Below are 56,940 nucleotides of genomic sequence, written 5' to 3'. Positions count from 1 at the left end.
AAATGGCCGATATGGCCGATGCGGAACACCTTGCCCTTGACCTTGTTCAGGCCGGTGCCGAGCGACATGTCGAAATTCTCGAGCACCACCTTGCGGAAGGCGTCGGCGTCATGGCCCTCGGGCACGCGCACGCCGGTCAGCGCAGGCGAATGCGCGGCAGGATCGGCGCACTGCGTCTCCAGGCCCCAGACCTTGATCGCGGCGCGCGTCGCCGCGCTGTGGCGCTTGTGGCGGGTCCACACGTTCTCCAGCCCCTCCTCCTCCAGCATCTTCACCGCCTCGCGCAGGCCGTAGAGCAGGTTGGTGGCGGGCGTATAGGGGAAGGTGCCGAGCTTGTTGAAGGAGATGACCTCCTGCCAGTCCCAATAGGAGCGCATGCCGGGATTGGCCTTGGCCACCGCGAGCGCCTTGTCCGAGACGGCGTTGAAGCCGAGACCGGGCGGCAGCATCAGGCCCTTCTGCGAGCCCGCGACCGAGACATCGATGCCCCAGGCATCGTGCTCGTATTCCATCGAGCCGAGGCCGGAGATGGTGTCGACCATCAGCAGCGCCGGATGCTTGACGCGGTCGAGCAGCTTGCGCACGTCGAGCGGCGGCGTGACGCAGCCGGTCGAGGTCTCGTTGTGCACGACGCAGACCGCCTTGATCTTATGCTGCTTGTCGGCGACGAGGCGCTGCTCGATCTCATTGAGGTCCGCGCCGTGGCGCCAGTCGCCCGGGATGAAGTCGACGTCGAGCTTGAACTTGTCGGCGATGCCGCGCCACAGCACGGCGAACTGGCCGGTCTCGCACATCAACACCTTGTCGCCGGGGGCGAGCACGTTGACCATCGCCGCCTCCCAGGCGCCGGTGCCGGACGAGGGGAAAATGATCACGGGCTGCTTGGTGCGGAACACCCGCTGCATCGAAGCCAGGACGGCGAAACCGAGCTCGGCGAACTCCGGACCGCGATGGTCCAGCGTCGGCATGTCCATCGCCCGCAGCACCCGGTCGGGCACGTTGGTCGGTCCTGGAATCTGTAAGAAATGCCTTCCAGTATGCACGGTCATAGGCGTCCTTCCCGGTCTTGCCTTGATTTTGATGGCCGCCGAATAGCACCATTTGACCGGCTTGTCCCCTCCCCTTAAGGCGCCTCCCATGCATAACCGGCGGACCTCCGTACCGAGGCCGCCCCTACTCCGCGGCCACCACCTTTCCCAACGGCACGTGCCCCTCGGTTTCCGTGAACGGCCGCTCCGGATGCATCAGGAAGGCGGCAAAGCCGCCGAGCAGCAACAGGCCCATCGACATCAGGAACGGCAGGTACCAATTCCCGGTCGCGTCGATCACGAAGCCGGCTACGAGCGGTGAGACGATCGCGGCGAAGGCCGAGCCGGTGTTCATGAGTCCCGAGGCGGTGCCGGAATATTTCGGGGCGATGTCCATCGGGATCGACCACATCGGGCCGATCACGAGCTCGGCACAGAAGAAGCCGGCCGACAGGCACAGCGCAACGATCGTGATGTCGTGGACGAACAGGATCGGCAACAGCGAGAGCAGCGCCCCCGTAAATCCCGCAACGGTGACGCTGAGCCGCGCCAGCCGGACATTGCCGGTGCGGCCGAGGATCTTGTCCGACAGCACGCCGCCGACGCTGTCGCCGACCACGCCGGCGAAGAACACGCCCGAGGCGAACAGCGCCGAGTTCTTGATGTCGAGACCGTAGTTGTTCTTGAAGAACAGCGGCAGCCAGTTGAGGTAGAGCCACAGGCACCAGCCGTAGCAGAAATAGGTCAGCGTCACTGGCCACATCCGCGCGAGCAACGGGCCCCACGGCACACGCGGCCGTTCTCCGGTCGGGCGCGGCGGCAGTGCCGCGAGCTCGGCTGCGGTGATGGAGGCATGCTCCTTCGGTTCGTTGCGGAAGTACCAGACCCAGACGACACCCCACACTAGGCTGACGAAGCCGAGCACGACGAACGCGCCGCGCCAGGTCAGCCAGAGGATCAGCAGCGCGACCACCGGCGGCGTCACCGCGTTGCCGAGCCGGGCGAAGGAATGCGTCAGGCCTTGCGCAAAACCGCGGCGGTTCGCCGGCGTCCAGTATTGCATCGCGCGCGTTGCGGTCGGAAAGGTCGCGCCCTCGCCGAAGCCGAGCGCGAAGCGCGCGATGAACAGCGCGGTAAGACCATGCACGAAGCCGGTCATGATGGTCGCCACCGCCCAGATCATGCCGCACCAGAACAGCGTCTTGCGCGGTCCGAAACGATCGCCGACCCAGCCGCCGATCACCTGGAACAGCAGGTAGGGATAGGCGAAAGCGGAGAAGACGAGACCGAGCTGAGTGTTCGAAAGGCCCAGCTCCTTCTGGATCTCGCCCGCCGCGGTGCCGATGTTCACCCGGTCGACATAGGTGATGAAATACATCGCGCAGAGCATCGCCAGCACGACATGCGTGGCCTTGAACCGAACTCCCATCCACCCCTCCCGAATTTCTGTTTTTATGATTGTCGCTCGCGTGTGCCCTGCGCGATTTAAGTGCCGACCACTTTCAGATGCGGCGAGGAATTCCCCTGCGGGCGCTGCTCCAGGAGCTTCATCGCGGCCTCGACGCCGCCGGACCGGTGCGGCACGCCGGCAACCGACAGGCCCATTTCCACACCGGTGAGCGCGCCGAGCAGCGTCAACGCATTGCATTCGCCGAGATGGCCGATGCGGAAGACTTTTCCGGCGACCTTTGACAGGCCCGAGCCGAGCGACATGTTGTAATTGTCGAGCACCACTTTCCGAAACTGATCGGCATCATGTCCCGGCGGCATGAGCACCGCGGTGAGCACCGGCGAGAACTCGGCCGGCTCCTGGCAGAGCACCTCGAGACCCCAATGGTTGACGGCGGCGCGGGTTGCCGCAGCCAGCCGGTGATGGCGCGCGAACACGTTGTCGAGCCCCTCTTCGAGCAGCATCGCGATCGCCTCGCGCAAGCCATAGAGCAGGTTGGTCGCCGGCGTGTAGGGGAAGAAGCCCTTTGCGTTGGGCTTGAGCATCTCCTCCCAGTCGAAATAGGAGCGCGGCATCTTGTTGGTCTTCGAAGCCGTGCGGGCCTTCTCCGAGATCGCGTTGAAGCCGAGGCCGGGCGGCAGCATAAAACCCTTCTGCGAGCAGCTGACGCTGACGTCGACCTTCCATTCGTCGTGGCGGTAATCGACCGAGCCGAGCGAGGAGATGGTGTCGACCATCAGCAGCGCCGGATGCGAGGCGCGGTCGATCGCGGCGCGGATTTCGGCGATGCGGCTGGTCGCGCCGGTCGAGGTCTCGTTGTGCACGACCATCACCGCCTTGATCGCGCGCGCCTTGTCCTCGGCGAGCTTCGCCTCGATCTGGGCGGGGTCGGCGCCGCGGCGCCAGTCGCCGGGAATGAAGTCGACCTCGATGCCGAACCGTGCCGCCATCTGGCGCCACAGGGTGGCGAAGTGGCCGGTCTCGACCATCAGCACCTTGTCGCCCGGCGACAGCGTGTTGACGATCGCGGCCTCCCAGGCGCCCGTCCCCGAGGAGGGAAAGATCACCACCGGCCCCGCGGTCTGGAAGATCTTCTGGCTGCCCTCGAGCACGGCCCGGCCGAGCTCGCCGAATTCCGCGCTGCGGTGGTCGATCACCGGCATGTCCATGGCGCGCAGGACGCGCTCGGGCACCGGGCTCGGGCCCGGAATCTGAAGGAAATGGCGTCCCTGATGCATGAAAACCTCCCTGGCGGCGGATTCTGGCCGGCTCATCTGGCTATTTTGCATTCATTTTTTGTCCTTTCAATCAAAATTTGGTATTCGATCGTGGACGTCGACGCGACCAACCGGGCAAACTATTGTGCTGCAAATGAAATCCACGATTCCCGACTCCGGGGTTCCGATCGCCCCGCCGGCCGGCAATGGCGGCGACCGCCAGGAAGCCTCGCTTCACGGCGAGATCCTGCTGCGGCTGCGCGACTACGTGGTCGAGGGCAATATCCCCGACGGCGCGCGCGTGCCCGAGCGCCAGCTCTGTGAGATGCTCGGGATCTCCCGGACGCCCTTGCGCGAAGCGCTCAAGGTGCTCGCCGCCGAGGGCCTGATCGAGCTCCTGCCCAACCGCGGCGCGCGGGTGCGCCAGCTCAGCCAGCGCGACCTCGAGGAATTGTTCGACGTGATGGCGGGACTGGAAAGCCTTGCCGGACGGCTGGCCTGCGAGGCCATCACTGACGAGGAAATCACCGCGATCGAGCAGCTCCATTACGAGATGTATGGCCACTATCTGCATCGCGACATGCACGGCTATTTCCAGATCAACCAGCGCATCCACGAGAGCATCGTCGCGGCCGCGCGCAACGAGACGCTGAAGACCGCCTACGCCAACTTCGCGGGCCGGATCCGCCGCGTCCGCTACTCCGCCAATTTCGCCCGTAAGCGGCAGCGCTGGGCGGAGGCGATGCGCGAGCACGAAGCCATCCTCGACGCGCTGCGCCGCCGCGCCGGCAGCGAATTGAGCGACATCCTGTTCCAGCACCTGCGCAACAAGCGGACAGCCGCCATCGAGCACCTAGCCGAGTCCCAACAGGACGCGCCGGCGTCGCCCTGAGGGGCACCCACCTTGCTCATTTTGAATTCATAATATAATCGATCAGAAAGAGGAATGAATAATCCAAGAGGCCAACCGCCTCGTTGGATCACTCCGGGACCAGGGATGACAAACGCCTCCTCGCTCGAACGGCGCCTGCGCGCGGAAATGACCGGCGACGTCCTGTTCGACGCTTTCAGCCGCGGCCGCTACGCCACCGACGCCTCGTTCTACCAGATCATGCCGGCGGGCGTGGTGGTGCCCAAAACCATGGACGAGGCGCTGCGGGCGCTGGCTATCGCCCGCGACGACGGACGCAAGGTCACCCCGCGCGGCGGCGGCACCTCGCAATGCGGCCAGACCGTCAACGACGGCCTCGTCGTCGATCTCTCCAAGCACCTGAACCGGGTCCTGTCGCTCGACGTCGAGGGCCGCACCTGCGTGGTCGAGCCCGGCATCGTGCTCGACGATCTCAACCGCCAGCTCAGGAAGCACGGCCTGTGGTTCCCGGTCGACGTCTCCACGGCGTCACGCGCCACCATCGGCGGCATGGCCGGCAACAATTCCTGCGGCGGCCGCTCGCTCCGCTACGGCACCATGCGCGACAACACGCTGTCGATGGAGGCAGCCCTTGCGGACGGCACGCTGAGCCGCTTTGGCGAGGTGCCACGCGACCTCTCCGATGCCGACGCTGGCGACACCACGCGCGCCCTGTTCCGCGACATGCTCGATCTCGGCGCGCGCGAGGCCGGGGAGATTGCCGCGCGCTTTCCAAAGGTGCAGCGCCGCGTYGGCGGGTACAATCTCGATGCGCTGGTGCCGCGCAACGCGCCGAACAACATGGCGCATCTCTTGGTCGGCTCCGAAGGAACGCTGGCCTTCACCACCAAGGTCGAGCTGAAGCTGTGGCCGGTGATCCGCAACAAGGCGCTCGGCATCTGCCATTTCGGCAGCTTCTACGAGGCCATGGACGCGGCCCAGCATCTGGTCAAGCTCAAGCCGATCGCGGTCGAGCTGGTCGACCGCACCATGCTCGCGCTCGGCCGCGACATCGCGATGTTTCGGCCGATCATCTCTGCCGCCATCAAGGGCGATCCGGATGCCGTGCTGGTGGTCGAGTTCGCCGAGGAGGATCAGGTCGACAATCTCTTGCGCCTCAAGCAGCTCGGCGAGCTGATGGGCGACCTCGGTTTCGGCTGGACCAACGACAAGCGCAAATGGGGCGGCGTGGTCGAGATATCAGAACCGGCGCTCCAGGGCGGCATCGCCGATTTCCGCGCCGCCGGCCTCAACGTCATGATGTCGATGAAGCAGGAGGGCAAGCCTGTCTCCTTCGTCGAGGACTGCGCCGTGCCGCTGCCGCATCTGGCCGACTACACCGCCCGGCTGAACGAGGTTTTTGCCAGGCACGGCACCAGCGGCACGATGTATGCACATGCCTCCGAGGGCTGCCTGCATGTGCGGCCGGTGCTGAACCTCAAGCTGGAGAAAGACGTCAAGGCGATGCGCGCCATTGCGGAAGAAGCCTTCGCCATGGTGCGCGAATACAAGGGCTCGCATTCCGGCGAGCATGGCGACGGCCTGGTCCGCTCCGAATTCCACACCACGATGTTCGGCGAGCGCCTCGTCGCCGATTTCAAGGAGGTGAAGCAGCGCTTCGATCCCGATGGCGTGCTCAACCCCGGCAAGATCGTCGACGCGCCGAAGATGGACGACCGCTCGCTGTTCCGCTTCAAACCGGACTATCGCGTCGCTGACCTCAAGACAAAACTCGACTGGTCCGCCTATCCCGGCGCCGGCGGCGGTTTCCAGGGCGCGGTCGAGATGTGCAACAACAACGGCGCCTGCCGCAAGCTCGAGGGCGGCGTGATGTGCCCGTCCTACCGCGCGACGCGCAACGAGAAGGACGTCACCCGCGGCCGCGCCAACAGCTTGCGGCTCGCAATCTCCGGGCAGCTCGGCCCCGATGCGTTGTCGTCGGACGAGATGATGGAGACGCTGAAACTCTGCGTCTCCTGCAAGGCCTGCCGCCATGAATGCCCGACCGGCGTCGACATGGCCAAGATGAAGATCGAGGTGCTGGCCGCGCGCGCAGCCTCCCACGGCCTGACACTGCGCGACCGCCTGGTCGGCTATCTGCCGCGCTATGCCGGCCTTGCCGCGCGCTTCGCGCCGCTGGCGAATTTGCGCAACCGCAGCCCGCTGCTGCGAAAACTGTTTGAGCGCTTTGCCGGCATCAGCGCGCGCCGTGCCCTCCCCGCTTTCCGCAGCGACGTGTTCGTGTCGCCAGCGGAAGCGGTCGGCCCTGAGACCGGCCGTGAAGTCGTTCTGTTCGCCGACACTTTCAACCGGATCTATGAGCGCGAGAACCTCGACGCCGCGTTGCGCGTGCTCGCGGCCGGCGGTTATCGCGTGCATCTGCCGAAGCCTGCGGGCGGCGGCCGCCCGCTGTGCTGCGGCCGCACCTTCCTCTCGGCCGGCCTCGTCGACGAGGCCAGGACCGAGCTCGACCGGCTGGTCGCTGCCTTTGCCCCCTTCGCCGCGCGTGGCGTGCCGATCGTCGGTCTCGAGCCGAGCTGCCTGTTGACGTTGCGTGACGAACTCGGTTCGCTACGCAAGGACAACGACGCCAAGGCCGTCGGTGCCCACGCGCTGACTTTCGAGGAATTTCTGGTGCGCGAGGCCGAGGCCGGCCGGCTGCAATTGCCGCTCGGCACCGTCGCCGACAAGGCCGTGGTGCACGGTCATTGCCATCAAAAATCCTTCGGTGCCTTCAAGCCGGTCGAGCAGGTGCTGCGCCTGGTCCCCGGCCTCAAGGTCGAGACCATCGAATCGAGCTGTTGCGGCATGGCCGGCGCCTTCGGTTACGGCGCTGACACCTACGATGCCTCGATCGAGATGGCCGAGCTGTCGCTGCTCCCCGCGGTGCGGCGCGCGGACCAGGCGGCGCTCGTCGTGGCCGACGGCACCTCCTGCCGGCATCAGATCCAGGACGGCGCGCAGCGCGAGGCGCTTCACGTCGCGCGCGTGCTGGCCATGAGTCTCGATCGCGCGACAACCCCATCCACGACCTCTCCCGTTGCAAAGGAACCCATCCATGGCTGAACTGACTCTCGACACCGCCCGCAAGATCCTCGACGCCGCCTTCGCCAAGGCCACCGAGTTGAAGCTGAAGCCGCTCGTCGTCACCATCCTGGACGCGCGCGGCGTCATCAAGCTTGCCGCTGCGCAAGACGGCACCAGCCTGATGCGCGCCGAGATCGCCCACGGCAAGGCCTATGGCGCGCTCGCGCTGGGCATGGGCTCTCGCGCGCTGTACCAGCGTGCCCAGGAGCAGGCCTATTTCATCGACGCCGTGAACACGATTGCCAAGGGCGCGCTGGTGCCGGTCCCCGGCGGCGTGCTGATCATGGACGGCACCACCCTGCTCGGCGCCGTCGGCGTCTCCGGCGACACCTCGGACAATGACGAGGCGTGTGCGGTGGCGGGCATCCAGGCGACCGGACTGAAGGCCAACGCGGGGTGAACAGTGCCGTAGGGTGGATTAGCGTAGCGTAATCCACCTCTTCTGCATCCGCAGAGACAGACATCCGCGCGCCGATGCCTCCCCAACGTCGTCCTGGCGAAAGCCAGGACCCATTACCACCGGCGGATGTTATCGTGAAGATTGATGGTTGGCAGCGCGCACAACAACTGACTGCTGGGGTAATGGGTCCTGGCTTTCGCCAGGACGACACCGGCCCCCCTCACCGTCCCGTCCAAACCGGCTTGCGCTTTTCGCCGAACGCCTTCAGCCCTTCCTTGGCGTCCTCGGTCATCGCGAGCAGGGCAATCTGGCTTTCGGTGTAGGCGATGCTCTCGTCGAACGACATCGAGGCAATCGCCCGCATGGCGTATTTGCCGCGGCGGATCGCGGTCGGGGACTTGTCGACGATGCGGCCGATCAGCCAGTCGACCTTGGCGTCAAGCTCGGCCGCAGGCACGACATAGTTGAGGAGCCCCGCGGCCTGCGCCGCCTTGGCGTCGAACGGCTCGCCGGTCAGCGCCCATTCGTTGACGAGGCGCCGCGGCGCGATGGTCTGCAACAGGCTCAGCACCTGCATCGGGAACACGCCGACCTTCACTTCGGGCAGGCCGAAGACGACGTGATCGGCCGCAACCGCCATGTCGGTCATGCACAACAGGCCCATGCCGCCGGCCATGCAGACGCCCCCGACCCGCGCAACCGCCGGTTTCGTGGCGTTCTGTGACAAACGTAACAGATCGGCATAGTCGACATTTGGTTTGGAATGATCCATCGCGAAAGCCGCGCCGGAGTTCTGCAGATCGGCGCCGGCGCAAAACGCCTTGTCGCCCGCGCCCGTCAGCACGATGACGCGGACGTCCTTGTCGTCATGCGCCTCGCGATAGCCCTTGGTGATGCCGGCGATCACCTCGCCGTTCAGCGCGTTGCGTTTCTCCGGCCGGTTGATGGTGATCCAGAACGCCTGCCCGCGCTTCTCGGTGATGACGCTTGTGGTGTCGGTCATGGCACGCTCGCTTCCTTGCTCCTGTTTTGCAGCCATTTGCGGCAGGTCGGGCGGCAGGCGCAAGGGCAATCTACGGCGACGTGTCACCATAGCGTGTGGGCGCAACTTCGCTTCGCGATTGAATTATGGGTGACGGTCGCTATCCTGACTGAAGATTTTATCACCGATGAGCCATTTCATGCGCGCCGCCGCCGTATTGCTTCTGGCAGGCTTGATCGTCGCGAGCGGCAGCACCGCAGGCCGCGCGGCCGATGCCGCCAAGATCGCGCTGGTGATCGGCAACGCAAAGTACCCCGACAACGAGTTCGTGCTCACCGACGTCGCCAATGACATTCAGGACGTGACCGAGGAACTGAAGCGCAACGGCTTCGCCGTCGACCGGCAGATCAACCTCACGGGCGACACCATGCGGCAGGCGCTGGATCGCTTCTATGCCCGGATCGAGCGGGGCACGGCGGCGCTGATCTTCTTCGACGGCTTTGGCATCCAGTCCAACCGGCAGACCTACCTCCTGCCGGTCGATGCGCAGATCTGGACCGAGCCGGACGTGTCGCGCGACGGCTTCAGCCTGGATGCCATCCTCGCCGAGATGAATACACGCGGTGCCGCAATCAAGATCGCGCTGATCGATGCCTCCCGCCGCAATCCGTTCGAGCGGCGTTTTCGCCGCTATTCCGCTGGCCTTGCGCCGACGATCGCGCCGAGCAACTCGCTGATCCTGTATTCCGCCGCGCTCGGCGCGGTGGTGGCGGGCGGCAAGACCGATCGTAGCCTGTTCGTCACCGAGCTGCTGCGCGAAATGCGCGCACCGAACATCAGCGCCGAGCAGGCGTTGACCAACACCAAGAATGGCGTGGTCGGCGCGACCAACCGCGAGCAGGTGCCCTGGCTGTCATCGTCACTGACATCGGAGTTTTCCTTCGCCGGTCTGGTGACGCGGCCGCCGGACAACAAGAGCCCCGATCAGATTCCGTCCAAGCCCGAGCCGCAGAAACCGGAGCTGCAGAAGCCGGTCTGCGAGGTGTCGCAGCCCGACGCGGCGCCCGGCGCCGACGACCTCGCCAGAGATCCGGTCATCGCCGATCTCAGCCGCAAGATCGCGGCCAACGCCAACGACACCGTCTCGCGCTACAAGCGCGGCCAAGTCTATGCGATCAAGCGCGCCTACGCGCCGGCGATGCAGGATTTCGACGTGGTGATCCGCCGCGCCCCCAGGGATGCGGAAGCCCTGAACAACCGCTGCTGGACGCGTGCCGCGACCGGAGACCTGCAAGGCGCGCTCGCCGATTGCAATCTGGCGCTTCAGATCGATCCCGGATTGAGCGATGCGCTCGACAGCCGCGGGCTCGTCAACCTCAAGCTCGGCCGGACCGCCGAGGCGATCAAGGATTATACCGACGCAATCCAGCGCAACCCGCGCTCCTCCTCGTCGCTGTTCGGTCGCGGCGTCGCCGCCCGCAAGAGCGGCAGCGACGGCGCGGCCGACATCGCCCTGGCGAAATCCATGAACCCGAACATCGCGAAGGAGTTTGCGGGCTACGGCGTGACGGAGTGCGTGCCCTGAGGCGCGGTCGCATGCTGGGCCTCATGGTTCGAGACGCGCCGGAAGCGGCGCTCCTCACCATGAGGGTCTAAGATCTCTCCGCGCAACGAGACCTCATCCTGAGGAGCCCGCCAAAGGCGGGCGTCTCGAAGGATGGCAGATCAAACGGCTGCGGCCTTCCTGATCCAGACCTTGTTGTCGTGGAATGCGGCGCCGCCGATCGGCGCGATCGCATCCGCCCCCGTCAGCATGTTGATGCCGCGGCCGCCGATATGGCCCTTGTTCGGATGAACGGATTCCGCGATCAGCACGCCGCGCCGCACGCCGTCGAACAGCGTTGCGACCAGCGTGGTCTCGCCGCGGGCGTTACCGAGCGTCACGGCATCACCGTCGGCAATGTCGAGTGCAGCCGCGTCCATAGGATGGATCATCACGCTCGCCTTGCCCTCGCGCGCCTGCGAGGACGGCGTCTCGTTGAAGGTGGTGTTGAGGAAGCTGCGCGAGGGGCTGGTCGCAAGCCGGAACGGATGGGCCTGGTCGGTGTGCTCGATCACCGCCCAATGGTCCGGCAGCGACGGCATCTTGTCGAACTCGCCCATCATCAAGCCGAACGGCGGATGCGCCCAATCGGCCTTGAAGTGGAATTTCCTGTCGGCATGGGCAAAGCCGTCGAGATAATGCGCGGTGCGAAAATCCGGTTGCAGGTCGCGCCAGAGGTCGGCTTCGAGCGCAGCGATATCGCCGTGGTCGCTCAGCTCCAGCGTCGCGTCGATCAATTCGCGCGAGGACATCTCGAAGCCCGGATGCTTGGCGCCGAGCCGCGGCGCCAGCGCCTGCAGCACCTGATGGTTGGAGCGGCATTCGCCGGGCGGGTCGATCAGCTTCGCACCCACGGAGATGTGCTGGTGGCCGCCGCCGTAATAGAGATCGTCGTGCTCCATGAACATGGTCGCCGGCAGCACGATGTCTGCCATCTGCGCCGTCTCGGTCATGAACTGCTCGTGCACCGCGACGAACAGATCCTCGCGCGCAAAGCCCTGGGCTACCAGCGCCTGCTCCGGCGCCACCGTCATCGGATTGGTGTTCTGGATCAGCATCGCCTTGATCGGCCCCTTGCCGTGCAAGGCCTCGGCATCGCCGGTGAGGATGCGGCCGATCTGCGACTGGTCGAGCGCGCGGGTGGTCTTGTCGATCGCGTCGTGGCCTTCGATGATGGATTCGTCGAAGTGCCACAGCGCGTAATTGTTGAAGAAGGCGCCGCCGCCTTCATATTGCCAGGCACCGGTCACCGCGGGAATGCACAGCGCCGCATGCATCTGCGTCGCGCCGTTGCGGGAGCGGGTGAAGCCGTAGCCGAGCCGGAAGAACGCCCGCTTGGTCTCGCCGACCAGTTTGGCAAAGGCCTCGATCTCGGACACCGGCACGCCGCAGATCGCGGAGGCCCATTCGGGGTTACGCGTCTTCAGATGCGCCTCGAGCTCGGCCGGGCAGTCGGTGTATTTGTCCATGTAGGCGCGGTCGGCATAGCCGTCGCGAAACAGCACATGCATGACGCCGCAGGCGAACGCGCCGTCGGTGCCGGGGCGCAGGATGATCTTGATGTCAGCCTGCTTCATGGTCTCGTTGTCGTAGATGTCGACGGCCGCGATCTTGGCGCCGCGCTCCTTGCGGGCACGCGCGGCGTGCGTCATCACGTTGACCTGGGTGTTGACGGGGTTGGTGCCCCAGATCACGACGAGGTCGGAGAGTGCCATCTCGCGCGGATCGACGCCGGCGATCTTGCCGGTGCCGACGGCATAACCGACGCGCGCGACATTGGCGCAGATGGTCGAATAGAAGCGCGAATATTTCTTCACATGGGTGAGACGGTTGAGGCCGTCGCGCATCACCAGCCCCATCGTGCCGGCGTAGTAATAGGGCCAGATCGATTCTGCGCCGAAATCGCGCTCGGCCGCATTGAAGCGATGCCCGATCTCGTCCAGCGCCTCGTCCCAGGAAATCCGCGCGAATTGACCGGAGCCCTTCGGCCCGGTGCGGCGCATCGGATAGATCAGCCGCTCGGGGTGATGGATGCGCTCGGCGTAGCGGGCGACCTTGGCGCAGACCACGCCGGCCGTATAGGTCTGCTTTTTCGAGCCGCGGACACGGCCGATGCTGCGGCCCTCGACCACCTCGATATCGAGGGCGCAGGCCGAGGGGCAATCATGCGGGCAGGTCGAATGACGGATTTCGATCTTGGCGTGCTGGTTCATGTCCCAGTTCGTAACACCAAAATACCGGCCAGCCGAGTGCATTTATCCGGCAATGCCCATGCGAATTGCTCAAACCGCACGCGCCGCCGGTTCCTGCCGCAAGCGCGAAACGCGGCGCAGACACACCGAAAACCACCCGATATTCCCTGCCCGATTGGCCTTGTGAGGCGTCGACAGGCCGCTCGCCCTGCCGCTACAGTGTCGACCAAAAGAACGACATGAGGGAGGTGGGCATGACGGCCCGAAGATTCGCGCTGACGCTGGCGGCCGGCCTGCTCGGGGCATTCCCTTTGACCCCCTCTTTCGCGCAAGATTATCCTGCCCGCGCCGTCCGCATTGTCGTGCCCTTCGGCGCCGGCGGCCCGGCCGATGTCGCGGCCCGGCAGATCGGCAACGCGCTCCAGGAGAGCTTTGGCCAGCCCTTCGTCATCGAGAACCGCACCGGCGCCGGCGGCGTCATCGGCACGGTCGAAGCCGCGAAGTCGCAAGCCGACGGCTACACGCTCTTGATGATGTCCAACACACAGACCGCGAACGAGTCGCTGCTGACGCCGGAGCAGCGCAAATACGAGCTGATGCGCGACCTCGCGCCGATCGCGCCGGTCAATTCGTCCGATCTCGTGATCGTGGTGAACCCGCAGGTCGCCGCGAAGACGCTGCAAGAGTTCGTCTCACTTGCGAGATCGCAGCCGGGCAAGCTGAACTACGCTTCCTCCGGCCAGGGCACGCCCTATCACATGGCCGGCGAGCTGTTCAAGGCGATGGCGGGCATCAACCTCGTCCACGTGCCCTATCGCAACAGCGGCGAGGCGCGCAGCGGCGTGATCGGGGGACAGGTGCAGATGATGATCGACGCGGTGCCGGCGATGGCGCCGAATATCGGCGAGAACCAGGTCCGCGCACTCGCGACCACAGGCCAGCAGCGTTCCGCCGTGCTTGCGAACGTGCCGACAGCGATCGAGGCCGGCGTACCCGGCTATGAAGCAACCATATGGCTCGGCCTGATGGCGCCGGCGGGCACACCGAAGCCGATCATCGACAAGCTCAACGCCGCCGTGAACGCAATGGTGAAGCGGCCCGACATCGTCAAGCTCTGGACCGAGCAGGGCGCCGTCCCCATGTCCATGACGCCGGAGGAATTCGACAGGTTCCTGCGCGGCGACATCGCCAAATGGGYCGATGTCGTGAAAAAGTTCGACAAGTCCTGAGGTCGCCGACTGGCCATGCCGACCATTCAATTTCAGCTCAACGGCGCCGCGACGGCCGTGGACGCCGATCCCGATCAGACGCTGCTCGACGTGCTGCGCGGCCGGCTCGGCGTCACTGGTCCCCATTTCGGCTGCGGCGCCAATGAATGCGGCGCCTGCTATGTCATGGTCGGCGGCCATGCGATGGCGTCGTGCGACATGCCGATGTGGTCGGTCGCCGGTAAGGACGTCGTCACGATCGAAGGCCTCGGTACGGCCGAGCGTCCGCATCCGCTGCAACGCGCCTTCGTCTCCGAGCAGGCGATGCAATGCGGCTATTGCGTGCCGGGAATCCTGATCAGCGCGGCGGCGCTTCTCGGACGCAATCCGTCGCCGACAGAGGCGGAGGTCAGAACCGCGCTCGACCGCAATTTATGCCGCTGCGGATCGCATAACCGCATGGTCCGCGCCGTGCTGCGCGCGGCATCGGAGATTGCGACGTCATGAGTGCGCCGTCCGCTGCCCCCAAATTGCCGGTCAGCCTGGCGGCCAATCCAAAGCTGTCGTCCTGGGTGAGGTTGACCGGAGAAGGCCGGGTGGCGATCTCGCCCGGCAAGGTGGAGATCGGCCAGGGCATCGTCACGGCATTGGCGCAGATCGCCGCGGACGAGCTCGATGTCGATATCGCGCGGGTCGAGATGATCCGCGCCTCGACATCGGCGAGCCCGAACGAAGGTGTGACCTCGGGCAGCCTCTCGATCCAGCAGTCCGGCCGCGCGCTGCGACAGGTTTGTGCCGAGGTGCGCCAGCTCTTCCTTGCGGCGGCTTCCGACCGTCTCGGCGTCGAAGCGCCTCTGCTCGATATCGATGACGGAACGATCTCGGGCCCCGGCAATATCAGGACCAGCTATTGGGAGCTGGCCGGCGACGTTTCGCTCGACCGCGACGCGACCGCGGGCGCAACGGCGAAGCCCGCCGCCGCGCGGAGCGTCGCCGGGCATTCGGTCCCGCGCGTCGACATTCCCGACAAGGTGTTCGCGCGGCCACGCTTCATCCATGATCATGCGTTGCCGAACCTGTTGCATGGACGCGTGCTGCGGCCGGACGCATCGGGCGCCAGGCTGACCGCGCTCGATGAAGGCGCCGCGCGCGCCGCTCCCGGCCTCATCGCGATTGTGCGCGACGGCGGTTTTGCCGGCGTGGTCGGCGAGACCGAGGTCGCCGCCGAAGCCGCGTTGAAATTGTTGCGCAAGGGCGCGACGTGGTCGGCCGGCGAGCCGCTGCCCGATGAAGATGATCTGGCGGGCTTCCTGAGGAGCCAGCCGGTCGAGACGACCATCATTGACACCAGGACGGCGGCAATTGCGAGCAAGCACGCCCGTACCCTCCGCCGGCAATATACCCGCCCCTATATCGCCCATGCCTCGATGGCGCCTTCCTGTGCCATGGCGCAATGGGATGGCGATCGCGTCCATGTCTGGACGCACAGCCAGGGCGTCTATCTCTTGCGCGCCGATCTCGCGGTCGTGCTCAAACTCCCGGTCGAGAGCATCATCGTCGAGCACATGGAGGGCGCGGGCTGCTACGGACACAATGCGGCCGATGACGTCGCGCTCGATGCCGTGCTGCTGGCGAGGGCGGCCGGCCGCCGTCCCGTCCGGGTGCAGTGGTCCCGCCACGACGAGATGTCCCACGCGCCGTTTGGCGCGGCGATGGCCGTCGAGATCGAGGCCGATCTCGACGCGGCGAATGAGATCATTGGCTGGCGCCATGCGATCTGGAGCAACGGCCATGCGGCGCGGCCGGGGCGCGCGGCGCAGCCGGCTTTGCTTGCCGCAACCGAGATTGCAGATCCCTACCCTCGCATGATCTCGTCCAATCCGCCGGCCGCCAATGGCGGCGGCGGCGATCGCAACTCCGTACCGCTCTACGAGCTCCCGGCCTGGACGATCACGAGCCATCGGCTGTTGACCATGCCGGTACGAACCTCGGCGCTCCGGACTTTGGGCGGGCAAGGCAATGTGTTCGCGATCGAATCCCTGCTCGACGAGATCGCCGCCCTGCGTGGCGAAGATCCCGTTGAGTTCCGCCTGCGTCATCTGCACGACGAGCGCGCCAGGGATGTCATCCGCGCCGCGGCGCGACGCGCGGCGTGGAAGCCGCAGAAGCGAACCGGCATCGGTCACGGTGTCGGCTTTGCCCGCTACAAGAATACAGGAGCCTATTGTGCTGCGATCGCGGAGGTCGAAGGCGCCGACGACCTCCGCGTGAACCGGCTGACGCTTGCGGTCGATGTCGGCGAGGCCATCAATCCGGATGGAATCATCAATCAGATCGAGGGCGGCGCGATCCAGGCGACGAGCTGGGTGCTGAAGGAGCGTGTCCGCTTCGACCGGACGCGCATCACATCGACGTCATGGACCGACTATCCGATCCTGAGATTCAGCGAGGTGCCGGCGGTGGATGTCGAGATCATCCAGCGGCCGGAAATCGAGCCGGTCGGCGCCGGTGAGGCCGCCCACGGCCCGGTGACGGCGGCGATCGCGAATGCGGTGTTCGATTGCCTCGGCGTGCGCGTGCGCGACCTGCCGGTCACGCGCGACAGAATCATCGCAGCCATGGAGCTTGCATCGTGACGACCGTGAACATCCTCAGCGGAGGCGCGGCGCAAGGCCTGGTTCGCGGCCTCGCCGACGCCTTCAAGGCACAGACCGGATTCGGCATTGAGGGCGAGTTCGGCGCGGTCGGCATCATGGCCGACAAGCTGCGGGCCGGCGCGCCAACCGATCTCGTGATCCTGACGCAGGCGCTCCTTGCAGAGCTTGCCGAGGAAAAGCTCGTCATTCCCGCCTCGATCGCAGATCTCGGCCGGGTCGAAACCGCGCTCGCGGTCCGCAACCGCGATCCGAAAGTAATCGTCAAAACCGATGCCGATTTACGCGAGGTGCTGCGCAGCGCCGACGCGATCTTCGTTCCTGACACCAAGGCGTCGACCGCGGGACAGCACGTCGCAAGAGTGCTGGATCAGATCGGCATCGCCTATGAGGTCGCATCCCGCCTCAAGATCTTTCCGAATGGCGCAACCGCCATGCGGGAGCTTGCCGCATCCACCGCGCAAAGGCCGATCGGATGCACGCAGGCGACCGAGATCATCGCCACCGACGGCATCGTGCTGTCGGGATCGCTGCCTGCGGGGTGCGAGCTCGTGACGACGTACACGGCCGGCGTCACTACGCGCGCCGCGCATCCGACAGAAGCGCAGGCGCTGGTCGCGCTGCTGGCTGGCGCAGACCAGAAAGAGCTGCGCCAGCGCGTGGGCTTCGCCGGCTAGACGCCAAGGTCGACTCTACTGGTTCAATTGGGTGAGACCGGTCGGCGGTCCGTCAACCGCGGTCCAGCCGCCGTCAACGAACAGCGTGCTGCCGCTGACATAGCTCGCGGCATCCGAGGCGAGATAGGCAACCGCGGTCGCGACCTCGTCGGCGCTGCTCCAGCGATTGAACACGGTGTGGCCGGCGTAGAGATTGTAGATGTCGGGGCGCTGCTTGAACGGGCCGGTCAGCGCGGTCTCCGCGATGCTCGGCGCGATCGCATTGACGCGCACGCCGGAGCGGCCGACCTCAGAGGCAAAGCCCTTCACCAGCAGGCCGATCGCGGCCTTGGTCGAGCCATACACGCCAAGCCCGGGCTCGATGGTGACGGCGCGCACCGAGGAGCAGGCGATGATGCTGCCGCCCTTCTGCTCCACCATGATACGGCCGAAGGCCTGGAAGAACCAGACCGTGCCCTTGACGTTGAGGTTGAGGACGCGGTCGAGGTCCTCCTCGGTGTAGTCGAGGATGGTCTTGCGGATGTTGAGCCCGGGCGTCGTCACGGCGATGTCGAGCCGGGGAAATTTCTGCATGACGGTCTTGGCCAGCGCATTGACGTCCGCGGCGCTCGCGGCGTCGCACGCTGCCGCCTCGGCCCAACCGCCCTTGTCGCGAATGCCGGCAGCAGTCGCTTCGGCTGCATCGAGCGCGCGATCGGCGCAAACGATTCGGGCGCCGAGCCCGGCCAGTGCCTCGGCCGACGACTTGCCGATGCCGGATGCGGCGCCGAGGACGACAGCCGTCTTGCCGGTGAGATCGAAGAGCTTGCGATAGTCAGTCACGGACGGATTCTCCCTGTTGCTGCTATCCCTTGTAGCCCATCAGCAGGCGGGGCAGCCACAGCGAGAACGCGGGGACGTAGGTCACGAACATCAGAGCTGCGATCAGGGCGGCGTAGAATGGCAGGATGGTGCGCATCACCGCGCCCACCGAGATGCCGCCGATGGCGCAGCCCACGAACTGCGTCGTTCCGACCGGCGGGGTGTTCAGTCCGAGGGCGCAGTTGATCAGCATCAGCATGCCGAACTGCACCGGATCCATGCCCGCCTTCATCGCGATCGGCAGGAAGATCGGGGTGCAGATCAGGATGGTCGCCGCCATGTCCATGAACGTGCCGAGCACGAACAGGATGACGTTGATGAGCAGGAAGATGACCCAGGGCTGCGACGAGACCTTGTTCATCAAATCGCCGGCGAAGTCGGCCACCTCGTAGAGCCCCATCAGATACTGGAACATGGTGGAGACGCCGATCAGCAGCAGCACCACGCCGGTCGTCTTCACGGCCTTGGCGGCAGCCCGCAGGAAGTTCGGCAAGGTCATGCTGCGGTAGATGAAGAAGGTCAGCAGGATCGTGTAGGTGACCGCGACGGCTGCGGATTCAGTTGCGGTGAAAACGCCGGACAGGATGCCCGCCAGGATGATACCGACGATCAGAAGACCAGGCAGCGCGGCTGCGAACGAGCGGAAGACCTCGGTCCAGCCCGGAAACTTTCCGGCCGGATAGCCGCGCTTCACCGCGACCGCGTAAGCGGCGACCAGCATGCACACCATCAGCACGAGCGCCGGCAGCAGGCCGGCGGCGATCAGCGCGCCGATCGACACCTTGCCTCCGGCGGCCAGCGCATAGATGATCATGTTGTGGCTGGTCGGCATCAAGGCTCCGACCAGCGAGGCGTGGGTGGTGACGTTGACGGCGTAGTCGGTGTCGAAACCTTCCTTTTTCATCATGGGGATCATCACCGCGCCCATCGCCGACACGTCGGCCACGGGGGAGCCGGAGACGCCGCCGAACAGCGTGCAGGCGACCACGTTCGACATGCCAAGCCCGCCGCGGATGTGCCCGACGAGATTCTTGGCGAGCTGCACGATCTTGTCGGCGACACCGCCATGCAGCATCAGCTCGCCGCTGAAGACGAAGAACGGGATGGCCAGGAAGGAGAAGATGTTCATCCCCGACATCATCTGCTGGAAGATGACGGCGACCGGCAGGCCTTCATAGAGGATGGTGCAGATCGCCGAGAGACCGATCGCGAAGGCGACCGGGACGCCGAGAATCAGGAAGCCGAAGAAGGTGGCGCCGAGAATGATCAGTTCCATGAGGGGACGACCTCTTCGCCGCGCAGGAGAGCAATGATGTGCTCGATTGAAAAGGAGACGATCAGGACACCGGAGGCGATCAGCGGGACGTAGCGGATGACCTCGGGCAGGCCGAGATTGGGTATCTTCACGGTTCCGACCGACGCCCCGAGGATCCAGCCGTTGTAGGCCATCGCAATGCCGAACACGGCCACCAGGACGTGGATCACGATCTCGATCTTCTCCCGCAGATGGTCCGGAAGCATCACCAGCAGACTGTCCATGCCGATGTGTCCGGCATCGCGCACACCGACGGCGGCTCCGATCAGCGTGACATAGAGGATCAGGACAAGTGCGAGGTTTTCCGTCCAGGTCGGACTGGAATTGAGCACGTAACGTCCGAACACCTGATAGAACACGATGGTGACGATGACGAGCAGTCCGGTCACGGACAAATACATGCCCACGCGAGCGACGGGAGCATTGATCCGCGACAGCAGGCCGCTCGACGGGCGTGCCGCTGCTTCCCCCTGCTCGTGGCTTGCGACGTGTGGGTCTGTCATCCAGGTCTCCTTGCGCGTCACCTTGCGAGGGTCCGGTGTCACCTCGCGGCGACGCCGGACCCGATGCCGCTCTGTTTTTACTTCGTGTCCTGGATACGCTTGACGAGGCCCTGCAGCTTTTCGTCACCGGCGAACTTCTGGTACACCGGCTTCATCGCGTCGACGAATTCCGCCTTGTTGGCGATGGTGACGACCTGAACGCCGGCGGCCTCGACGGTCTTGCGGGAGGCCTGCTCACGCTCGTCCCAGAGCTTGCGCATGACGGGCACCGATTCCTTGGCCGCCTTGCGGATCATCGCCTGATCCTCCTTGCTCAGCGTGTCCCAGACCTTCTTGGACATCACGAGAACCTCGGGTGCCAGGGAGTGCTCGGTGATGTTGTAGAACTTGGCTGCCTCGAAGTGGCGCGAGGATTCGTAGGAGGGCCAGTTGTTCTCGGCTGCGTCCACGAGGCCGGTCTTGAGAGCGGTATAGACCTCGCCATACGGCATCGGCGTCGGGTTGGCCCCGAGGCTCTGGATCATGCCGACCCACAGGTCGGATTGCTGGACGCGAATCTTCAGGCCCTTGAGGTCGGCAAGCGACTTGACCGGTGCCTTGACGGTGTAGATGGACCGGGCGCCGCTGTCGTAATAGGCAAGGCCGACCAGTCCTGCCGGCTCCATGGCGGCGAGGATCTCGTCGCCGATCGGCCCGTCAAGCACCGTACGCATGTGCTGCGTGTCGCGGAACACGAAGGGCAGGCACAACGCGATGGTCTCAGGCACGAAGTTGTTCAACGGCGATGCGTTGATCCGCATCATGTCGAGCGCGCCGATCTTGAGCTGCTCGATGGTGTCCTTCTCGGAGCCCAGGGCTCCGTTCGGAAACACCTTCACGCCGAGCTTGCCGCCGCTCGCCGTTGCGAGCTGCTTGCCCATGAACTTGACGGCCTCGACGGTCGGATAATCGGCGGGGTGGATGTCGGCGGAGCGGAAATCGCGTGCGGTCGCCACGGGCGCTGAGACCGCCAGTGCAATGGCTGCGATGATACCGGTTAGTGTCTTCATCTGGGTTTCCTCCTGGGTTGATTATGTTGTCGTTGGGCGGGTGCTGCAGGCCGCCTTGGGTCGCGCTTCTTCAGGTGTGAAGTCAAGCGCCACAACTGCACCACCTTGGTAGGGTTGCGCGACGGAGTCGAGCGGATTCGGTTGCTTCGAAGGCTTCCAGCCGGCGGAGCGCAGGTCGATGCCGCGCGTGGGCAACTGGCCGCGCGGCGGCAGGTGCCGGCCCCCCTGCAATCGCGCCTCGCTCTCGGCCAATGCCGGATGCGAGGTAACGATGCTCGTCGTATCCATGAACGTTCCCCTCGTTTTGGCTCGACCGCTATTGCTTGCGGCTTGGAGGCTCGGACGAGACGGTCGTCCCATCCTGTGCGAACGCGCTGCATCAGCGCATGTCGCCACTGTCGTCCCTAGGGCGGGCGGCATTCTGAGTCCAAGCCAAATCCGGCATCGATCAATGCATAAGTTGCATCGATGGACCGCGCGGGCGCCCCTGGCCAAACGGCGGGTGGCCCTTGTTCGCGACGCGGTCTGGCCGCTCCACGGCGTCATGCTGTTCGTGCCGATGCGCGCGACTTATCTACTGGCGCTCTCGCTCCGGCTGCCGTGGTGCCTGCGGTAACGCTCGGCGCACCGGCGCGTGACTTGACGTCGTCGGCGCAGCTCCGCCAAGATGCGCCGAAACAGAACGGAACATCCCGAGGGAATGTCATGCCGCGGAAGCTGATCGATATTTCCGTGCCGCTCAAAAACGACGTCACGGCCGATCCGCCAGGCAATCACCCGACGGTCCAGTACATCGATCACCAGCAGGGCCTGCCGCGCATGCTGCAGTTCTTCGACGGCCTCAAGGCAGAGGATCTGCCGGATGGCCAGGGTTGGGCCGTCGAGCAGGTCTCGCTCTCGACGCATAACGGAACGCATCTCGACGCGCCCTGGCACTTCCATCCGACCATGAACCGCGGCGAGCGGTCATGGACGATCGACGAGGTGCCGCTGGAATGGTGCTTTCAGCCCGGCGTGAAGCTCGATTTCCGGCATCTGCCTGATGGCTACGTCGCCACCGCCGAGGACGTCGAGAAGGAGCTCAAACGCATCGGACACAAGCTGTCGCCGCTGGAGATCGTTGTCGTCAACACCAGCGCCGGCGCGAAGTTCGGACAGGCCGATTACGTCAACTCCGGCTGCGGCATGGGCTATGAGGCCACCATGTATCTGCTCGAACGCGGCGTGCGGCTGACCGGCACCGACGGCTGGAGCTGGGACGCGCCGTTCGTCTACACCGCAAAGAAATATGCTGAAACAAGAGATGCCGGCCTGATCTGGGAAGGTCACAAGGCGGGACGGCACATAGGTTATTGCCATCTCGAGAAGCTGCACAATCTCGACAAGCTGCCCTCGACCGGGTTCACGGTCTCATGCTTTCCGGTGAAGATCGAGCGTGCCTCCGCCGGCTGGACCCGCGCGGTTGCGATCATCGACAGTTAGGTGCTCACCGTCAGGTGCCGTCGAGGCCGCTTTCGACGAGCTCGCGTAGCGCGTCGGTGTCGAGCACGACGATGGCGCCATGCTCGAGACGAACCCAGTTGCGTCCAGACCAGGCGCGCAATTGCTTGTTGATGCTCTCGCGTGTCATCCCCACCATCTCGCTGATCTCCTGCTGCGTGATGGCAAGCGTTCCGCTGCCGGAGTCGAACTTGCGCTCTTCGGTGAGGCCGAGCAGCGCACTCGCAAGCCGGCCCGGAAGATTCTGCAGGATCACCTGCTCGACCTGCTGGCTGGTCCAGCGCAGGCGCGCGCAGAGCAGTTCGATGAATTTCATCGCCAGCGCCGGCTGGCTCTTCACGAACGGCAGGAAGTCGCGGCGGTCGATGATATAGAGCTCGCAATTGGTGTTGGCGGTCGCGTCGGCCGACCGCGGCGCGCCGTCGAGAACCGCGATCTCGCCAAAAATTTCTCCGGGACCAATCAAATTGAGAATAGCGTTCCGGCCATCGGGCGATGAGGAGGAAATCTTCACCGTCCCCGTGATCACCGCGAACAGGTTGTTGCCCGGATCGCCCTTCGCTGCGATCGTCGCACCGCGCTTCACCGTGGTGTGCTTGGCGTAGCGGCAGAGCTGATCGAGCGCGTCCGGTTCCAGATCCGCGAAGATCGGATGCTTGCGCAGGACCGATAATTTGTTGCCCGACGACTGTCGGGGGTCGCCGGTCTTGTCCTGAGGCACGCCGGGACTCCTAAGACTGCGAGGCACTGGGGTTCCTGCGTAGTCAGTGTTGCCCGGCTTTTCAACCGGAAAGCATGCGCGCGGTTTTAGACAAATGCCGCAAAAGCGCGCATCCGAAGGATGCGCCAATGCGTTACCGTCGATGCAGAGTTGCGGGCACCGCAAGTCGCGATTGCGTCGAGGCGCTACCGAACAGCCAAGATCCGGCCTGGCAAATCCCGTCCGCACGCGGAAATGCGACTGTGATCTCAGGAGCTTCGACGCTTGGCGTCCGGATTGGCGCTCGGATTGGCGCCCGGCTTGGCGTCCGAGTCGAGCCGGCCCGGGCCGGCGGCATTGATCGTGATCAAAAATCAGAGAGCGCGGCGGAATGACCTGGCCTCAGGCGGCGGCCAAGGCTTCGACCCGTGCGGGGTCGAGCAGGCTGATACCGCCATGAATGATCTCGATCACGCCGTTCCGCTCGAGCTTGGTGAAAGTCCGGCTGACGGTCTCGATGGTCAGGCCGAGATAGTCGGCGATGTCCTGGCGGCTCATCGGAAGTGGAACCGTGTCCGACGATCCCTTGAGCGCGAACAAGCGTTCGCGCCAGCCGAGCAGAAAGGTCGCGACCTTCTCGTCCGCCGAACGCCGGCCGAGCAGGACCATGTGGTCGCGTGCCTGGCTCAACTCGCGAATGGCCAGCTCGTTGATCCGCCGCAAGAGATGCGGCCGGTCCTCGATGAAGTGGCCGAAGGGCGCCTTCGCGAACTGGCACACGGTCACCGCACCGATCGCATCGGCCGAAAAATTGTGGCGGCCGGAAATATTCATCCCCAGGAAATCGCCGGGCAACGCGAACCCCACGATCTGCCGCCGACCGTCGGGCAACAGCTTGTAGAGCCGCATGACGCCTTCGAGGAGATTGTAGAACGAGGTCGTGATGTCCTCCTCGGAAAATACGGTCTCCCCCGCGGCGAAATGGACGCGGCGCCCGAGATGCTCGAATTCCTTCAGCTCGGCTGGGTCCAGCGACGAGCAGACCGAGAAATCGCGGACCGCACAATCGCGACAGAAACGCCCATTCGGCTCGATCGTCACCACGGAAGCCTTCATCCACCGCTCCAAGCGCCGACAGCCCTCCGCACCAGGCCGAGTCCACCGCGCCGACTGCATCTTACTGCACCGCGCCAAAGTCGATTGACCCAGATCAAATTTGACGCGCATCCGCGCCCTATCTGCTGCCAGAGTTCGACGGGATCACTTTCCATGCTGCGAAGCGCGCTACGTCACGGCCTGTTCGGGCTGCTGCTTGTCACTCCTGCGCTCGCCGCCCCGACCGCCGAACAGCGCGGCAAGGTCTTTGCGCGGGCCAATTGCGCGGGCTGCCACGCGATCGACCGCGGCTCGGACAGTCCGCTCAAGATTGCGCCTCCGCTGCGCAACCTGCACCAACGTTATCCGATCGAGACCCTTGCGGAGGCGCTCGCCGAAGGCATCTATACCGGCCACGCCGATATGCCCGCCTTCGAGCTCAATCCGAACCAGATCCACGACCTGCTGTCCTACCTGAAGACGCTCGAACAGCCGGCGCGCACGCGCTAGACGGATTGCACCGTCCAGCCGATCAGTTCCTTGGCGATGCGGGCGAAGGCAGCATCGAATGCTGCGACCGCCGCGGCAGGCTCGACCTTGTCGAGCTTCTCGCTGGCCTCGACGAGACGCGATGCGACCACCTTGCCGTTCTTGTCGACGATTCGCGCCGATAATCCGATCTCGACCCGTGTCTCGCCCTCCGTGGCAATGCGGAAGCGCCTGATGTCGATCAGGAGCTGATAGTCCGCCTGTCCGAGATCGGTCGTTCGCAACGGAGCGTGGGCGATATCGTAGTTCTCGAAACTGTCGATCAGCCGCGCCTGGACCAGTTTTGGAATGCTGTCGGCCCAGAGGAAGTCCGCAAAGCCCGGATTGTCCCCGCTGGGCGAGAACAGCATGCGCTGGGTCTGGAGCATCGCGACCGCTGTCGGCTCGGGAATGACCAGCGACGCGGACAGCGTCTTGCCGGCCGGCCCGAGATTCTGCGGCGTGCGCAGGTCGTAGGTGATCTTCTGCGCGGGCGCGCCGCCGCCGGTCATCTTCTCGAGGCCCGCCAAGATGCCGTCGAGCTTGCCGGTGTTGCGCGCAAGACCATCGGAGAACGTCTTGAAGTTGGCGATGGTATCCTTCAGCGGGCCGGAATTGTCCTCCAGCACGGAATCAACCCGCCGCAGCGCATCGCGCGCCGCCTGCGTCATGCTCTGGCCTGCGCCGGCCTCGGCGATCAAGGTCAAGGGTTCGCCCGATTTGACCACGATCATGCCGCCCTCCAGCGTCACCACCGGCACGCCGGTCAGCCCCTGGAAATCGAGACCGACCCTGGTGTCGGCGCGCACCGGCGTCGCTGTAGCAACCGAGATCGTCGCATTGACGAAGCGCGGATTGTCCGGCGCGAGCCCGAGTTGGGTGACTTCACCCACGCGGATGCCGTTGAACAGCACCCCGGCGCCGACCAGAAGCCCCGGCACCGGTCCCTGGAATTGCACGTGGTAGTTCGTGCGCGGCCCGATGCCGCCGGTGTTGTTCAGCCAATAGACGAAGCCGAACACCGCAAGGATCGCGGCCAGCACAAAGGCGCCGATCAGCACGTAGGGAGCGCGGGTTTCCATGTCTCATCTCATCTGGGGTTGCAGCATCTGCGAGCGCTTGCCGTGGAAATAGGCGCGCACCCAGGGATGCTCGGATTGCAGCAGGTCGCGCATCGGGCCGATCGCCACGATCTTGCCGTCGGCGAGCGCGGCGACGCGATCGCAGACCGTGGTAAGGCTCGCGAGGTCATGGGTGACCATGAACACGGTCAGGCCCAGGGTCTTCTGAAGCGTCCCGAYCAGCGCGTCGAAATCGCCGGCGGCGATCGGATCGAGGCCGGAGGTCGGTTCGTCCAGGAACAGGATCGGGGGATCGAGCGCGAGCGCGCGCGCCAGCGCCACGCGCTTGGTCATGCCGCCGGACAGTTCCGCCGGATATTTGTCGCCGTCCAGCGCTCGTAGCCCGACCATCTCGAGCTTGGCGATCGCGATCTCGTCCATCAGCTCCTGCGACAGCACGAGATTTTCGCGCAGCGGAAACTGAACGTTCTGCCGCACCGTCAGCGAGGAGAACAGCGCGCCCTGCTGGAACAGGATGCCCCATGTCGTGGCCGCACCTTGCGTATGGCCGCCGATAGACTGCCCCATGACCTCGATGGCCCCGCTTCGGCGCGGGATGAGGCCGATGATGGTGCGCATCAGCACCGACTTGCCGCCGCCGGACGCTCCCACCAGCCCGAGGATTTCACCCCGGCGGACGTCAAGCGACAGGTGGTCGAGCACGGTCTGACGGCCGAAGCCGACCACGAGGTCGCGGACGCGGATCGCGAACTCCTGCTGCAATTCGGGCATCGTCACATTCCGATCGAGGCAAAGAAGATCGCGAACAGGCCGTCGAGCACGATCACGAGAAAGATCGACTTCACCACCGACGTCGTCGTCTGCCTGCCGAGCGACTCGGCACTGCCCTTCACGCGCAGTCCTTCGCTACAGGCGACGATCCCGATCACCAGCGCCATGAACGGCGCCTTCAGGATGCCCACCTCGAAATGGGCGACGGAGATGGCCTCTTGCAGCCGCGCGATGTAGATCGCCGGCCCCATGTCGCCATAGAATTGCGCAACCAGCCCGCCGCCGTAGAGCGCGGCAACCGATCCGATGAAGGCGAGGATCGGCAGCGCAATGACCAGGGCCGCAACGCGCGGCAAAATCAGAACGTGGACTGGATCGAGCCCCATGGTGGAGAGCGCGTCGATTTCCTCGCGCATCTTCATCGAGCCGAGCTCGGCGGTGTAGGCACTTCCCGAACGGCCGGCCACCATGATGGCGACGATCAGCACGCCAAGCTCGCGCAGCACGAGGATGCCGACCATGTCGACAGTGTAGGATTCCGCGCCGAACCTGCGGAAATGGAAGAAGCCCTGCTGGGCGATGATGGCACCGATCAGGAAGGTGATCAGAACGACGATGGGAATCGCCTGCCACCCGATCCGGTAGAGCTGATAGACCAGCGATGTCAGTCGCAGCGAGCGTGGCCGGCGCACGACGCCGATCACGGCCATGAACAATGCGCCGATCATTTGAAGAAAGATCGTGATGTCTTCCCTAGCATCGATCGTCGCCTTGCCGAGATCGTTCAGCCTGAGGAGAACCAGGTTCGGCGCGGCTGCAGGCGGCGGCGTGTGGCGGTTGACCTGACGCACCTCGTCCATCAGGCCACTGAAATGATCGGCCATGCCGACGATCTCGGCCGGCCTGCCGGATGACGCAGCCTTGCGCGACAGTTTCTCCAGGATCCAGGCGCCGAGCGTGTCGAGCGCGCTGACGCCCGACATATCCAGTCTCACGGCTCTGGATCGATCCACATCCGTCCCGACCGACCGGGACAGCGCTTCGAGCGCCGACACATTGGCTGCGATCCACGGCCCCTGGGGACGCAGTTCGAGCGCATCGCCGGACGGCGTCGCCAGCAGCAGAGGTTCCGAATTCACGTTCCACCTCACCGGGACAATTGGTCCCCATTCAGCCGCCAGTTCTAGGCCAGCATGTGGCGGCGGGCTTGACCTGTCTCAAGACCGGGACCACGCCCGCCCCTTGACGCAAATCAAGCGCGGTCGCGCCGGCGGACCTTAGGTTCGCTCCATTCAATGGAGCGATCAAATCCATGTTCGACAGCGACAGGATGAGTGAAGAACTGCGGACGTTGAAGGTCGACGTCACACGCCTGCTGAGCACGGCCGGCGAGGAGATGCTCGACGGATCAAAGGACCGCGCCGAGGCCCTCGCCGATCAGATCAAGGCCGCGCTCGCCGAACTCGGCGAGACCGTCAGCGAGGAGCAGGAACGGCTTCATGGTCTCGTCACGGAGCGCCCGGTCGCCTCGCTCGCGTCCGCCTTCGCGCTCGGCGTGGTCGTCGGCTTCATGCTGAGGAGGCACTAGGTGAATACCGAAAATGTCGTCAAACACCTGCGCGTGCTGTGGCGTACGGACAGGCTCATCGCCGACATCAGACTGCGCCATCTGCTGATCGGGCTCGGCCTGCGTGCCTTCGCGGCGCTGATCGCCGCATTCGGACTCCTGATGCTGGAGCTGTCGGCGTATTTCGCGCTGGTGCAAATCTGGAGTGCGATTGCCGCGGCGGGCATCCTCGGCGCCGTCAATTTCGCCATCGCGGGGATTCTCTTCGTCATCGCGGGGCGTGCCCCCTCGGGCCGCGATATCGAACTTGCGAATGAAATTCACGCGTCTTCCGTCGAAGCGATTCAACTGGAGGCCCGAACGCTTCAGGCCCAGGTGAGCGGCGCAGTCCACCATCCGCTCAGCACAATCGTGCCGGTGCTGGTGCCGTTGATCGCGATCATAGTCAGGAGTTTGCGGACGACCGCCAAGGCGCCTGCCGCGGCAACGCCGGGCGAAGCAAATTCATAATCAAGGCGTTCAGAGCTTCAGCCTGACGTCACATATGTCGGGCTCGGTCGGATCCGGCTTCACCTCGAATCCGAGCTGGCGGCACATCTCGAGCATCGTGACGTTCTCCTTGAGCACATCACCCGAGATGGTCTTCAACCCCTCCGACTTCGCATAGTCGATGATCAGCTGCATCAGGGCCCAGCCGAGCCCCCTGCCCTTGAGGTCCGACCGCAGCAGGATCGCGTATTCGGCGGTCTCGTAGATCGAGTCCGAATGGAGCCGGACCACGCCAACCATCTCGTTGGTGGCCTCATCAAACGCGATGAAGGCCATCGCGCGGGCATAGTCGAGCTGGGTCAGGCGCGCGATGAACTCATGGGTGAACTCCTTCATCGGCGCAAAAAAGCGCAGGCGGAGGTCGTGCGGCGTCACGTGACGCAGGAATTCGTGGATGGTCGGCTCGTCCTCCGGGCGCAGAGGCCGCACGAAAATGCCCCAGCCATCCTTGATCTCGAGGTGGCGCTCCCACTGCGACGGATAGGCGCGGACGGCAAAATTGGCGGGACCGGAGCCGGCGAATTTCCGCTGCGGCGGCCCCACCACGACGCGCGCATCGACTGCCGTCACGCCGGTCTCATCCGCCAGCAGCGGGTTGATGTCGAACTCCCGGATCTCGGGGATGTCGGCCGCCATCTGAGCGAGCTTGACCAGCACCATGGCGACGGCGTCCTGCTTGACCGCGGGCACGTCTCGATAGGCACGCAGCAGCCGCGAGACGCGCGTGCGCTCGATCAGGTCACGGGCCAGTTGCAGGTCGAGCGGCGGCAGCGCCAACGCCTTGTCGTTGATGATTTCCACCGCCGTCCCGCCCCGGCCGAACACGACGACGGTGCCGAAGGTCGGATCATCGGCGAGACCCAGAATCAATTCACGCGCCTTCGCCTTGACGACCATGGCCTGCACGATGACGCCGCCGATGCGGGCCTCCGGACGCAGCTTCCTCGCCCGTGCCAGGATGTCGGATGCGGCGGCGCGCACGGTGGCCGGCGTGGTCAGGTTGAGAACGACACCGCCGACATCGGACTTGTGGACGATGTCGCGCGACATGATCTTCAGCACGACCGTGGCACCTTGCGCGAACATTTCGTTCGCATAGGTCACCGCCTGCTCGGCATCGGCCGCTGCATAGGTCGGCACCATCGCGATGTCGTAGGCTTCGAGCAGGCGCTTGATCTCGACGGGCTCGAGCCATTTGCGGCCGTCGGCGATCGCACTCGCAACAATCTGCCTCGCGGCCTGGGCGTCAGGCACGAACGTATCGGGCATCGCCGGAGGAACCTGGCTCAGCTCCTCCACGACTTCGCGGTGGCGGACCAGGTGCATGAAACCGCGGACTGCATCGTCTTCGGTCGGGTAGTTCGGGATGCCCGCGCCGGAGAACATTTCAATGATCTTCTGATCGGCCCCGACCCAGGCCGCAAGCACGGGCTTTGCCCATCGGCGGTGCTGCTCGCGATACTTGCTCACGCGTTCGGTCACCGTCGTTGCGATGTCGGCAGCGGAGGCGATCGCGGTTTGCACATTGAGGACCAGAACCGCGTCATTGTCGGGGTCGGCAAGCAGCGCCTCCAGCGCCGCCGCATAGCGCGACGCATCGGCATCGCCGACGATGTCGACGGGATTTCCGCCGGACCAGGTCGGCGGCAGCACATCATCGAGCTTCTTGCGGAGGTCCGCCGAGATGGACGCCGGAATTCCGCCAAGCTCGACCAATCGATCGACGGCGAGGACGCCGATACCACCGCCATTGGTCAGGATGGCGAGGCGCTTTCCCGTCGGCGATTCGACCCGGCCGAGCGTCTCGGCGCAGTCGAACAGCTCGCGCAGATCGGAGACCCGCAGGACGCCCGCGCGGCGGAACCCAGCGTCATAGACGGCGTCGGCACCGGCAAGCGCGCCCGTATGGGTGGCGGCAGCCTTCGCACCCTGCGCCATGCGGCCGGACTTCACCACGACGACAGGCTTCACGCGCGCCGCGGCCCGCGCCGCCGACATGAACTTCCGCGCGTCCTTGATCGCCTCGATATAGAGCAGGATCGCCCGGGTCTTGTGATCCATCGCGAAATAGTCGAGCAGATCGGCAATATCGACGTCGATCTGATCGCCGATCGAGACGATGCCGGAAAAACCGACGCCGCTCTGCGCGGCCCAATCCACCATACCGGCGGCGATCGCGCCCGATTGCGAAATCAGCGCCAGATTTCCCGCTCCGGGCATGTGCGCGGCAAAACTGGCATTGAGGCTCACGCCGGGCATCATGATGCCGAGGCAGTTCGGCCCAATCAGCCGCATGCCGTATTTGCGGGCCGCAGCGATTGCGGCGTCGTGCAGAGAGCCAGGTCCATGACCGAGTCCGGCCGAGACGATCAGCGCGCCCACCGAGCCGAGCCGCCCGGCTTGGTCGATGATGCCTGGAACCTCCCGCGCCGGTGCGGTGATGACCACGAGCTCGGGCACGAATTTCAGCCTCTCCAGGCTGCCGACCGCAGCGACCCCGCCGATCTCCGCATGGCGCGGGTTCACCAGACCAAACTGTCCCTTGAATTCGCCCTTGAGAATGTTCTCCAGAACGGCGCGCCCCACAGAGACCTGACGGGCGCTCGCCCCGACGAGCGCGACAGAACGCGGCGACAGCAGATTCTTCAAACGATAGGTCGACATGAAAGCAAATGCGCCCGGTCGGTGGACGGTTCCGATGGTTGGAGGTCAGGCCGGAAAGCTGGCAGCAAGCCTAGTGCGAGATCATAACCCAGCACGGTGGCTGGCCAATGACGGTCTTTGTCACACCGCCCCAAACGATCTCGTTCAGACGTGAATGATGATAGGCTCCCATCACGATCGCATCGATGGCATGGGAATTCGCCCAGCTTCCGAGCACCTTGCCGATCGAGCTGCCGCTGCCCTTCGTCGTTTCGAACGAGGCGTGGACACCGTGTTCCCTCAGATGGTCGACCAGAGCAGTTCCCGATTGCACCATCGCGTCGGTCACGTCGTCGGCCACGGTCACCACGCGGACCGAGGCGGCCGCCTGAAGGAGCGGCAGCGCGTCGCCGACCGCCCGCGCCGCACGCCCGGAGTGATCCCAGGCGATCATGACGTTCTCGAATTCCGGTCGCAGCTCGTCCACAAGCTGTTCCGGGCAGAGCAGCAGCGGCCGCCCGGATTCGAACAGCAACGTCTCGATGACGTGCTCCGTTCGACTGTCGTGCGGCTTCACAGGGACCAGCGTGAGATCGCTGAAACGCGCATGTTCTGCCAGGACCGACGCGATCTGGTCCGCCGGCACCTTGACCACGCGGCTTTGGGCGCGAATGTTGGCGCGGGACGCCGCAGCGGTGAACGCATTCAGAACCTGCTGCATGTCGCCTGCCCGAAGCGCCCATTTTGCGTCGGCGACATCCGGATCGTCGGGGAGCACCACCTTCGGCCGCACGAAAACATCTCCCTCAAGCGCAAGCGCGGTGATCCTGGCGCCGAGGTCGGCAGCGACAGCCACGCATTTCTCGATCGCGGCAAGCGCCGGCCCGCGCGGCTGGCCGACAAGCGGCAAAAAGACGTCCTTGATGGGCATCGGGTTTCTCCTTGCCGACCAGAATAGACCGGCTTTCGTCGGAAGGCTTGATCCTCATCAAGCCTTGGGGAGCTCCGTTCGGGCAGCCGACGACGGGCGTTGATGGAAGTCAAGGACTGGCCGCGATCCTGCTCTAAGGGTTAGCCTGGCTTGCTGCCCGACCGTTTGCCGGCGCATCCGCCTATGCCAGTTGAGATGACAGACGATTTTGCGACTCAGGAACGGATCTTTGCGGCGCTCACCAGCCCCGCCAACCATCCCGGCGTGACACGGATCGATACTCACGCCGCTTCGGTCATCCTCGACGGGACGCGCGCGCTGAAGATCAAGCGGGCAGTCCGGTTTCCGTTCCTCGACTATACGACCCTCGAGAAACGCAAGGCAGCCTGCGAGGAGGAGATCAGGATCAACCGACCGCTGGCGCCGCAGATCTATCATCGCGTCGTGGCGATCACCGAAGAGCCGGACGGATCGATAAGGGTCGACGGCCGTGGCCGGCCAATCGAGTATGCGGTCGACATGTCCCGCTTCGACGAAAGCCGGACGCTGGATCATCTGGCCAAGGCTGGCTCGCTGGACGCGGACCTCGTTTCGGCCGCCGCTGACGCGATCGTGGCTTCGCATGCCGCCGCGATACGCGCGGACGGCGAGACATGGGTTTCCTCCATCCCCGGCCTGATCGATGGAAACAGCAACGGCCTGCGGACGGGCAACCATTTTAAGGTTGGGGAGATCGAGCAGCTCGGAAAGGCGTCTCACGAGGCATTTTTGCGCGCCCGCCCCTCGCTTGAAGAGCGCGGACATCTGGGCTACGTGCGCCGCTGCCATGGCGACCTGCATCTTGCGAACATCGTGCTGATTGACCAGCAGCCCGTCCTGTTCGACGCCATCGAGTTCGACGCACAGATGGCAACTGTCGACGTGCTCTACGATCTCGCATTCACGCTGATGGACCTGTTGCGCTACGACCAACCATTGGCGGCCAACATCGTCCTGAACCAATATCTCGCTGCAACACCGCCCGAAAACCTCGACGCGCTCGGCGCCCTGCCGCTGTTCATGTCCATTCGCGCGGCGATCCGCGCCCAGGTGGCACTGGCACGGCTGAAGCCGCCGCATTCCAGCGATCCCGGCATTCTTGACGAAGCCCGCCGTTATTTCGACCTCGCCCGGGCGCTGATCCATCCTCCCGCTCCCCGCCTGGTCGCGGTCGGTGGACTGTCGGGTACCGGAAAGACGGTTTTGGCCCGAACGCTCGCGCCGGCGGTGGCGCCGCTCCCGGGGGCTGTCGTGCTGCGCAGCGACGTTGTTCGCAAGCAGATGTTCGGAGTCAGGAATACTGACCGGCTGCCGTCATCCGCATACACGCCAGAGCTCGCAGCGCGCGTTTACGAGACGTTGGCCCGACACGCCCGGCGCGTGCTCGCCCAAGGCCATTCCGCGATCGTCGACGGCGTATTCGCCCGCGATTACGAACGCGACGCATTCGCGGCGCTGGCCCGGGAGTGCAACGTGCCTCTGAGCGGCCTGTTCCTGGTTGCGGACCTGGCGACGCGGCAAGCGCGAATCGGAAGCCGCCACGGCGACGCGTCCGACGCCACGCAAGAGGTTGCCGCGCTGCAAGAGCACTATAATATCGGCCATGTCGGTTGGGCGACCATCGATGCATCCGGAGCCCCCGAGCAGACGCTCCAGCGCTGCCGGGACGCGATCGCTGAGGGCAAATAAGGCAATCTGATTGGCGCGGGCAAGGATGGCGCGACCCACCACGACCTCGACGGCAGCCGCTCGCGCCATGCCGGCGGTGCGACGTAATGCCCTGCCCGGCCGCCTCAGCCCGGGGATGGCCTGCGATACGGCGTTTCGGATCATCGCGCGGCGTCATCTCGATGCCGTCCTCGCCCAGCATGACGGCACGTGCCGCGGCGATCCGGACGCCCTGCATCAGATCCGGATCGCGCTGACGCATCTGCGGACCGCCATCCGCTTCTTCTCGCCCATGGTCGACGACGCGCTGCAGCCGAAAGTCTGGGCCGAGCTGAAATGGCTGAACAGCCAGCTCGGCATGGTACGGGACCTCGACGTGGCGATCGAACGCGTAGTCGCCGAGAGCGGCGACGAGCTTGCCGTGATTGCCGAGCTTCAGCACTGGGACGAGAAGCGCGCCGAGAGCCACCGCCTGCTGGCGCGCGCGCTGCAGTCCGCACGCTATCGCCGCCTGGTCGAGCAGACCTCGGCCTGGATCGAGAGCGGACCCTGGTCGACCAGGCGGAGCAAGGAAGCCATCCGCCTGCGCCGCTGCCCGCTCGCCGACCACGCGACGGCGCAGCTCGCCGAATGGGAAAAGACGTTGCTCAAGAAGGCTCGGAAGCTCGGCAAGCTCGACGTCGAGAAGCGGCACAAGCTGCGGCTTCTCAACAAGCGAATGACCTATTCGATGGAATCGCTGGAAGACCTGTTCGCAGACAAGTCGCTCGCGAAACAGAAGTCGATCCTCAAACAGTTGCGCAAGGCGCAACGGTCTCTCGGACAATTGAACGACGATGCGCGAGGGCAAACCCTGGCTGCGTCATTGAACGGGGCGGGTCCCGAGGCCGCTATTCGCTTCCTCAACCGCAAGCGCGAGAAGAAGCTGTTGCGAACGGCCTCGACGGCCTACCGGAAACTGGACAAAGCCAAGCCCTTCCGCTCCTCTGACCTCGCGCCGAATTCGGAGCCCAACGACTAGGTGTGGACGTAGTCTCCCGGTGCGTCGGGCAAGCCACCAACGTTTCCAAACCCGACCGGCGGGGGATCGCAGAGATCGCCGGACCTCGCGGTGAGCCACCGAGTCCATTCCGGCCACCAGGAGCCTTCAACATGCGGCGCCAATTTCAGCCATTCGTCGCGGTCGACATAGGGCGCATCCGCCGCTTTGGTCATGACCTGGTAGCTATGCCCAGGCCCGTCGGGAGGCGCCACGACGCCGGCGTTATGACCGCCGCTGGTCAACAGGAACGTCACATCGGCATCGACCTGATAGTGAGTCTTGTAGACCGATCGCCACGGTGCCACGTGATCCCGGAGCGTGCCGACGACAAACATCGGCGTGTGGATGTCGGAGAGTGAGATGCTCTTTCCGTCGACACGGTAGCGGCCTTCAGCGAGGTCATTGCCGAGGAACAGCTTGCGCAGATAATCGGAGTGCATGCGATAAGGCAGGCGCGTGGCGTCTGCGTTCCACGCCATCAAGTCGCTTGGCGGTGCCCGCTCTCCCATCAGGTAGCCGTGCGACAGCCGCGACCAGATCAGATCGTTCGAACGCAGAAGCTGAAAGGCGCCGGCCATCTGTGTCGTGTCGAGGTATCCCCGCTGCCACATCATGTCTTCGAGAAAGGCGACCTGACTCTCGTTGATGAAGAGCGTCAGCTCGCCAGCCTCGGTGAAATCCGTCTGAGCGGCAAGCAATGTGATTGTCTTCAGCCGGTTGTCGCCGTCGCGGGCCATCGCGGCAGCCGCAATCGACAGCAGGGTGCCGCCAAGGCAGTAGCCAAGGGCATGAACCTTTCGGCGCGGCAGGATGCAGGTGATCGCATCCAGGGCAGCGCTGACGCCCGATTTGCGATAGTCATCGAAGGTCACATCGCGATCGCTCGCGACCGGATTGCGCCAGGAGATCGCAAATACGGTGAAGCCCTCGCCGGTCAGATATCTGACCAGCGAATTCTGCGGCGACAGGTCGAGGATGTAGTATTTCATGATCCAGGCCGGCACGATCAGGATCGGCTCGGGCCGCACCTTGTCGGTGGTCGGATGATACTGGATCAGCTCGATCAGCGCGTTGCGGTAGACCACCTTGCCGGGTGACGTCGCGACGGTCTTGCCTACGACGAACTGCTCATCGCCTGCCGGCTTTCCTGGAGAAAGCAAGCGTAACAAGTCGCGGTACCAGTTCTGCCGCCCGAATGCGAAATTCTCTCCTCCGCTCTGGAACGCCTTCAGAAGAACTTCGGGATTGGTGGCGGCGAAGTTCGAGGGCGCCAGCATGTCGAGCATCTGGCGTCCCGAAAACTCGACGATCGCCTCGTTCGCGGACGCGACGCCATGCACGCCGGTCGCAGCATCGCGCCACCACCGTTCCCCGAGCAGAAACGACTGCGCCAACAGGTTGAACGGAGGGCTTTCCCATGATGGTGCCGCGAAACGACGGTCCTGCGCTTGCGGCTTGATGACCGACCAGGGGTTTTGACCCGGTGCAGCAACATGCGCCACTGCATCGAGATACCGGCCGGTATCTCGAACGACGGTGCGAGCCTTCTCCAGCTGGCGCTGCGGTGCTGCCGCAAGATGCGAACCCCAATCGAGGTAGGCGAGCCACAGTGCTAACGGCGAAATCCCACCGGTCAGTCGAGCCAGCATCGCATGGAAGGTCCGATCGAGCGGATATGGCTCGGTTCCGGGCCGCGCATCGGCAGCCGCGAGATGGGACGGCTGTTCGACGATTGAGCTTGGCAATCCGGAGCTCTTCGCCAGGTCAACGGGTGGCTCGGGCGTCGGTTGCCCTTCAGCCAACTGAAGGTTTGAGGTCTGCGTCGCCCTCATGGTCCGGTATTCTTGTGCATTTCCGATTTCACTTCCATGACAGCGTCGACCGGGCGGGGCCGATCGTCGAGCAGTCTGAAGGCCGCTGCCAGTATCCGCTCGCCGTGCCGGAAATACCGATCGCAATCACGGCGGATAAAGTCGAGCTGGTGCTGACTGCACTCCCTGTACATGGTCCCCCAGTTCCTCACGGAATGGGAGCTGGCCAGCTTCGATACGAACTCCGCGAACAAATGCGTCTCCGTTTGCGCTCGGTCCAGGAGTTCGTTGGCCGCAAAGACGATCTCCTCGAACATGAGCCCTTGCGCGCCGAGAGCGGTATCCAGGGCGCGTCGGTTCGCATCCGCCAACCCGGCGATCGGATCAGAGAGCAATGGTTCGGCCGCAGGCTCCTGCGGCTTGGCGAGCTCACTCACGATCAACCTCCTGACCACCCATGAGGGTGCTTGTTCTTCATGATACGGCCGCCCGTTCCGAGAATATTGAGCTGCATCAAGCCGGGCTGCCCGTCGCGGCGGACTTGGCTCGATTGACCTGGGTCAAAATCGCGTGGCGGCGCCTGGACTAGGCTCGATCTTGGAAGTCCATCACAATCTGCGGAGTACCTCCATGCGGGCCCATCAGATCATGACCCGGTCGGTCATTTCGGTCACCCCCGACACCAGCATCGTCGAGGCGGCGAACATCATGCTGAAGCGGCACGTCAGCGGCCTAGCGGTGGTCGACGATGCCGGCAAGCTCGTCGGCGTCGTCTCGGAAGGAGACTTCATCCGCCGCGGCGAAATCGGCACCGGGCGCAAGCGCGGGCGCTGGCTCAGGTTCATCCTCGGTTCCGGCAAATCGGCCAGCGACTTCGTCCACGAGCACGGCCGCAAGGTCTCGGACGTGATGACAGCCTCTCCCGTGACCATCACCGAGGATACCGCGCTCGCCGAGATCGTCGACCTCATGGAGCGCAACAACGTGAAGCGCCTGCCGGTAGTCCGCGGCGACAAGGTCGTCGGCATCGTGTCGCGCGCCAATTTGTTGCAGGCGGTGGCCGGGCTCGCCCGCGAGGTGCCGGATCCGACGGCCGACGACGATCACATTCGCAGCCGCATCATCGACACCATGGAGAAGAATGACTGGTGCCCGTTCGGGCTGAACGTCATCGTTCGCGACGGCATCGTTCACCTCAGCGGCGTCATCACCGAGGAACGCGCGCGGCAGGCCGCGGTCGTCGCCGCGGAGAACGTGGAAGGCGTGAAGAAGGTGCACGACCATCTTTGCTGGGTCGACACCATGTCAGGCGTCTATCTGAACTCGCCCGAGGACGACGACCTCGCCAAGGCGAGCTAGATGCGCTCTTCAGCGGGGAATGACGGCGGTGGCCTCGATTTCGACGCGTGCCGCCTTCTCGACGAGGCGGACGACCTGCACCAGCGCCATCGCAGGATAGTGTGCGCCGAAGATCGTTCGGTAGACCTTGCCCAGCTCCTTCAAATTGGTCAGGTACTCGTCCATGTCGACGACGTACCAGGTCAGGCGCACGAGATGCTCGGGCCGCGCGCCGGCCGCGGCGAGAATCGCCGCAATATTACCCAGGGTCTGACGCACCTGCCCGACAAAGCCGTCCGCGAGACGTTCCTCGGCGTCCCAGCCGATCACCCCGCCGGTAACGACGATGCGCCCCTCAGCAGCCATGCCGTTGGCATAGCCCTTCGGCATCGGCCAGCCTGACGGCTGGAGCACCTGCGCCACTGAACGGGCCTCGTCCTCGGCTGCGATCGGCAGCACCGCAAGTTGCGGGCCTTCCGGCGTCGTCACGGACAATTCTCTACCTTTCTCTCATTGTGCCGCGACGCCCGATGACGTCGCCGCGGCCTGCGCCAATTGCCGCAAGGCAAAGCGCTTCAACTTGCCGGTCTCGGTCTTCGGCAGTTGCGTCACAAACTCGATCGCGCGTGGATACTTATAAGGCGCGATCTCGCGTTTGACGTGCTCCTGCAATTCGGCCACGAGTTGAGCATCCGGTGTCACACCGGCCGCAGCAACGACATACGCCTTCACGATCATACCGCGCGCTTCATCCGGCGCACCGACGACGCCGCACTCGGCAACCGCCGCATGCGTGAGCAGCGCCGCCTCGACGTCAGTGCCCGCGATGTTGTAGCCGGCCGACACGATCATGTCGTCGGAGCGCGACTGGTACCAGAAGTAGCCGTCGGCATCCATCAGATAGGTATCGCCGGTGACGTTCCAGCCATTCTGGACGTATTTGCGTTGCCGCTCGTCGGCAAGATAGCGGCAGCCGGTCGGCCCGCGTACCGCGAGCCGGCCCATCGTGCCCGGCGGCACGTCGTTGCCGGCATCATCAACGATCTTGGCTTCATAGCCTGGCACGGGCTTGCCGGTTGCACCGGGGCGGATCTCGTCTTCGGTCGCGCTGATGAAGATGTGCAGCATCTCGGTCGCGCCGATGCCATCCATGAGCTTGATGCCAGTGGCCTTGAGCCAGGCATCGAATGTCGGCCTGGGCAGCGTCTCGCCGGCGGAGACGCACTTGCGCAGCGAGGAAATGTCGCGGCCGGGGAGCTTGCCGATCATGGCGCGATATGCGGTCGGCGCCGTGAAGCAGACCGTGGTCTTGTACTGCTCGATCGCGCTCAAAATATCGTCCGGCGTCGTCTTCTCCAGCACGACGAAGGAGGCGCCGATATGCATCGGAAACAGCACGCCACCGAAGCCGAAGGTGAAGGCGAGCGGTGCCGAGCCGACGAAGCGATCCTTTTGCTCAGCACGCAGAATATTGTGCGCATAACCGTCGCACACCGCCAGCATGTCCCGGTGGAAATGCATGGTGCCCTTGGGATCGCCGGTCGTGCCCGACGTGAAGGCGATCAGGCAGACGTCGTCGGAGGCGGTATCGACCGCGGAGAATTCAGGACTTGCATCCGCGATCAGCGTCTCGAGCGAATCCGCCGCCCCGTTGCCCCAATAGACGACACGCTTGAGACCGGGCGCGACCGCTTTCGTCTTCTCCATCTCGTCGGACAGCTTCCCGTCACAGAGCGCGAGCGTGATCTCGGCCTTCTGGATCGGATAGGCCAGCTCCTTGGCGCGCAGCAGCGGCATGGTCGCCACGACGATGCCGCCGGCCTTGATCACCGCGAGATAGGTCGCAACCATCATGGGGTTGTTGGCCGAGCGCAGCAGCACGCGTCCGCCGGTCACGAGACCCAGCTTGCCGACCAGAACATTGGCAATGCGATTCACCAGCTCCTGCAGCTCGCGATAGCTGTAGCTGATCGCGGGACTGATGACGCAAGGTGCGTCGCCATGCCCCTGCTCGACCCAGCGATCGACGAAATAGCTGACGCAGTTCAATCGCGGAGGGTAGTGCAGCTCCGGCCGCGTGAAGATGAATTCGGGCCAGAGCTCTCGCGGCGGCAGATGCTGCCGCGCGAATGTATCGACATGGGCCGTCGCAGCGTTGCCGTCATACGAGCCCGACACTTGAATCTTGGCGGCGTTGGCCATCGCACGCTCCTTTGCGCATGGAAAGCACCCGGCAGCACTATCGGAGAAACATTTTAGGCTTAAAACAATTCGGCGCAATAGCGGATTTTGAGCATCCCGTGCTTTTTCCTGCGGCAAAAGGGATTGGCCCCTGCTCGCGGCCTTAAGGCCGGCGGCGCGCGGCCGATTTCTGCGCCGACGCCTTGGTCTTGGCCAGGAGCCGCATCAGCTCGCGCACATCCTTCGGCGCCAGGTCTGCGAAGAGGTCGGCGATCCAGGCCTCGTGTTCCGCGGCCATTTTGCGAAATTCGCCGCGCCCGAGTTTTGTAAGCCGGATCACCTGAACCCGGCGGTCGGTCTCCGAGGTCCGCCGGTCGAGATGACCGGATTCCACGAGCCGCTCGACGAGGCCGGTCACGTTACCGTTCGACACCATCATGCGCTTGGAGACGTCGGACAGCGTCATGCCGTCGGGCGCCTTGTCGAGCTGCGCCATCAGATCGAAACGGGGCAGCGTGACGTCGAACCGCTGCCGCAGCCGGCCACGCACTTCGCCTTCGATCAAGGTCGTGCAGGTCAACAGGCGCAGCCACAGCCGAAGCTCCTCGGCATGGTCCTCCGGCGTTTCGACGGCCTTGGTCTCGGAATCGAGCATCTTGATGCAGTCACTCACGACCGGCATTGGCGCCGGCACGGATTCCCCAACATTTTGAGCTTCAAATAAATTCACGCCGGCTGCAAGTCCAAAGCTGCAACAATCGACCGCACGCGAATTTCTTTAGGCTTCAAACAATTGGCGCGCAGCTTGCATGAAGGCCGCCCGCGATGGCGCGATGCGCGCGGCTTGCTTGCCGCGGCAGCCATCATCGGCATAAGCTTGGATTAGAGTACGCGGCTTGCGGCGCAAGCCCGGCCATCACGGGGGACAGATCATGAAGACGCAATTGACGTTGGCCGCAGCCGCCTTGCTGCTTGGCACCGCGGTGAACCCTGCCCTCGCCCAGGAGAAGATCAAGCTGGGTGTGATCGTGACCCTGTCGGGACCCGCCGCCGCGCTTGGCCAACAGGTTCGCGACGGCTTTGCGCTCGCGGTGAAGGATCTCGGCGGCAAGATGGGCGGCCGCGATGTCGAGGTGGTCGTGGTCGACGACGAGCTCAAGCCGGATGCGGCCGTGACCAAGGTCAAGGGCCTGATGGAGCGGGACAAGGTCGATTTCGTGGTCGGCCCGATCTTCTCCAACATCCTCCAGGCAATCCACCGGCCCRTCACGGAATCGAAGACCTTTCTGATCAGCCCCAATGCCGGTCCGTCAACCTTTGCCGGCAAGGACTGCAACCCGTTCTTCTATGTGACGTCGTACCAGAACGATCAGGTCCACGAGATCCTCGGCAAGGTGGCGCAGGATCGGGGCTACAAGCGGATGTATCTGATGGTGCCGAACTATCAGGCCGGCAAGGATTCGGTGGCGGGGTTCAAGCTCGACTACAAGGGCGAGATCGTCGAGGAGTCCTACATGCCGCTGAACACGCTGGACTTCCAGCCGGAGCTTTCCAAGATCTCGTCGCAGAAGCCCGATGCGCTCTTCACGTTCATGCCGGGCGGCCTCGGCGTCAATCTCGTCAAGCAATACCGGCAGGCCGGCCTCGCCGACGCAATTCCGGTGCTCTCGGCTTTCACAGTGGATGAATCGACCTTGCCTGCGCAGCAGGACGCGGCAGTCGGCATGTTCGGCGGCGCGAACTGGGCGCCCAATCTCGACAATCCCCAGAACAAGAAGTTCGTCGCCGCGTATGAGGCCGCCTACAACGGCGTGCCCGGCACCTACGCGTTCCAGGCCTATGACGCCGCGATGTTGATCGACAGCGCGGTCAAGGCCGTGAAGGGCGACCTTTCGAACAAGGACGCGGTCGCGGCCGCCCTGAGGAAGGCCGACTTCACCTCGCTGCGCGGCGCCTTCAAGTTCAATACCAATGGCTATCCGATCCAGGATTTCTACCTGACCAAGGTCGCCAAGCGTCCGGACGGCAAGTTCCAAACCGAGATCGTCCAGAAGGTGTTTGAGAACTACGGCGACCGCTATGCCAAGGACTGCAAGCCGGCGAACTAAAGCCGAACGTCGCGCTAAGGGAGGACTTCAATGAAGAGCGAAATCACCGGCATCACGCGGGCCAATGAGGGGATCCAGGGCATTTCCTGGAACATCCTGGGCCAGACCTATGTGCCGAAGAGCAATACCGAGCACAGCTTCTCCTGGCACGCGACGCTGCCGCCGGGCACATTCGTGCCACCGCATATTCATCCCGACCAGGATGAGTATCTCTACATGCTGGAGGGCAAGCTCGATTTCATGCTCGGCAATTCGGAGTCGCAGGCAACCGCCGGCGATCTGATCCGCCTCGGCATGGGCGTGCCGCATGGCATCTTCAACAAGTCGGAGCAGACCGCAAAGGTGCTGTTCTGGGTCTCTCCGAGCCGCAAGCTCTTCGATCTGTTCTGGGGCCTTCACAACATGAAGGAACAGAAGCCGGAGGACGTGGTGGCGATGGCCGCCGAGTTCAACATCCACTTCCTGCCGCCGCCGCCAAGCTAAGCGGCAGGCTTCAGGCGCGCACCGCCGCAAGACCCGGCACTGCGGCGAAGCCGGCCTTTGTGGCGTAGCCGCGCACGATCGCCTCGCGCTGGGAATAGCTCAGCACGTTGTCGACATTGTCGAATCCGTCGGGCGCAAGCTGCTCGACGGCGTCGATGACGCCCTCGGGGCCGCCGCGCCGGTTGGAGCGGACGATATCCGCGGTCATCGGCAGCCGCTTCTTCTCGTATTCGAGCAGCGCCTGGCGCGGATGCTCGGCGCGCACCAGCGCGTCCGCGAGGCAGCGCGCGTCGAGGATCGCCTGCGATGCGCCGTTGGAACCGACCGGATACATCGGATGCGCGGCATCGCCGAGCAGCGTGACGCGTCCCGACGACCAATAGGGCAAGGGATCACGGTCGCAGGTCGGATATTCGTAGAATTCGGGCGTCGCCGAAATCAGGCTCTTCACGTCGATATAAGGCACGGAGAAGCGCGCCACATGCGGCATCAGCTCCTCGCGCCGGCCCGGCCGCGACCAGTCTTCCTTGCGCGGTGGCGGCGCATTGCCCTCGCCGACCTTCACCAGCACCGCCCAGTTGGTCAGGCGGCTCGCCGGGCTCGATCCCTCGGCGATCGGATAGATCACCACTTTGGCATTCAGGCCGCCGGCCACGATCATCGATTTGCCGGTCAGGAACAGCGGCCAGTCGCGCGCACCACGCCACAACATCAGGCCGTTCCAGCACGGCGGCCCCTCGTTGGGGAACAGCGTCTCGCGCACACGCGAGTGGATGCCGTCGGCGCCGATCAGGATATCGCCGCGCGCGGTATGGATGTGAGCGCCGGCGCGATCGAAGAAGTAGGCTGTGACGCCACCTTCGTCCTGGGTGAACGCACCGAGGCGGCAACCGGTGTGGATCGCGTCCTGCCCGAGCCGCTCCTCGACGGCGCGATGAATGACGCCCTGAAGCCGGCCGCGGTGGATGGAGAATTGCGGGACGTCGTGGCCGGCATCGATGCCGCGGGCTTCACGCCAGACCTCCTGGCCGTGCCGATTGAGGTAGTAGAGCTGGTCGGTGCGGATCGCCACGTCGTCGAGCTTCTGCAGCAGGCCGAGGCCTGCGAGCTCGCGCATGGCGTGCGGAAGCGTATTGATGCCGACGCCAAGCTCGCGGATGGTATCCGCCTGCTCAAAAATCTCGCAAGCAACGCCGCGCGAGCGCAGCATCAATGCCGTGGTGAGGCCACCGATACCGCCGCCGACGATAATCGCCTTCATCGCCCTAACTCCACTCGAAACACACCAGGCAATGCGGTTAAATTCGCACGGGCGGTCACTCCGCCGCAAGCGGCTTTGTCGCCTCCACCTTGAGCTCCGCCCCGGTCTTCGGGCTTAGCCTTAATTCGCAGCTCCTCGAGATCCTGCCGGTCGCGCACGCCCCATGGGAGGCTCGCCAATTTACCCGGCGGGGAATTGCTTCAAGATTAAAGCAATTTCGCGCAGCTCGCCGTTGGTGGGCCGGCCGCGGGTCAGAGTGACCCGGCTAGTCGCCCCTGAACACCGGCTTGACCTTGTTGACGAAGGCCTCGAAGGCCCGCTCGAAATCCGCCGTGGTCATGCACAGGGCCTGGGCAACCGCCTCCGCCTCGATCGCCTCCTCCACCGACATCGCCCATTCCATCGCCAGCATCCGCTTGGTCATGGTGTTGGCGAAGGTCGGCCCTTCGGCGATCTGCTTTGCCAGCAGTTGCGCCTGGAGCAGCACCTGCTCAGGCGTGACGATGCGGCTGAAGAAGCCCCAGCGCTCGCCCTCCTCCGCGGTCATGAACCGACCGGTGTAGAGCAATTCGGAGGCGCGCGACTGCCCGATGATCCGTGGCAGGATCGCGCAGGCGCCCATGTCGCAGCCGGCAAGTCCCACCTTGTTGAACAGAAAGGCCACCTTGGCTCCGCTCGCGGCGAGCCGCATGTCGGATGCCATGGCCATGATCGCGCCCGCGCCGGCGCAGATGCCTTCGACCGCGGCGACGATCGGCTGCGGGCAGGCCCGCATCGCCTTGACGAGGTCGCCCGTCATCCGGGTAAAGGCCGTCAGTCCCTTGGTGTCCATCTTCACGAGCGGGCCGATGATCTCGAATACGTCGCCGCCGGACGAGAAATTGCCTCCTGCGCCGGTGACGACCACGACCTTGACCGCATCGTCAAACGCGCAGGCGCGGAAGAAATCGGTGAGCTCCCGATAGCTCTCGAAGGTCAGCGGATTTTTTCGTTCGGGACGATTGAGCTTCACGGTCGCAACGCCGTCGACCACGGCCAACAGGAAGTGCTCCGGCGAATAGTCCGCGAGCGGAATGGTCACGGGATTGGCTGGTCTGCTCATGCGATCTCCTTGGCTTCCTGGTTCCGCGCCTTCGACACGTACGCTAGATCTCACCACCGGCGACGGCAATCGCCTGACCGGTGATCGCGCCAGCGCCCTCGCCGCACAGCCAAAGCACGGCATCGGCCACTTCATCAGGTGTGATCAGACGTCCCTGCGGATTGTGCTTCGCGAGCTCGGCGATCGCCTGCTCGCGGCTCCGGCCGGTCTTCTTCATGATGTTCTCGATGCTGCCGGCGACCAGATCGGTATCGGTGAAGCCCGGACACACCGCATTCACCGTCACGTTGCTGCCGGCCATCTCGAGGGCAAGCGAACGCACGAGGCCGATCACGGCATGCTTGGCCGCAGTGTACGCACTCACATAGGCGTAGCCCTTGAGCCCGGCCGTCGACGCGATCGCGACAATGCGGCCATAGGGACGATCCTTCATGCCCGGCAACACACCGTGGACAGCGTGGACCACGCCCATGAAGTTGACGTCCATCATGCGCGTAAACAGCGCGCTGTCCGACTTCGAGAACGGTGCCGATTCAGCGCTGCCCGCGTTGGCGATCAGGATATCGATCGGCTTTCGCGCGCTCGCCTCAGTGATGGCAGCCTTCAATGAAGCTTCGTCCGAGACGTCGGCGATGGCCGCGAAATGCGCAGCTCCTGCGCTCACCGCCTCGTCAAGAATTGCTCCATTGCGGCCGAGCACCGTAACGGTGGCACCGGCGCCGACGAGCGCTGCCGCAATCGCGCGGCCGATACCACGGCCACCACCGGTCACTAGCGCGTGCGGCGAATGCGGCAATCCGGACATGCGCTGGCTCCCTAGGATCTGCTGGTCGTCCCTCGATATATTTTAACCTTCAAGTTTTTGCAATGAAGCGCGAGTTTTGCCATAGGCCAGGATCGGCCCGAAAATTGCTTTAAGTATAAAATTATCTCTTCCCAACGCCATCAGGCCTGTTAGCATCGCCCGGCCAAGCAAAAGGATGTCGCGTGCCGCAATCCACGCCGATGATAACAAAAGACGGATGCTTCGCCTATGAAGCCGCGGGCGATCCGGGCGCGATACCTTTGATTTTTCTCCACGGCATTGGCGGCGCGGCGCGGGCCTGGCGGCACCAGCTTGCTACATTCGGCGATCGCTTCCACACGATCGCATGGGACATGCCGGGCTATGGCGGTTCGGCGCCACTCGCCAGCGTCAGCATTGCCGCCCTGGCAGATGCGCTCCAGCAATTCATCACACAGATCGGCGCGCCGAACCCCATTGTGGTGGGCCATTCGATCGGCGGCATGATCGTCCAGAAATGGCTGGTTCGCTCCCCAAAACTGGCCCGCGCCGTCGTCCTGGCGCAGACCAGCCCGGCCTTCGGCAAGGCTGATGGCGACTGGCAGAAATCGTTCATCGCCGCGCGGCTCGGACCGCTGGATCGCGGGGAAACCATGAAGTCGCTCGCACCGTCCCTGGTGAAAGAGCTGGTCGGCGACGATCCCGATCCGAAGGGGATGGAACTTGCACGCGAGTGCATGGCAAATGTGCCGGAAGCAAGCTATCGCGCCATGATGCTGGCCCTGATCGGATTCGATCAGCGCGGCACGCTCAAGGACATATCCGTACCGACGCTGCTGCTGTCCGGCTCCAAGGACAACAACGCACCCGCCGCCATGATGGCGAAGACGGCGACCTACATTCCCTCAGCCGCATATGTCGAGCTTGCCGGCGTCGGCCATCTCGCCAACCTTGAACGCCCCGATGCGTTCAATGCCGCTCTTGACGGGTTCCTGCGGTCCGGCGCGACCAAAACACAGGTGACTGCGCAATGACCATGCAAGTCAGCCAGACCATTGGCACGACCGACAAGGTCGCGCTCGATCCGCCCATCTTCGATCCCGTCGCGTTCCGCTTGAGCGACGAACAGGCCGGCATCATCACGCGGGCGCGCGAGATCGGCCAGAGCGTGTTCGCCGGTCGCGCCGCGACCTACGATCGCGAGGCGATCTTTCCGACCGAGAATTATCGCGACCTGCATCGCGTCGGCCTGCTCGGCATTGCTGTTCCAAAGAAGCATGGCGGACTTGGCGCGAACTACCAGACCTATGCTTTGGCGGCGGCCGAGATCGGCCGCTATTGCGGCGCAACGGCGCTCACCTGGAACATGCATGTCTGCTCGACCCTGTGGTCGGGCCCACTTGCCGACGATCTCGACATGGACGCCGAGACCCGCGCGGAACACGAGCGCAGGCGCGCCGTCCACTACAAGCGCATCGTCGAGGACGGCGCCATCTACTCGCAACCCTTCTCGGAGGGCGGCGCGGCGGCCGCAGGCGGCGTCGCCTTCGGCACGGAAGCAAGACCGGTCGAGGGTGGCTGGATCGTCAACGGCAAGAAGATCTTTGCATCGCTCTCCGGGCACGCCGACTATTACGGCGTGCTCTGTACCGAGATCGAGCAAGGCGGGAAGGCCTCGCGCCGCAATACCCTTTACCTCGCCATCCCCGCCAAGTCGCAAGGAGTTTCTGTCGTCGGCGACTGGGATCCGCTCGGCATGCGCGGCACGGTCTCGCGGACCCTCCTGTTCAAGGATGTCTTCGTGCCGGACGATTCTGCGCTCATGCCGCGCGGTGTCTACTTTCAGGCCGCGATGCGCTGGCCGCACATGTTCCTGACGCTGTCGCCGACCTATATGGGCCTCGCGCAAGCGGCCTATGACTTCACCGTGCGCTACCTGCGCGGCGAGGTCCCGGGCATGCCGCCGGTCAAGCGCAGGATGTACCCAACCAAGCAGATCGCGGTCGCGCAGATGCAGATCAAGCTCGAGCAGATCAAGGCGATCTGGTTTCAGGCCGTCACCGAGGCGCGCGCCAATCCGAGCAAGGAGCAGGTATTGCGTGCCTATGCCGCGCAATATTCGGTCATGGAAGGCGCCAATGAGCTCGCTGCGCTCGCGATCCGCACCTGCGGCGGTCAAGCCATGCTTCGATCGCTGCCGCTGGAGCGGATCTATCGCGACAGCCGCTGCGGCTCGCTGATGCTGCCCTGGACAGCCGAGCTGTGCCTCGACCGCATCGGCCGCGAAGCGCTGTACGAGGCCGGCGAAACGGACGACTGACGGTGGACCTCTGTAGTCTGATCGATCGCAACGCGGCGTTCGCGCCAGACAAGACAGCCATTGCCTTCGAAGGGGAACGGCTGAGCTATGCTGCGTTTGCCGGGCGCATCGAACGGACCGCCACGGCATTGAAGCGGGAGCTTGGGGTTGGTCGGGGTGACCGTGTCGCGATCCTGAGCCTGAACCGTCCGGACTATCTGGTTCTGCTCTACGCATGCGCACGGCTCGGCGCGCTGCTGGTGCCCTTGAACTGGCGGCTCGCGGTCGCCGAGCAGATCTTCATTCTCGCGGATGCGGGCGCCAAGGTTTTGGTGCTGGAGCAGGCCTTTGACGGAGTTCTTGCCGAGCTGGAGCGCAACTCGCTCCGGATGGCTGTCGTCGGGCTGGATTTCACGCCACCTCGTGGCGAGACTTTCGAAACTCTGCTGGGATCTGGTGGTGGCGGCCGCGATCCGCATGCCGACCTCTCCTGTCCGCTGCTCATCGTCTACACGTCAGGGACGACCGGACGACCGAAGGGCGCGGTGCTGCGCCAGGAGGCGCTGTTCTGGAACGGCGTCATGAGCCAGCACATGCACGACATGACGTCCGAGGACCACATCCTGACGGTACTGCCGTTCTTCCATGTCGGCGGCCTCAACATCCAGACCACGCCGGCGCTCCACCTCGGCGCGACCGTGACGATTCATGCCCGTTTCACGCCCGACATGGCGCTGGCGGCCATCGCGCGCGAGCGGCCGACGCTGACGGTGATGGTACCGGCGATCATCCAGGCCGTAAGCGACCATCCCGTCTGGGCCACGGCAGATCTCTCATCACTGAAGGCTGTCGCCACCGGCTCGACCATCGTGCCGCCGCATCTGATCGATCGTTTTGTCGCACGCGGCGTTCCGGTGCTTCAGGTCTACGGTTCGACGGAAACCTGCCCCATCGCGGTCTATACGCGGCTCGGCGGCGATCTTTCGCGCGCGGGATCGACCGGCCTCGCCGGCCTGTGCTGCGAAGCGAAGGTGATCGATCATGCAGGCAGCGAGGTGCCGCCGGGCACGCCGGGCGAGATCGCGGTGCGCGGCCCCAATGTCTTCTTCGCATATTGGGGTAATGCCGACGCCACGCGCGACGCCCTGCACGACGGCTGGTATCGCACCGGAGATATCGGCCTGTGCGACCCGGACGGCTATTTCTGGGTTCGCGACCGCAAGAAGAACATGATCGTTTCCGGTGGTGAGAACGTCTATCCGGCCGAGGTCGAACGGGTCCTGCTGGAACATCCCGATGTCAGCGAATGCGCCGTGATCGGCAGGCCGGATCCGCGCTGGGACGAGGTGCCAGTCGCCTATGTCATCCGGCGATCCGGATGCAGGCTCGAGGTGGACGAGTTGAAAGCACATCTTCAGGCGCAACTCGCACGCTACAAGGTTCCGCGCGACATCGTCTTCGTCACCGACCTGCCGCGCACGGCGCTAGGCAAGGTCCAGCATTTCCTGCTGAAGCAGCTTGATGCGCAGTCACGCGCGCAAGGAGAAGCATCTTGAAGATCACTGTTCTCGGCGGTGGTAACGGCTCTTTCGCGGCCGCGGGCGACTTTGCGCTGTCGGGGCATGAGGTCCGGCTCTGGCGCCGCGACGCGGATCAGGTCGCAGCACATCGTGCAGCCGGCTCTCGTATCCTGGTGAAGGACCACAACGGCGGCCACAACATGAAGCTGGCGCTGGTCACGACTGACATGGCGGAAGCCGTCAACGGCGCCGAACTGATCCTCTGCCCTGCCCCCGCCTTCGCGCAGCCGGACATCGCCCGCCTACTGGCCCCACATTTGCGGGATGGCCAGGTCGTGTTTCTGCCGCCGGCGACATTCGGCTCGATGATCTTCGCCCAGGCTGCGCGGGACGCCGGCAACCACGCCAAAGCGAGCTTCGCCGAAACCGGCACGCTGCCCTGGCTGACCCGCAAGCACGGGCCATTCGACGTCGCGATCACCATCCGCGCCAAGCGACTGCCGGTCGGCGTGTTCCCGCTCGACCAGGAGCCGCATGCGCTAGAGGTGATTGAACGCGCCTTCCCGGGCGCAATCGAGCCATGCGGAGACGCACTTTCCGGCGCGCTGATGAATGCCGGCCCGATCATTCATCCGCCGCTGATCGTAATGAACGCGGGCCCGATCGAACATTTCGAGCGGTGGGACATTCACAAGGAAGGCACGCAAGCCTCGATCCGTCGGGTCACCGACGCGCTCGACGCCGAGCGGATCGCGGTGCGCGAGGCGCTCGGATATGGCGCCCCGCATTTTCCGCTCGCTCATCACTACGCCAAGGAAGGCGAGATCTGGATGTATGGCCGCGGCTCGCATGACCGCCTGACCGATTCCGGCGACTGGCGCGAACGCATTGTGCTGACGGAGCACCGCTACATGCGCGAGGATCTGCGGCTTGGACTGTCGCTGCTGGTCTCCGTCGCGGAACTGGCGGGCGTCGCCACACCGCTTGCAAAGGCTTTTCTGGCGATCGGCGGCGCGATTTGCGGCGAGGATTTTGCGCAAGGCGGCCGAACGCTCAAGACCTTGGGGCTTGGCAATCTCGGCAAGACCGAATTGCAAATGCTCCTTCGCAAGGGGTTCTGACCGATGACGACCCGCGCCAACATTGCCTGTCTCGGTGCCGGCCGCATGGGGCGCGGCATCGCCGTCGCGTTCGCCTACGCGGGGCACAGGGTCACCATGATCGACATCAAGGCCCGTTCCGCGGAGGAATTCGCCAAGCTGGAGGCAGACGCACTCGGCGAAGTCAGGACCACATTTGCCAGCCTGTCGAGCCTGGGGCTGCTGACCGAGGCGGACGTCGACCCACTGATCGCGCGGGTCTCGGTGGTGTCGGCCAGCCAGAGTGGTGCAGCGCTAACCGATGCCGGAATGGTCTTCGAGGGCGTGCCGGAGATCGTCGAGCTCAAGCGCGAGGTGCTCGGCTCTGCCTCAAAACAGGTCGGCCCTGACACAATCATCGCATCGACAACGTCCACCATCTTGGTCGACGATCTATCCAGCGCGGTCGTGAATCCTCGCCGCTTCCTCAATGTGCATTGGCTCAACCCGGCCTATCTGATCCCGCTGGTCGAGGTTTCGCCCGGCAAGGCAACCGACGCCGCGATCGTTGGCGACGTCAAAGTGCTGCTCGAAGGCATCGGCAAAGTGCCGGTGGTCTGTGCTGCGACGCCAGGCTTCATCGTCCCGCGTATCCAGGCGCTCGCGATGAACGAAGCCGCTCGCATGGTCGAGGAAGGTGTCGCCAGCGCGGAGGAGATCGACAAGGCGATCCGTTACGGCTTCGGCTTCCGCTACGCCGTGCTCGGGCTGCTCGAATTCATCGACTGGGGCGGCGGTGACATCCTCTACTACGCCAGCCGCTACCTCGAAGGCGCACTCGGCAGCGACCGATATCGCGCACCGGAGGTGATTTCACGGAACATGCACGAAGGGCGGATCGGCCTTCGGACGGGCGCGGGCTTCCTCGACTATTCGGGCCTCGACGTCGACGCCTATCGCGCAAAGCGGCTGCAAGCCATGGTCGACCTGCTCCGACACTTCGACCTGGCCCGTCCGCCGGTGCTCGATCGGAGCTAGCCAAAGACGTCCTGGAGCACGCCGTCCCGCACCACCGAGACGCCGTCGAGCTCGATGGTCGTTCCCATCATCGGCAGGTCGAAATGACCCGCCGTGTAGCGGCCGGCAAATTCGTTGGCGCCGGTCGAAAACAGGAAATTGCCGGAGACGGCACGGATCTCCGTGCCGTTGGTGTCGCGCTGATCGTACATCGAGAGCGCTTCGTAGCGCGCGCCCGGGTTCATGCCGAAGCCGACATGTGACACCGCATAGGCCTCGCGATCGCCCCACGCGGCGAGGTAGGCGCGCATCATCGCCGCATCCGTGCCCTCGCCTTCGAGCTCGACGACATAGTCGTCTTTCAGCGTCATCTTCACCAGCGATGTCAGGTAACGCTTGAAGGTCAGGTTGATGTCGCCGGGCGCCATCACCAGCGTGCCGTTGATCGTGCCGCTCCTGGGAAAGCTGACGACGATGCCGCCGGGCCAATGCGCCAGCGTTCCCGGCTTGTCGGTCCAGCCCCACACGCCGACCGTGGAAGCTCCCACCATGTCGACATCGAGCGCCGTGCCGGCTTTCGATGTGACCCGCATCCGCTTGGTCCCGCGCAGCATCTTCGCCGCCGCGCGAACGCGCTTTTCCAACGCCGGGTCCGGCACCATGCGCTCCAGGGCCTCAGGGTGCTCGTTGGAGATCACCAGGATCCGCGCACCGGCCTTGAGGATCTCCGGCGTTTCGACTGCGTGCATCAGGCCCTCGATGGTGCAATCCACCACGAAACCAGCCTGCTGAAGTGCAGTGATGACCGGACCAAGCCGTTGGATCGCCTCGCTCGCCCCCGTCGAGCGAACCGGCACCACATGACGATTGCGCGGGGTCGGCATAACCACGTGAAACGGTCGCGCGCCCATGCGCAGCAAGGCGAGTTCCGCCAGATGCACGTTCAGCGCGCGTGACTGGGTTTCCGAGAGGATCGCCGCAGTATCGCCGGCCTTGACAGCGCATCGCTCAAAAATCTCGCAAAATGCGTCGATCCATTTTGCTTCGATACGATCGGCCAGCATGGTTCACTCCCGGTCTTGTTTCTTGTTCGGTTCGCTACGCTTCGGGGAAGCCCCGGAGCAGGTATGACCGCACGGCCCCCAGCAGGCCATTCAGGATCAATCCCAACAGCGAGATCGTGATCAGCGGCACGAACATGTCGACGGCCTGGAAGGTCCGGGCCGCGGTCACGAGAACATGGCCAAGCCCGTCCGTCGACGTGATCATTTCGGCCAGAAACACCACGATGCAGGAAATGACAAGTCCGATCCTGCAGCCGGTCAGGATCGACGGCATCGCCGCCGGCAGTACCACCTTGAAGAGGATTTCATAGCGCGGTGTTCCCGCGGCCATGGCTGACCAGATCAGCTTCTGCTCGACCGTCGATGCGCCATAGTAAGTGGACAGCAGGATGGGAAAGAGCGCGTCCGCCGCCACTAACGTGATCTTCGATCCATGGCCGAAACCCAGCAGCAGCAACAGCGCGGGATACAGCGCAACCTTTGGCAGAGGTGCCAGCACGCGCACGATCGGCCGAACCACGGCGTTGATTGCCGGATTCGCCGCGGCAGCGATGCCAATGCTGACACCGAGCACGACCGCAATTGCGAATCCGGAAAACAGCCGGATAAGGGTCGAGGCGATCTCCTGCTGAAACGTCCACGTCACGAGCTGCTGGACCAGCCGGCCGAAGACGACGCCCGGTGGCGGCAGCAAGGCCGCAGGCGCAAGGCCGGATGACACGAGGCCCTGCCACACCGCGATCACCAGCAGGATCGGGACGAGGCCAAGGACGACATTCATTGGAAGCAGGCGCGATGTCATGAGAAGCTCAGCGGCATGTCGAACTGCGGCTCAGACCAACGCACAAGCCTTGCGCGGACCCGCTCGAAGATCGCATCGAGGCAGATTCCCATCGCCCCCACGATGATGATCATCGCAAAGACCGTGTCGTACTGGCCCATGTCGAGTGCATTGAACAGGATGTTGCCGGCGCCGGACTGGCGGGCGATCATCTCGCTCGTGATCATCGTGATCAGCGCCAGCACGAGCCCCGTGCGGCACCCGGTCAGGATTTCCGGCAGTGCCGCAGGCAGCACGATCCGCACCAGACGCTGCAGGGGCGAGAGTCCCATCGCCGCACCCGACCACAGCATCTTCTCCTCGACAGCCTTGGCGCCTTCGAAGCTGTGATAGATCACCGGCAGACTGACGCCGAGGAAAATGACCAGCGTCTTGGTGATGTCGCCGACCCCCAGCCACAGCATGATGATCGGCATCAAGGCCGCCTTCGGCACTGGGTAGATCACCATTAGGAGCGGATTGAAGAACGCCGCAACTGCACGGCTGCGGCCCATCAACAGGCCTAACGGGATCGAAACAAGCACAGCTATGGCGAACCCGATCGCCATACGGCGGAGCGAGGCCAGGATATTGATCAGCGCTTCCTTGTCGCCGAGGATGTCCGGGATCGTACGGATCGCCTCGAGCGCCGTCGGGAAGCTGTCGTTCTTCAGAACGAGCGACCCGACCTGCCATACCGCCAGCAGCCCGATGCAGGCGAACACCGGGGCAGCGCGTCTGGTCAGGGCCGCCGGCGATGTCATGATGGCGCCCCTGTCTCGTCGACCTCATCGAACATGCGCTCGATATCGACGACGTACTTCTGGTAGCGCGAGTCGAGCAATAGCTCGCTGCGACGGCGCGGGCGCGGCAGATCGATGTCGATGACCTGCCGAATGCGGCCCGGAGACTTCGACATCATGACGACCTTGTCGGACAGGAAGACGGCTTCGTCGACCGAATGGGTGACAAACAACACTGTCTTGCGGTCACGCTCCCAGATGTTCAAGAGATCGTTCTGGAGGCGCGTCCGGGTGTGAGCGTCAAGCGCGCCGAATGGCTCGTCCATCAACAGGACTTCGGGATGGTAAGCGAGCGTCCGGGCCAGTGCCACGCGCTGCTTCATGCCGCCCGACAGCTCCTTGGGATAGAAGTTCTCGTAGCCCTTGAGACCGACCATCTCGATCAAGGCCCGGCTTTGCGCTTCCGCCTCAGTCGTCCTTACGCCTTGCTGGCGCGGACCGTACATCACGTTGCCCAGCACGGTCTTCCAGGGAAACAGCGCGAACTCCTGAAACACCGGTCCGCGATCGGGGCCGGGCCCTGTGATCGCTTTACCTTTCATCTTCGCCGCCCCGCGCGTCGGATTGACGAAGCCTCCAACGATGTAAAGAAGCGTTGACTTGCCGCACCCGGACGGACCAAGGATGGAGACAAACGCTCCCTCTTCGATCGTCAGGGAGATGTCCGATAACGCCACATGATCCTTGCGCGCCGAGGTCTGAAAAACCTGCGAGACGCGGTCGATCTCGATGATCGCAGAAGCCGGCTGTTGTGGCGTCACCGGTCTCACCCATTCGCTCGATCTCGAAGGCACTACCTTCATCCCGTCTCTCGCCTCACTCGGACGCGAACATCGCGCAACTGACCTGCTGAATGTCCTCCATCAGCGACAAGAGCTTAGCAAGAAACTTGCCAAGCAAGTGGTCGTTTTCGCACGGGCGTAGCGCATCATTCGAACCAGGGCCATTCTGCCGGGCCCTCATGCGTAACTGCTCCACCCGGTGCCTGGCCAACCAGACGCGCATATTTCGCGAGCGCTCCGGCACGATGACGCGGCGGCCGCGGCTTCCAATTGCGTCGTCGCGCCGCGAGTTCGTGCTCGTCGACCAGCACGTCCATGCGACGGCCGGCCGCGTCGATCCGGATCCTGTCGCCGTCGCAGACAAGCGCTAGCGGGCCGCCAACAAATGCTTCGGGGGACACGTAACCAACGCACATGCCGCGGGTTGCACCGGAAAACCGTCCATCCGTGATCAAAGCAACCTTCTCGCCCATACCCTGACCGTAGATCAGTGCGGTGACGCCGAGCATCTCGCGCATGCCGGGACCGCCGACCGGCCCTTCGTTGCGGATCACCAGCACCTCGCCCGCCTTGTAGCTGCGGTCGCGTACCGCCGCGACGCAAGCTTCCTCGTCCTCAAACACCCGCGCCACGCCCTCGAACAACTGGCTCTTCAGACCTGCAACCTTGATCACCGCACCGTCGGGACAGAGATTTCCCTTCAGTACGGCCACGCCACCGTCGGGCATGATCGGCGCACGTGCCGCGTATACGACCTCCCCATCGGGCGCGTTGGCCGCGCCATACTCTTCCGCAAGCGTGCGGCCGGTGATGGTCAGACAGCTGCCATCGATGTGTCCGCTTTGAATGAGCTCGCGGATCACGACAGCGGCGCCGCCGATATCGTAGACATCCTTCGCTGTGTACTTACCACCGGGACGCAGGTTTCCAATCAGCGGCGTCCTGGCAAAGACCTCCCCGACATCGTCGATCGTGAATGCGATGCCGGCCTCGTTCGCGATCGCCGGCAGGTGCAGTGCGGCGTTGGTCGAACCGCCCGTCGCGGCAACGATTGCGGCGCCGTTCTCCAGAGCCTTCCGCGTCACGATGTCGCGCGGCAGCGGTCCGCCGCGCTCCAGCATCTCCATCACCAGCCGCCCGGCACGCCGGGATATCTGCGCCCGTTCGGCATAAACGCCGGGGACCATCGAGACGTTGGGAATGGTGAGGCCCATCGCCTCCGACACCCTCCGACACC

General features: G+C 64.5%; 52 protein-coding genes (1 of these 52 only partly in view). 22 read left to right on the top strand and 30 right to left on the bottom strand.

What is annotated here, in order from left to right; all coding sequences use genetic code 11:
* From ACXJMY_RS28535 to ACXJMY_RS28525, 3 genes are all read right to left on the bottom strand, one after another.
* On the bottom strand, positions 1 to 1,049 hold the 5' portion of the coding sequence (locus tag ACXJMY_RS28535; RefSeq protein ID WP_456622685.1) for a pyridoxal-phosphate-dependent aminotransferase family protein. Its footprint begins 151 nt before the window's first position; only the first 1,049 of its 1,200 coding nucleotides appear in the window; its start codon is at positions 1,047 to 1,049; its stop codon lies beyond the left edge, outside the window.
* 124 nt (positions 1,050 to 1,173) lie between these two features.
* On the bottom strand, positions 1,174 to 2,457 hold the full coding sequence (locus ACXJMY_RS28530; protein ID WP_456622684.1) for an MFS transporter: 1,284 nt from the start codon (positions 2,455 to 2,457) through the stop codon (positions 1,174 to 1,176).
* A gap of 56 nt (positions 2,458 to 2,513) precedes the next feature.
* On the bottom strand, positions 2,514 to 3,716 hold the full coding sequence (locus ACXJMY_RS28525) for a pyridoxal-phosphate-dependent aminotransferase family protein (RefSeq protein WP_456622683.1): 1,203 nt from the start codon (positions 3,714 to 3,716) through the stop codon (positions 2,514 to 2,516).
* Between the two features lie 133 nt (positions 3,717 to 3,849).
* Between ACXJMY_RS28525 and ACXJMY_RS28520 the strand changes: the two genes are divergently transcribed.
* From ACXJMY_RS28520 to ACXJMY_RS28510, 3 genes are all read left to right on the top strand, one after another.
* Positions 3,850 to 4,587 (top strand): GntR family transcriptional regulator, encoded by a 738-nt coding sequence (locus tag ACXJMY_RS28520; RefSeq protein ID WP_456622682.1) that lies wholly within the window; start codon positions 3,850 to 3,852, stop codon positions 4,585 to 4,587.
* A gap of 105 nt (positions 4,588 to 4,692) precedes the next feature.
* Positions 4,693 to 7,671, top strand: coding sequence for an FAD-binding and (Fe-S)-binding domain-containing protein (locus ACXJMY_RS28515; RefSeq protein ID WP_456622681.1), 2,979 nt, complete (start codon positions 4,693 to 4,695; stop codon positions 7,669 to 7,671).
* Entirely contained in the window at positions 7,664 to 8,092 is a 429-nt protein-coding gene (locus ACXJMY_RS28510) for a GlcG/HbpS family heme-binding protein (RefSeq protein ID WP_456622680.1), read from the top strand. The genes ACXJMY_RS28515 and ACXJMY_RS28510 overlap by 8 nt, the downstream gene beginning before the upstream one ends.
* Positions 8,093 to 8,312: 220 nt before the next feature.
* Here ACXJMY_RS28510 and ACXJMY_RS28505 read toward each other — a convergent pair whose 3' ends face one another.
* Positions 8,313 to 9,095 (bottom strand): enoyl-CoA hydratase/isomerase family protein, encoded by a 783-nt coding sequence (locus tag ACXJMY_RS28505; RefSeq protein ID WP_456622679.1) that lies wholly within the window; start codon positions 9,093 to 9,095, stop codon positions 8,313 to 8,315.
* 166 nt (positions 9,096 to 9,261) lie between these two features.
* On the opposite strand from ACXJMY_RS28505, the gene ACXJMY_RS28500 reads away from it, so the two are divergent.
* Entirely contained in the window at positions 9,262 to 10,659 is a 1,398-nt protein-coding gene (locus ACXJMY_RS28500) for a caspase family protein (RefSeq protein ID WP_456622678.1), read from the top strand.
* 140 nt (positions 10,660 to 10,799) lie between these two features.
* Here ACXJMY_RS28500 and ACXJMY_RS28495 read toward each other — a convergent pair whose 3' ends face one another.
* Positions 10,800 to 12,890: a molybdopterin oxidoreductase family protein gene (locus ACXJMY_RS28495; RefSeq protein WP_456622677.1), complete on the bottom strand. Its 2,091-nt coding sequence runs from the start codon at positions 12,888 to 12,890 to the stop codon at positions 10,800 to 10,802.
* 233 nt (positions 12,891 to 13,123) lie between these two features.
* On the opposite strand from ACXJMY_RS28495, the gene ACXJMY_RS28490 reads away from it, so the two are divergent.
* The 4 genes from ACXJMY_RS28490 to ACXJMY_RS28475 are packed head-to-tail and all read left to right on the top strand — an operon-like array spanning position 13,124 to position 17,408.
* Positions 13,124 to 14,098, top strand: coding sequence for a Bug family tripartite tricarboxylate transporter substrate binding protein (locus ACXJMY_RS28490; protein WP_456622676.1), 975 nt, complete (start codon positions 13,124 to 13,126; stop codon positions 14,096 to 14,098).
* A 15-nt stretch (positions 14,099 to 14,113) separates the two neighbouring features.
* Positions 14,114 to 14,584 carry a (2Fe-2S)-binding protein gene (locus tag ACXJMY_RS28485; RefSeq protein ID WP_456622675.1) on the top strand — a complete coding sequence of 157 codons (471 nt, stop codon included), beginning with the start codon at positions 14,114 to 14,116 and terminating at the stop codon, positions 14,582 to 14,584.
* The gene (locus tag ACXJMY_RS28480; protein WP_456622674.1) at positions 14,581 to 16,713 is read left to right on the top strand and encodes a molybdopterin cofactor-binding domain-containing protein; all 2,133 of its coding nucleotides are present in this window, start codon (positions 14,581 to 14,583) and stop codon (positions 16,711 to 16,713) included. The genes ACXJMY_RS28485 and ACXJMY_RS28480 overlap by 4 nt, the downstream gene beginning before the upstream one ends.
* Positions 16,710 to 17,408 (top strand): molybdate ABC transporter substrate-binding protein, encoded by a 699-nt coding sequence (locus tag ACXJMY_RS28475; protein WP_456622673.1) that lies wholly within the window; start codon positions 16,710 to 16,712, stop codon positions 17,406 to 17,408. Before ACXJMY_RS28480 ends, ACXJMY_RS28475 begins: the two co-directional genes overlap by 4 nt.
* A 15-nt stretch (positions 17,409 to 17,423) precedes the next feature.
* Here ACXJMY_RS28475 and ACXJMY_RS28470 read toward each other — a convergent pair whose 3' ends face one another.
* From ACXJMY_RS28470 to ACXJMY_RS28450, 5 genes are all read right to left on the bottom strand, one after another.
* Positions 17,424 to 18,230 carry an SDR family NAD(P)-dependent oxidoreductase gene (locus ACXJMY_RS28470; protein WP_456622672.1) on the bottom strand — a complete coding sequence of 269 codons (807 nt, stop codon included), beginning with the start codon at positions 18,228 to 18,230 and terminating at the stop codon, positions 17,424 to 17,426.
* A 22-nt stretch (positions 18,231 to 18,252) separates the two neighbouring features.
* Positions 18,253 to 19,545 (bottom strand): TRAP transporter large permease, encoded by a 1,293-nt coding sequence (locus ACXJMY_RS28465; RefSeq protein WP_456622671.1) that lies wholly within the window; start codon positions 19,543 to 19,545, stop codon positions 18,253 to 18,255.
* Entirely contained in the window at positions 19,536 to 20,087 is a 552-nt protein-coding gene (locus ACXJMY_RS28460) for a TRAP transporter small permease (protein ID WP_456622670.1), read from the bottom strand. Before ACXJMY_RS28460 ends, ACXJMY_RS28465 begins: the two co-directional genes overlap by 10 nt.
* A 77-nt stretch (positions 20,088 to 20,164) precedes the next feature.
* Complete coding sequence (locus ACXJMY_RS28455; protein WP_456622669.1) at positions 20,165 to 21,136, bottom strand: TRAP transporter substrate-binding protein; 972 nt, start codon at positions 21,134 to 21,136, stop codon at positions 20,165 to 20,167.
* A 21-nt stretch (positions 21,137 to 21,157) separates the two neighbouring features.
* A complete protein-coding gene (locus tag ACXJMY_RS28450; RefSeq protein ID WP_456622668.1) occupies positions 21,158 to 21,424 on the bottom strand; it encodes a hypothetical protein in 267 nt (88 codons plus the stop codon).
* 417 nt (positions 21,425 to 21,841) lie between these two features.
* On the opposite strand from ACXJMY_RS28450, the gene ACXJMY_RS28445 reads away from it, so the two are divergent.
* Positions 21,842 to 22,618, top strand: coding sequence for a cyclase family protein (locus ACXJMY_RS28445; RefSeq protein ID WP_456622667.1), 777 nt, complete (start codon positions 21,842 to 21,844; stop codon positions 22,616 to 22,618).
* A gap of 10 nt (positions 22,619 to 22,628) precedes the next feature.
* Here the strand turns inward: ACXJMY_RS28445 and ACXJMY_RS28440 are convergent, their stop codons facing one another.
* Both ACXJMY_RS28440 and ACXJMY_RS28435 read right to left on the bottom strand, forming a co-directional pair.
* Positions 22,629 to 23,357 (bottom strand): Crp/Fnr family transcriptional regulator, encoded by a 729-nt coding sequence (locus ACXJMY_RS28440; RefSeq protein ID WP_456622666.1) that lies wholly within the window; start codon positions 23,355 to 23,357, stop codon positions 22,629 to 22,631.
* Positions 23,358 to 23,738: 381 nt separating this feature from the next.
* Complete coding sequence (locus tag ACXJMY_RS28435; protein WP_456622665.1) at positions 23,739 to 24,452, bottom strand: helix-turn-helix domain-containing protein; 714 nt, start codon at positions 24,450 to 24,452, stop codon at positions 23,739 to 23,741.
* Between the two features lie 153 nt (positions 24,453 to 24,605).
* Between ACXJMY_RS28435 and ACXJMY_RS28430 the strand changes: the two genes are divergently transcribed.
* Entirely contained in the window at positions 24,606 to 24,941 is a 336-nt protein-coding gene (locus tag ACXJMY_RS28430; RefSeq protein WP_456622664.1) for a c-type cytochrome, read from the top strand.
* Here the strand turns inward: ACXJMY_RS28430 and ACXJMY_RS28425 are convergent.
* The 3 genes from ACXJMY_RS28425 to ACXJMY_RS28415 are packed head-to-tail and all read right to left on the bottom strand — an operon-like array spanning position 24,938 to position 27,951.
* A complete protein-coding gene (locus ACXJMY_RS28425) occupies positions 24,938 to 26,041 on the bottom strand; it encodes an ABC-type transport auxiliary lipoprotein family protein (protein WP_456622663.1) in 1,104 nt (367 codons plus the stop codon). The genes ACXJMY_RS28430 and ACXJMY_RS28425 overlap by 4 nt on opposite strands.
* Positions 26,042 to 26,044: 3 nt before the next feature.
* Complete coding sequence (locus tag ACXJMY_RS28420) at positions 26,045 to 26,812, bottom strand: ABC transporter ATP-binding protein (protein WP_456622662.1); 768 nt, start codon at positions 26,810 to 26,812, stop codon at positions 26,045 to 26,047.
* A 2-nt stretch (positions 26,813 to 26,814) separates the two neighbouring features.
* On the bottom strand, positions 26,815 to 27,951 hold the full coding sequence (locus ACXJMY_RS28415; RefSeq protein WP_456622661.1) for an ABC transporter permease: 1,137 nt from the start codon (positions 27,949 to 27,951) through the stop codon (positions 26,815 to 26,817).
* Between the two features lie 191 nt (positions 27,952 to 28,142).
* On the opposite strand from ACXJMY_RS28415, the gene ACXJMY_RS28410 reads away from it, so the two are divergent.
* Positions 28,143 to 28,400: a hypothetical protein gene (locus ACXJMY_RS28410; protein WP_456622660.1), complete on the top strand. Its 258-nt coding sequence runs from the start codon at positions 28,143 to 28,145 to the stop codon at positions 28,398 to 28,400.
* Positions 28,401 to 28,889, top strand: coding sequence for a phage holin family protein (locus ACXJMY_RS28405; RefSeq protein ID WP_456622659.1), 489 nt, complete (start codon positions 28,401 to 28,403; stop codon positions 28,887 to 28,889).
* 9 nt (positions 28,890 to 28,898) lie between these two features.
* Here ACXJMY_RS28405 and ACXJMY_RS28400 read toward each other — a convergent pair whose 3' ends face one another.
* Together ACXJMY_RS28400 and ACXJMY_RS28395 are read right to left on the bottom strand one after the other, a co-directional pair.
* Positions 28,899 to 31,592, bottom strand: coding sequence for a bifunctional acetate--CoA ligase family protein/GNAT family N-acetyltransferase (locus ACXJMY_RS28400; protein WP_456622658.1), 2,694 nt, complete (start codon positions 31,590 to 31,592; stop codon positions 28,899 to 28,901).
* Between the two features lie 70 nt (positions 31,593 to 31,662).
* Positions 31,663 to 32,502, bottom strand: coding sequence for a universal stress protein (locus ACXJMY_RS28395; RefSeq protein WP_456622657.1), 840 nt, complete (start codon positions 32,500 to 32,502; stop codon positions 31,663 to 31,665).
* A gap of 195 nt (positions 32,503 to 32,697) precedes the next feature.
* On the opposite strand from ACXJMY_RS28395, the gene ACXJMY_RS28390 reads away from it, so the two are divergent.
* Together ACXJMY_RS28390 and ACXJMY_RS28385 are read left to right on the top strand one after the other, a co-directional pair.
* Positions 32,698 to 34,230, top strand: coding sequence for a bifunctional aminoglycoside phosphotransferase/ATP-binding protein (locus ACXJMY_RS28390; RefSeq protein ID WP_456622656.1), 1,533 nt, complete (start codon positions 32,698 to 32,700; stop codon positions 34,228 to 34,230).
* A gap of 25 nt (positions 34,231 to 34,255) precedes the next feature.
* A complete protein-coding gene (locus ACXJMY_RS28385) occupies positions 34,256 to 35,230 on the top strand; it encodes a CHAD domain-containing protein (RefSeq protein ID WP_456622655.1) in 975 nt (324 codons plus the stop codon).
* Here ACXJMY_RS28385 and ACXJMY_RS28380 read toward each other — a convergent pair.
* Together ACXJMY_RS28380 and ACXJMY_RS28375 are read right to left on the bottom strand one after the other, a co-directional pair.
* The gene (locus tag ACXJMY_RS28380; protein WP_456622695.1) at positions 35,227 to 37,083 is read right to left on the bottom strand and encodes a PHA/PHB synthase family protein; all 1,857 of its coding nucleotides are present in this window, start codon (positions 37,081 to 37,083) and stop codon (positions 35,227 to 35,229) included. The genes ACXJMY_RS28385 and ACXJMY_RS28380 overlap by 4 nt on opposite strands.
* Positions 37,080 to 37,499 (bottom strand): hypothetical protein, encoded by a 420-nt coding sequence (locus ACXJMY_RS28375; RefSeq protein ID WP_456622654.1) that lies wholly within the window; start codon positions 37,497 to 37,499, stop codon positions 37,080 to 37,082. Before ACXJMY_RS28375 ends, ACXJMY_RS28380 begins: the two co-directional genes overlap by 4 nt.
* A 193-nt stretch (positions 37,500 to 37,692) precedes the next feature.
* Between ACXJMY_RS28375 and ACXJMY_RS28370 the strand changes: the two genes are divergently transcribed.
* Positions 37,693 to 38,421 (top strand): CBS domain-containing protein, encoded by a 729-nt coding sequence (locus tag ACXJMY_RS28370; RefSeq protein WP_456622653.1) that lies wholly within the window; start codon positions 37,693 to 37,695, stop codon positions 38,419 to 38,421.
* Positions 38,422 to 38,430: 9 nt separating this feature from the next.
* Here the strand turns inward: ACXJMY_RS28370 and ACXJMY_RS28365 are convergent, their stop codons facing one another.
* The 3 genes from ACXJMY_RS28365 to ACXJMY_RS28355 form a co-directional block, all read right to left on the bottom strand.
* Positions 38,431 to 38,895 (bottom strand): RidA family protein, encoded by a 465-nt coding sequence (locus ACXJMY_RS28365; protein ID WP_456622652.1) that lies wholly within the window; start codon positions 38,893 to 38,895, stop codon positions 38,431 to 38,433.
* Positions 38,896 to 38,910: 15 nt separating this feature from the next.
* The gene (locus ACXJMY_RS28360; protein WP_456622651.1) at positions 38,911 to 40,602 is read right to left on the bottom strand and encodes a benzoate-CoA ligase family protein; all 1,692 of its coding nucleotides are present in this window, start codon (positions 40,600 to 40,602) and stop codon (positions 38,911 to 38,913) included.
* A gap of 142 nt (positions 40,603 to 40,744) precedes the next feature.
* Positions 40,745 to 41,263, bottom strand: a complete 519-nt coding sequence (locus ACXJMY_RS28355; protein WP_456622650.1) for a MarR family winged helix-turn-helix transcriptional regulator — start codon at positions 41,261 to 41,263, stop codon at positions 40,745 to 40,747.
* 250 nt (positions 41,264 to 41,513) lie between these two features.
* Here ACXJMY_RS28355 and ACXJMY_RS28350 point away from each other — a divergent pair, with 250 nt between their 5' ends.
* The gene (locus ACXJMY_RS28350) at positions 41,514 to 42,689 is read left to right on the top strand and encodes an ABC transporter substrate-binding protein (RefSeq protein ID WP_456622649.1); all 1,176 of its coding nucleotides are present in this window, start codon (positions 41,514 to 41,516) and stop codon (positions 42,687 to 42,689) included.
* A 30-nt stretch (positions 42,690 to 42,719) separates the two neighbouring features.
* Positions 42,720 to 43,172 carry a cupin domain-containing protein gene (locus ACXJMY_RS28345; protein ID WP_456622648.1) on the top strand — a complete coding sequence of 151 codons (453 nt, stop codon included), beginning with the start codon at positions 42,720 to 42,722 and terminating at the stop codon, positions 43,170 to 43,172.
* 10 nt (positions 43,173 to 43,182) lie between these two features.
* Here the strand turns inward: ACXJMY_RS28345 and ACXJMY_RS28340 are convergent, their stop codons facing one another.
* From ACXJMY_RS28340 to ACXJMY_RS28330, 3 genes are all read right to left on the bottom strand, one after another.
* On the bottom strand, positions 43,183 to 44,433 hold the full coding sequence (locus tag ACXJMY_RS28340; RefSeq protein WP_456622647.1) for a flavin-dependent oxidoreductase: 1,251 nt from the start codon (positions 44,431 to 44,433) through the stop codon (positions 43,183 to 43,185).
* A gap of 265 nt (positions 44,434 to 44,698) precedes the next feature.
* On the bottom strand, positions 44,699 to 45,535 hold the full coding sequence (locus ACXJMY_RS28335) for an enoyl-CoA hydratase family protein (RefSeq protein ID WP_456622646.1): 837 nt from the start codon (positions 45,533 to 45,535) through the stop codon (positions 44,699 to 44,701).
* Between the two features lie 43 nt (positions 45,536 to 45,578).
* Positions 45,579 to 46,340, bottom strand: coding sequence for an SDR family NAD(P)-dependent oxidoreductase (locus ACXJMY_RS28330; RefSeq protein WP_456622645.1), 762 nt, complete (start codon positions 46,338 to 46,340; stop codon positions 45,579 to 45,581).
* A 182-nt stretch (positions 46,341 to 46,522) separates the two neighbouring features.
* Here ACXJMY_RS28330 and ACXJMY_RS28325 point away from each other — a divergent pair, with 182 nt between their 5' ends.
* Genes ACXJMY_RS28325 through ACXJMY_RS28305 form a run of 5 tightly spaced genes read left to right on the top strand, consistent with a single transcriptional unit; the run spans position 46,523 to position 52,255 of the window.
* The gene (locus tag ACXJMY_RS28325) at positions 46,523 to 47,353 is read left to right on the top strand and encodes an alpha/beta fold hydrolase (RefSeq protein WP_456622644.1); all 831 of its coding nucleotides are present in this window, start codon (positions 46,523 to 46,525) and stop codon (positions 47,351 to 47,353) included.
* Positions 47,350 to 48,639 carry an acyl-CoA dehydrogenase family protein gene (locus ACXJMY_RS28320; RefSeq protein WP_456622643.1) on the top strand — a complete coding sequence of 430 codons (1,290 nt, stop codon included), beginning with the start codon at positions 47,350 to 47,352 and terminating at the stop codon, positions 48,637 to 48,639. The genes ACXJMY_RS28325 and ACXJMY_RS28320 overlap by 4 nt, the downstream gene beginning before the upstream one ends.
* Before the next feature lie 2 nt (positions 48,640 to 48,641).
* The gene (locus ACXJMY_RS28315) at positions 48,642 to 50,174 is read left to right on the top strand and encodes a class I adenylate-forming enzyme family protein (protein WP_456622642.1); all 1,533 of its coding nucleotides are present in this window, start codon (positions 48,642 to 48,644) and stop codon (positions 50,172 to 50,174) included.
* On the top strand, positions 50,171 to 51,259 hold the full coding sequence (locus ACXJMY_RS28310; RefSeq protein WP_456622641.1) for an NAD/NADP octopine/nopaline dehydrogenase family protein: 1,089 nt from the start codon (positions 50,171 to 50,173) through the stop codon (positions 51,257 to 51,259). The genes ACXJMY_RS28315 and ACXJMY_RS28310 overlap by 4 nt, the downstream gene beginning before the upstream one ends.
* A 3-nt stretch (positions 51,260 to 51,262) precedes the next feature.
* Entirely contained in the window at positions 51,263 to 52,255 is a 993-nt protein-coding gene (locus ACXJMY_RS28305) for a 3-hydroxybutyryl-CoA dehydrogenase (RefSeq protein WP_456622640.1), read from the top strand.
* Here ACXJMY_RS28305 and ACXJMY_RS28300 read toward each other — a convergent pair.
* From ACXJMY_RS28300 to ACXJMY_RS28280, 5 genes are all read right to left on the bottom strand, one after another.
* On the bottom strand, positions 52,252 to 53,298 hold the full coding sequence (locus ACXJMY_RS28300; protein ID WP_456622639.1) for a peptidase M29: 1,047 nt from the start codon (positions 53,296 to 53,298) through the stop codon (positions 52,252 to 52,254). The genes ACXJMY_RS28305 and ACXJMY_RS28300 overlap by 4 nt on opposite strands.
* A gap of 34 nt (positions 53,299 to 53,332) precedes the next feature.
* On the bottom strand, positions 53,333 to 54,100 hold the full coding sequence (locus ACXJMY_RS28295; RefSeq protein WP_456622638.1) for an ABC transporter permease: 768 nt from the start codon (positions 54,098 to 54,100) through the stop codon (positions 53,333 to 53,335).
* Positions 54,097 to 54,882: an ABC transporter permease gene (locus ACXJMY_RS28290; protein ID WP_456622637.1), complete on the bottom strand. Its 786-nt coding sequence runs from the start codon at positions 54,880 to 54,882 to the stop codon at positions 54,097 to 54,099. The genes ACXJMY_RS28295 and ACXJMY_RS28290 overlap by 4 nt, the downstream gene beginning before the upstream one ends.
* The gene (locus ACXJMY_RS28285) at positions 54,879 to 55,724 is read right to left on the bottom strand and encodes an ABC transporter ATP-binding protein (protein ID WP_456622636.1); all 846 of its coding nucleotides are present in this window, start codon (positions 55,722 to 55,724) and stop codon (positions 54,879 to 54,881) included. Before ACXJMY_RS28285 ends, ACXJMY_RS28290 begins: the two co-directional genes overlap by 4 nt.
* 125 nt (positions 55,725 to 55,849) lie before the next feature.
* The coding region (locus ACXJMY_RS28280) for a dihydroxy-acid dehydratase domain-containing protein (RefSeq protein WP_456622635.1) at positions 55,850 to 56,940 on the bottom strand (1,091 nt) is incomplete at its 5' end.

The sequence above is a fragment of the Bradyrhizobium sp. P5_C12 genome (assembly GCF_054049735.1).
This window is presented reverse-complemented; position numbering and strand designations above follow the sequence as displayed.

Excerpts from the sequence above, each read along its gene's own strand:
- ACXJMY_RS28510 (WP_456622680.1), top strand. The coding sequence starts at position 7,664 with ATGGCTGAACTGACTCTCGACACCGCCCGCAAGATCCTCGACGCCGCC.
- ACXJMY_RS28355 (WP_456622650.1), bottom strand. The coding sequence starts at position 41,263 with ATGCCGGTCGTGAGTGACTGCATCAAGATGCTCGATTCCGAGACCAAG.
- ACXJMY_RS28460 (WP_456622670.1), bottom strand. The coding sequence starts at position 20,087 with ATGACAGACCCACACGTCGCAAGCCACGAGCAGGGGGAAGCAGCGGCA.
- ACXJMY_RS28305 (WP_456622640.1), top strand. The coding sequence starts at position 51,263 with ATGACGACCCGCGCCAACATTGCCTGTCTCGGTGCCGGCCGCATGGGG.
- ACXJMY_RS28465 (WP_456622671.1), bottom strand. The coding sequence starts at position 19,545 with ATGGAACTGATCATTCTCGGCGCCACCTTCTTCGGCTTCCTGATTCTC.
- ACXJMY_RS28340 (WP_456622647.1), bottom strand. The coding sequence starts at position 44,433 with ATGAAGGCGATTATCGTCGGCGGCGGTATCGGTGGCCTCACCACGGCA.
- ACXJMY_RS28480 (WP_456622674.1), top strand. The coding sequence starts at position 14,581 with ATGAGTGCGCCGTCCGCTGCCCCCAAATTGCCGGTCAGCCTGGCGGCC.
- ACXJMY_RS28385 (WP_456622655.1), top strand. The coding sequence starts at position 34,256 with ATGGCGCGACCCACCACGACCTCGACGGCAGCCGCTCGCGCCATGCCG.
- ACXJMY_RS28525 (WP_456622683.1), bottom strand. The coding sequence starts at position 3,716 with ATGCATCAGGGACGCCATTTCCTTCAGATTCCGGGCCCGAGCCCGGTG.
- ACXJMY_RS28380 (WP_456622695.1), bottom strand. The coding sequence starts at position 37,083 with ATGAGGGCGACGCAGACCTCAAACCTTCAGTTGGCTGAAGGGCAACCG.
- ACXJMY_RS28295 (WP_456622638.1), bottom strand. The coding sequence starts at position 54,100 with ATGACATCGCGCCTGCTTCCAATGAATGTCGTCCTTGGCCTCGTCCCG.
- ACXJMY_RS28455 (WP_456622669.1), bottom strand. The coding sequence starts at position 21,136 with ATGAAGACACTAACCGGTATCATCGCAGCCATTGCACTGGCGGTCTCA.
- ACXJMY_RS28285 (WP_456622636.1), bottom strand. The coding sequence starts at position 55,724 with ATGAAGGTAGTGCCTTCGAGATCGAGCGAATGGGTGAGACCGGTGACG.
- ACXJMY_RS28495 (WP_456622677.1), bottom strand. The coding sequence starts at position 12,890 with ATGAACCAGCACGCCAAGATCGAAATCCGTCATTCGACCTGCCCGCAT.
- ACXJMY_RS28335 (WP_456622646.1), bottom strand. The coding sequence starts at position 45,535 with ATGAGCAGACCAGCCAATCCCGTGACCATTCCGCTCGCGGACTATTCG.
- ACXJMY_RS28430 (WP_456622664.1), top strand. The coding sequence starts at position 24,606 with ATGCTGCGAAGCGCGCTACGTCACGGCCTGTTCGGGCTGCTGCTTGTC.
- ACXJMY_RS28330 (WP_456622645.1), bottom strand. The coding sequence starts at position 46,340 with ATGTCCGGATTGCCGCATTCGCCGCACGCGCTAGTGACCGGTGGTGGC.
- ACXJMY_RS28370 (WP_456622653.1), top strand. The coding sequence starts at position 37,693 with ATGCGGGCCCATCAGATCATGACCCGGTCGGTCATTTCGGTCACCCCC.
- ACXJMY_RS28435 (WP_456622665.1), bottom strand. The coding sequence starts at position 24,452 with ATGAAGGCTTCCGTGGTGACGATCGAGCCGAATGGGCGTTTCTGTCGC.
- ACXJMY_RS28530 (WP_456622684.1), bottom strand. The coding sequence starts at position 2,457 with ATGGGAGTTCGGTTCAAGGCCACGCATGTCGTGCTGGCGATGCTCTGC.
- ACXJMY_RS28345 (WP_456622648.1), top strand. The coding sequence starts at position 42,720 with ATGAAGAGCGAAATCACCGGCATCACGCGGGCCAATGAGGGGATCCAG.
- ACXJMY_RS28425 (WP_456622663.1), bottom strand. The coding sequence starts at position 26,041 with ATGGAAACCCGCGCTCCCTACGTGCTGATCGGCGCCTTTGTGCTGGCC.
- ACXJMY_RS28360 (WP_456622651.1), bottom strand. The coding sequence starts at position 40,602 with ATGGCCAACGCCGCCAAGATTCAAGTGTCGGGCTCGTATGACGGCAAC.
- ACXJMY_RS28485 (WP_456622675.1), top strand. The coding sequence starts at position 14,114 with ATGCCGACCATTCAATTTCAGCTCAACGGCGCCGCGACGGCCGTGGAC.
- ACXJMY_RS28520 (WP_456622682.1), top strand. The coding sequence starts at position 3,850 with ATGAAATCCACGATTCCCGACTCCGGGGTTCCGATCGCCCCGCCGGCC.
- ACXJMY_RS28290 (WP_456622637.1), bottom strand. The coding sequence starts at position 54,882 with ATGACATCGCCGGCGGCCCTGACCAGACGCGCTGCCCCGGTGTTCGCC.
- ACXJMY_RS28445 (WP_456622667.1), top strand. The coding sequence starts at position 21,842 with ATGCCGCGGAAGCTGATCGATATTTCCGTGCCGCTCAAAAACGACGTC.
- ACXJMY_RS28300 (WP_456622639.1), bottom strand. The coding sequence starts at position 53,298 with ATGCTGGCCGATCGTATCGAAGCAAAATGGATCGACGCATTTTGCGAG.
- ACXJMY_RS28320 (WP_456622643.1), top strand. The coding sequence starts at position 47,350 with ATGACCATGCAAGTCAGCCAGACCATTGGCACGACCGACAAGGTCGCG.
- ACXJMY_RS28410 (WP_456622660.1), top strand. The coding sequence starts at position 28,143 with ATGAGTGAAGAACTGCGGACGTTGAAGGTCGACGTCACACGCCTGCTG.
- ACXJMY_RS28450 (WP_456622668.1), bottom strand. The coding sequence starts at position 21,424 with ATGGATACGACGAGCATCGTTACCTCGCATCCGGCATTGGCCGAGAGC.
- ACXJMY_RS28390 (WP_456622656.1), top strand. The coding sequence starts at position 32,698 with ATGACAGACGATTTTGCGACTCAGGAACGGATCTTTGCGGCGCTCACC.
- ACXJMY_RS28400 (WP_456622658.1), bottom strand. The coding sequence starts at position 31,592 with ATGTCGACCTATCGTTTGAAGAATCTGCTGTCGCCGCGTTCTGTCGCG.
- ACXJMY_RS28505 (WP_456622679.1), bottom strand. The coding sequence starts at position 9,095 with ATGACCGACACCACAAGCGTCATCACCGAGAAGCGCGGGCAGGCGTTC.
- ACXJMY_RS28500 (WP_456622678.1), top strand. The coding sequence starts at position 9,262 with ATGAGCCATTTCATGCGCGCCGCCGCCGTATTGCTTCTGGCAGGCTTG.
- ACXJMY_RS28395 (WP_456622657.1), bottom strand. The coding sequence starts at position 32,502 with ATGCCCATCAAGGACGTCTTTTTGCCGCTTGTCGGCCAGCCGCGCGGG.